Source organism: Novosphingobium lindaniclasticum LE124 (genome assembly GCF_000445125.1).
GTDB lineage: Bacteria > Pseudomonadota > Alphaproteobacteria > Sphingomonadales > Sphingomonadaceae > Novosphingobium > Novosphingobium lindaniclasticum.
Window position 1 is genome coordinate 1 of the sequence record NZ_ATHL01000147.1, and the last position, 51,003, is coordinate 51,003.

At 63.2% G+C, this 51,003-nt stretch carries 48 protein-coding genes and 1 pseudogene; 35 read left to right on the plus strand and 14 right to left on the minus strand.

The features are described 5' to 3' along the window. Positions 1–358 precede the first annotated feature (358 nt). The 4 genes from L284_RS0124975 to L284_RS44580 all read left to right on the plus strand — a co-directional run bounded on the left by L284_RS0124975 (position 359) and on the right by L284_RS44580 (position 6,888). Positions 359–973 carry an RNA polymerase sigma factor gene (locus L284_RS0124975; protein WP_052018424.1) on the plus strand — a complete coding sequence of 205 codons (615 nt, stop codon included), beginning with the start codon at positions 359–361 and terminating at the stop codon, positions 971–973. Then, complete coding sequence (locus L284_RS47055) at positions 970–1,944, plus strand: FecR family protein (RefSeq protein WP_021235904.1); 975 nt, start codon at positions 970–972, stop codon at positions 1,942–1,944. Before L284_RS0124975 ends, L284_RS47055 begins: the two co-directional genes overlap by 4 nt. A gap of 277 nt (positions 1,945–2,221) precedes the next feature. Further along, positions 2,222–4,756, plus strand: a complete 2,535-nt coding sequence (locus L284_RS44575; protein ID WP_031343122.1) for a TonB-dependent receptor — start codon at positions 2,222–2,224, stop codon at positions 4,754–4,756. Between the two features lie 119 nt (positions 4,757–4,875). Further along, positions 4,876–6,888, plus strand: a complete 2,013-nt coding sequence (locus L284_RS44580; RefSeq protein WP_021235906.1) for an Atxe2 family lasso peptide isopeptidase — start codon at positions 4,876–4,878, stop codon at positions 6,886–6,888. Here the strand turns inward: L284_RS44580 and L284_RS44585 are convergent. The 7 genes from L284_RS44585 to L284_RS47060 all read right to left on the minus strand — a co-directional run bounded on the left by L284_RS44585 (position 6,875) and on the right by L284_RS47060 (position 12,457). Beyond that, a complete protein-coding gene (locus L284_RS44585) occupies positions 6,875–8,593 on the minus strand; it encodes an asparagine synthase-related protein (protein ID WP_152524772.1) in 1,719 nt (572 codons plus the stop codon). The two genes, L284_RS44580 and L284_RS44585, sit on opposite strands and share 14 nt — an antisense overlap. 23 nt (positions 8,594–8,616) lie before the next feature. Beyond that, positions 8,617–9,288 carry a lasso peptide biosynthesis B2 protein gene (locus L284_RS44590; RefSeq protein ID WP_021235908.1) on the minus strand — a complete coding sequence of 224 codons (672 nt, stop codon included), beginning with the start codon at positions 9,286–9,288 and terminating at the stop codon, positions 8,617–8,619. A gap of 68 nt (positions 9,289–9,356) precedes the next feature. After that, on the minus strand, positions 9,357–9,476 hold the full coding sequence (locus L284_RS48125; RefSeq protein ID WP_021235909.1) for a benenodin family lasso peptide: 120 nt from the start codon (positions 9,474–9,476) through the stop codon (positions 9,357–9,359). A gap of 107 nt (positions 9,477–9,583) precedes the next feature. After that, complete coding sequence (locus L284_RS44595; protein WP_021235910.1) at positions 9,584–10,174, minus strand: GntR family transcriptional regulator; 591 nt, start codon at positions 10,172–10,174, stop codon at positions 9,584–9,586. Continuing rightward, the gene (locus L284_RS44600) at positions 10,171–10,989 is read right to left on the minus strand and encodes a phytanoyl-CoA dioxygenase family protein (protein ID WP_021235911.1); all 819 of its coding nucleotides are present in this window, start codon (positions 10,987–10,989) and stop codon (positions 10,171–10,173) included. The genes L284_RS44595 and L284_RS44600 overlap by 4 nt, the downstream gene beginning before the upstream one ends. A 40-nt stretch (positions 10,990–11,029) precedes the next feature. Further along, positions 11,030–11,668 carry an acyl-homoserine-lactone synthase gene (locus L284_RS44605; RefSeq protein ID WP_031343125.1) on the minus strand — a complete coding sequence of 213 codons (639 nt, stop codon included), beginning with the start codon at positions 11,666–11,668 and terminating at the stop codon, positions 11,030–11,032. A 54-nt stretch (positions 11,669–11,722) separates the two neighbouring features. Next, a complete protein-coding gene (locus tag L284_RS47060; RefSeq protein ID WP_160172154.1) occupies positions 11,723–12,457 on the minus strand; it encodes a LuxR family transcriptional regulator in 735 nt (244 codons plus the stop codon). 245 nt (positions 12,458–12,702) lie between these two features. On the opposite strand from L284_RS47060, the gene L284_RS49135 reads away from it, so the two are divergent. Then, entirely contained in the window at positions 12,703–12,936 is a 234-nt protein-coding gene (locus L284_RS49135; RefSeq protein WP_407635859.1) for a transcriptional regulator domain-containing protein, read from the plus strand. Between the two features lie 115 nt (positions 12,937–13,051). After that, a complete protein-coding gene (locus L284_RS48975) occupies positions 13,052–13,492 on the plus strand; it encodes a DNA -binding domain-containing protein (RefSeq protein WP_268745359.1) in 441 nt (146 codons plus the stop codon). A 103-nt stretch (positions 13,493–13,595) separates the two neighbouring features. Here the strand turns inward: L284_RS48975 and L284_RS47065 are convergent, their stop codons facing one another. Next, on the minus strand, positions 13,596–14,261 hold the full coding sequence (locus tag L284_RS47065; protein WP_081674172.1) for a heavy metal-binding domain-containing protein: 666 nt from the start codon (positions 14,259–14,261) through the stop codon (positions 13,596–13,598). A gap of 602 nt (positions 14,262–14,863) precedes the next feature. On the opposite strand from L284_RS47065, the gene L284_RS44620 reads away from it, so the two are divergent. Further along, positions 14,864–15,904, plus strand: a complete 1,041-nt coding sequence (locus tag L284_RS44620; protein WP_021235916.1) for an ArdC family protein — start codon at positions 14,864–14,866, stop codon at positions 15,902–15,904. Then, positions 15,901–16,080 carry a DUF2958 domain-containing protein gene (locus L284_RS44625; RefSeq protein ID WP_021235917.1) on the plus strand — a complete coding sequence of 60 codons (180 nt, stop codon included), beginning with the start codon at positions 15,901–15,903 and terminating at the stop codon, positions 16,078–16,080. The genes L284_RS44620 and L284_RS44625 overlap by 4 nt, the downstream gene beginning before the upstream one ends. 99 nt (positions 16,081–16,179) lie before the next feature. On the opposite strand, the gene L284_RS44630 is transcribed toward L284_RS44625, so the two are convergent. From L284_RS44630 to L284_RS44640, 3 genes are read right to left on the minus strand one after another with little or no spacing between them, the layout of a single operon-like run. After that, positions 16,180–17,181 (minus strand): tyrosine-type recombinase/integrase, encoded by a 1,002-nt coding sequence (locus L284_RS44630; protein WP_021235918.1) that lies wholly within the window; start codon positions 17,179–17,181, stop codon positions 16,180–16,182. Then, positions 17,178–18,095, minus strand: a complete 918-nt coding sequence (locus L284_RS44635; protein WP_021235919.1) for a tyrosine-type recombinase/integrase — start codon at positions 18,093–18,095, stop codon at positions 17,178–17,180. Before L284_RS44635 ends, L284_RS44630 begins: the two co-directional genes overlap by 4 nt. Beyond that, entirely contained in the window at positions 18,092–19,639 is a 1,548-nt protein-coding gene (locus tag L284_RS44640; protein ID WP_235054591.1) for a tyrosine-type recombinase/integrase, read from the minus strand. The genes L284_RS44635 and L284_RS44640 overlap by 4 nt, the downstream gene beginning before the upstream one ends. A gap of 124 nt (positions 19,640–19,763) precedes the next feature. Here L284_RS44640 and L284_RS47725 point away from each other — a divergent pair. The 3 genes and pseudogenes from L284_RS47725 to L284_RS44660 all read left to right on the plus strand — a co-directional run. Further along, a pseudogene (locus L284_RS47725) lies at positions 19,764–20,006 on the plus strand (DUF2958 domain-containing protein); the annotation flags it as partial. A 98-nt stretch (positions 20,007–20,104) separates the two neighbouring features. After that, a complete protein-coding gene (locus L284_RS44655) occupies positions 20,105–22,036 on the plus strand; it encodes a ParB/RepB/Spo0J family partition protein (RefSeq protein ID WP_021235923.1) in 1,932 nt (643 codons plus the stop codon). Positions 22,037–22,193: 157 nt separating this feature from the next. Then, the gene (locus tag L284_RS44660; RefSeq protein WP_021235924.1) at positions 22,194–22,418 is read left to right on the plus strand and encodes a hypothetical protein; all 225 of its coding nucleotides are present in this window, start codon (positions 22,194–22,196) and stop codon (positions 22,416–22,418) included. A 229-nt stretch (positions 22,419–22,647) separates the two neighbouring features. On the opposite strand, the gene L284_RS47730 is transcribed toward L284_RS44660, so the two are convergent. Next, positions 22,648–22,878, minus strand: coding sequence for a hypothetical protein (locus L284_RS47730; protein ID WP_081674176.1), 231 nt, complete (start codon positions 22,876–22,878; stop codon positions 22,648–22,650). Positions 22,879–23,759: 881 nt separating this feature from the next. Here L284_RS47730 and L284_RS44665 point away from each other — a divergent pair. From L284_RS44665 to rlxS, 9 genes are all read left to right on the plus strand, one after another. Next, entirely contained in the window at positions 23,760–24,080 is a 321-nt protein-coding gene (locus L284_RS44665) for a DUF736 domain-containing protein (RefSeq protein ID WP_021235926.1), read from the plus strand. A 97-nt stretch (positions 24,081–24,177) separates the two neighbouring features. Continuing rightward, positions 24,178–25,083 (plus strand): HEPN domain-containing protein, encoded by a 906-nt coding sequence (locus L284_RS44670; protein WP_021235927.1) that lies wholly within the window; start codon positions 24,178–24,180, stop codon positions 25,081–25,083. A gap of 74 nt (positions 25,084–25,157) precedes the next feature. Next, positions 25,158–26,057, plus strand: coding sequence for a nucleotidyltransferase and HEPN domain-containing protein (locus L284_RS44675; RefSeq protein ID WP_031343133.1), 900 nt, complete (start codon positions 25,158–25,160; stop codon positions 26,055–26,057). A 132-nt stretch (positions 26,058–26,189) separates the two neighbouring features. Beyond that, positions 26,190–26,396 carry a cold shock domain-containing protein gene (locus L284_RS44680; protein WP_021235929.1) on the plus strand — a complete coding sequence of 69 codons (207 nt, stop codon included), beginning with the start codon at positions 26,190–26,192 and terminating at the stop codon, positions 26,394–26,396. A 119-nt stretch (positions 26,397–26,515) separates the two neighbouring features. Next, positions 26,516–26,746, plus strand: a complete 231-nt coding sequence (locus L284_RS44685) for a helix-turn-helix domain-containing protein (protein WP_031343135.1) — start codon at positions 26,516–26,518, stop codon at positions 26,744–26,746. Continuing rightward, the gene (locus tag L284_RS44690; protein WP_021235931.1) at positions 26,743–27,327 is read left to right on the plus strand and encodes a S26 family signal peptidase; all 585 of its coding nucleotides are present in this window, start codon (positions 26,743–26,745) and stop codon (positions 27,325–27,327) included. The genes L284_RS44685 and L284_RS44690 overlap by 4 nt, the downstream gene beginning before the upstream one ends. Beyond that, positions 27,315–27,935: a lytic transglycosylase domain-containing protein gene (locus L284_RS44695; protein ID WP_021235932.1), complete on the plus strand. Its 621-nt coding sequence runs from the start codon at positions 27,315–27,317 to the stop codon at positions 27,933–27,935. The genes L284_RS44690 and L284_RS44695 overlap by 13 nt, the downstream gene beginning before the upstream one ends. 326 nt (positions 27,936–28,261) lie before the next feature. Further along, positions 28,262–28,621, plus strand: a complete 360-nt coding sequence (locus tag L284_RS44700) for a hypothetical protein (protein WP_021235933.1) — start codon at positions 28,262–28,264, stop codon at positions 28,619–28,621. A 283-nt stretch (positions 28,622–28,904) separates the two neighbouring features. Continuing rightward, entirely contained in the window at positions 28,905–30,860 is a 1,956-nt protein-coding gene (gene rlxS, locus L284_RS44705) for a relaxase/mobilization nuclease RlxS (RefSeq protein WP_021235934.1), read from the plus strand. Between the two features lie 119 nt (positions 30,861–30,979). Here rlxS and L284_RS44710 read toward each other — a convergent pair whose 3' ends face one another. Continuing rightward, complete coding sequence (locus L284_RS44710) at positions 30,980–31,909, minus strand: MucR family transcriptional regulator (RefSeq protein ID WP_021235935.1); 930 nt, start codon at positions 31,907–31,909, stop codon at positions 30,980–30,982. 149 nt (positions 31,910–32,058) lie between these two features. Beyond that, entirely contained in the window at positions 32,059–35,493 is a 3,435-nt protein-coding gene (locus tag L284_RS44715; protein ID WP_031343139.1) for an AAA domain-containing protein, read from the minus strand. A gap of 269 nt (positions 35,494–35,762) precedes the next feature. Between L284_RS44715 and L284_RS44720 the strand changes: the two genes are divergently transcribed. The 15 genes from L284_RS44720 to L284_RS44785 all read left to right on the plus strand — a co-directional run. After that, complete coding sequence (locus L284_RS44720; protein ID WP_031343141.1) at positions 35,763–37,829, plus strand: conjugal transfer protein TraG; 2,067 nt, start codon at positions 35,763–35,765, stop codon at positions 37,827–37,829. Positions 37,830–37,831: 2 nt separating this feature from the next. Then, a complete protein-coding gene (locus L284_RS44725; RefSeq protein ID WP_021235938.1) occupies positions 37,832–38,230 on the plus strand; it encodes a hypothetical protein in 399 nt (132 codons plus the stop codon). Further along, a complete protein-coding gene (gene trbB / locus L284_RS44730; RefSeq protein ID WP_021235939.1) occupies positions 38,227–39,228 on the plus strand; it encodes a P-type conjugative transfer ATPase TrbB in 1,002 nt (333 codons plus the stop codon). Before L284_RS44725 ends, trbB begins: the two co-directional genes overlap by 4 nt. 4 nt (positions 39,229–39,232) lie before the next feature. Then, positions 39,233–39,586 carry a TrbC/VirB2 family protein gene (locus L284_RS44735; protein ID WP_052018457.1) on the plus strand — a complete coding sequence of 118 codons (354 nt, stop codon included), beginning with the start codon at positions 39,233–39,235 and terminating at the stop codon, positions 39,584–39,586. Continuing rightward, positions 39,583–39,855 carry a VirB3 family type IV secretion system protein gene (locus L284_RS44740; RefSeq protein ID WP_021235941.1) on the plus strand — a complete coding sequence of 91 codons (273 nt, stop codon included), beginning with the start codon at positions 39,583–39,585 and terminating at the stop codon, positions 39,853–39,855. Before L284_RS44735 ends, L284_RS44740 begins: the two co-directional genes overlap by 4 nt. After that, positions 39,849–42,287 (plus strand): conjugal transfer protein TrbE, encoded by a 2,439-nt coding sequence (trbE, locus tag L284_RS44745; protein WP_021235942.1) that lies wholly within the window; start codon positions 39,849–39,851, stop codon positions 42,285–42,287. Before L284_RS44740 ends, trbE begins: the two co-directional genes overlap by 7 nt. Before the next feature lie 22 nt (positions 42,288–42,309). Then, the gene (trbJ, locus tag L284_RS44750; protein ID WP_021235943.1) at positions 42,310–43,080 is read left to right on the plus strand and encodes a P-type conjugative transfer protein TrbJ; all 771 of its coding nucleotides are present in this window, start codon (positions 42,310–42,312) and stop codon (positions 43,078–43,080) included. Positions 43,081–43,218: 138 nt separating this feature from the next. Further along, positions 43,219–44,514 (plus strand): P-type conjugative transfer protein TrbL, encoded by a 1,296-nt coding sequence (trbL, locus tag L284_RS44755; protein WP_021235944.1) that lies wholly within the window; start codon positions 43,219–43,221, stop codon positions 44,512–44,514. Positions 44,515–44,516: 2 nt separating this feature from the next. After that, entirely contained in the window at positions 44,517–45,326 is an 810-nt protein-coding gene (trbF, locus tag L284_RS44760; RefSeq protein ID WP_021235945.1) for a conjugal transfer protein TrbF, read from the plus strand. After that, complete coding sequence (trbG, locus tag L284_RS44765; RefSeq protein ID WP_021235946.1) at positions 45,323–46,141, plus strand: P-type conjugative transfer protein TrbG; 819 nt, start codon at positions 45,323–45,325, stop codon at positions 46,139–46,141. Before trbF ends, trbG begins: the two co-directional genes overlap by 4 nt. After that, complete coding sequence (locus L284_RS44770) at positions 46,138–47,415, plus strand: TrbI/VirB10 family protein (protein WP_081674180.1); 1,278 nt, start codon at positions 46,138–46,140, stop codon at positions 47,413–47,415. The genes trbG and L284_RS44770 overlap by 4 nt, the downstream gene beginning before the upstream one ends. Next, the gene (locus L284_RS44775) at positions 47,412–47,627 is read left to right on the plus strand and encodes a DUF2274 domain-containing protein (RefSeq protein WP_021235948.1); all 216 of its coding nucleotides are present in this window, start codon (positions 47,412–47,414) and stop codon (positions 47,625–47,627) included. The genes L284_RS44770 and L284_RS44775 overlap by 4 nt, the downstream gene beginning before the upstream one ends. A gap of 2 nt (positions 47,628–47,629) precedes the next feature. Beyond that, the gene (locus tag L284_RS47735) at positions 47,630–47,857 is read left to right on the plus strand and encodes a helix-turn-helix domain-containing protein (RefSeq protein WP_081674181.1); all 228 of its coding nucleotides are present in this window, start codon (positions 47,630–47,632) and stop codon (positions 47,855–47,857) included. 924 nt (positions 47,858–48,781) lie between these two features. Beyond that, complete coding sequence (locus L284_RS44780; protein ID WP_021235949.1) at positions 48,782–49,462, plus strand: ImuA family protein; 681 nt, start codon at positions 48,782–48,784, stop codon at positions 49,460–49,462. Between the two features lie 330 nt (positions 49,463–49,792). Next, the coding region (locus tag L284_RS44785) for a Y-family DNA polymerase (RefSeq protein WP_235054593.1) at positions 49,793–51,003 on the plus strand (1,211 nt) is incomplete at its 3' end.

Below are 51,003 nucleotides of genomic sequence, written 5' to 3' on the forward strand. Positions count from 1 at the left end.
CGACTAAAGGTCTCAGCCCATGCCTCAAGGCACTGGTTTCCTCTCGCCCGGCTACCTTCCTGCAAACTGCGACTTGTCTTGACAGCTTCCATCAGTAAGAATGCCACTGCGTCGACAAACGGCGCGAAGGCGCACCAACCGCCTTTCAGGAAAAATCGCTCGGTGCGTGCATCCGGGCTGCTGACGTGAATGTCCAGGCCGTTTGGCTAAAGACGTCGGTAATCGATTCCTACTGTTGGCCCCGCTCGATGATAGCCGTGCGGGTTTCTACTGGAGAGCTGCCCATGGCTTTGGGCAAGCAGAACGCGCGCCATATGCGCGTATTCGATACCTGTGCGGTTGAAGATGGGGCGATGTTATGCGCCTGAACATAGACGACGGGTGTCTTGAGTGCCAAGGGATTGCCGAAGGCGCGCCCTTGCCACCGGAAGATCGGGTTCCAATTGCAAGAGGGCATTGGCTCGATCGCCTCTATCGGTCCCACCGGGACAAGTTGGTACGCTTTGCCGTGCAGCATATCCACACCGATCATGCTGCCGATATCGTCCAGCAGTTGTTCTCTCGTCTCGCAGTGAGAGGCCGAGGAAATCCGCTCGAAGTGGAAGCACCGGATGCGTATCTTCGGCAGGCTACGATTAACCTGATCCGGAGCGAGGCACGCTATGACCGGCGTCGCTGCAAGAACCTCCACGTCTGTTCGGACGATGTTCCGATCGTCGGCGTCGATGCTGTTGCGGCTTCCGAGGCACGCGACATGCTTGTCAGGCTGGAGGCGATCATGGCAGAACTCTCGCCACGGACCCGCGAGATCTTTCTGGCCCACCGCTTCGATGGCTTTACCTATAGAGAAATTGCAGCCCGGACGGGCCTTAGCGTCAAGACGGTCGAGAAACACATGACCCGTGCGATCGGTCATGTGACGCGACGTCTTGAGCCCATGATGGAGGATTTCAAACTCGTGGAAACCGAATGAGCCTCGATCAGGATGCCGATGACTGGTTTGTCCGGATGCGCGGGCCCGATGCTGCAGACGTTCGTGCGCAATTCGAAGAATGGCGTTCCGTTCCTGCTCATGCGCAGGCCTATGAGCGGCGGGTGAGATCGTTCGACACGATGATGTTCCTTGCCAGTACCGGCACCGTGCGGAAAAGGAATCTCGATATCGCCAAACCCTGGGTGCTGCGAACTGCGTTTCGCAAGTATGCCGCGGCGGCGATAGGTCTCATGCTGACGGGTTCGCTCGTCTTGATCGCCGCGCAGCGAGGTTTTGGCGAGCCCCAATCACTTTCTCGAATGGAAGTGGCCTCCCTTGAGGACGCCCCGCGGCATATTTCGCTTCCAGATCGGTCGAAGCTGATCCTGGACCGCGGTTCGCGGGTGCAGATTTCTTACGATCACAATCAGCGGCGCCTGCGCCTTCTGGTGGGGCGCGCGCGCTTTTCTGTTGCCCATGAACGGACGCGGCCGTTCATCGTCGAAGCGGGGGCGGGAAGGGTGATTGCCCATGGCACTCTCTTCGATGTGGAACTGACGCAGAGCGCTGTGAGGATCGCGTTGCTGGAGGGCGCTGTGGAAGTGCGCGATGCCAGCGGCGGAAATGGTCGTAAGCAGCTGGACCTGAGGGCTGGCCAGAGAACGGCGATCGAAGGTGGTTCAGTTGTGAAACCCACGTCGATCGCTGCCGCCGATAGCCAGTGGCCGAACGATATGCTGGTTCTGGGCGGCGTGGAAATTGGTGAAGCCGTCGCGGTCTTCAACCGAACGGCTCCGAGCCCTGTCCTTTACGAATTGCGGTCCTCACGGCCGGTGAGAGTCACCGGCGCGTTCAGGCGATCGGACCCCGAGGGCTTTGCCCGGCAATTGGCCGCAACGTTCGGCTTCCGGGTCGAAGAGCTCCAGGATGGCAGCTTTGCGATCGTGGATGGTTCACGACCGGAGACGTGAAGCACGATTGGATAAAGGCTGCCGACTGGTGCAGTGTTTTGCGTGAGTGCGAGCCGGGCAAAATGCGTTGCGAGCGGCGAAAGGTTTGCGATCGGCGTGCACGAATATGTCGTCCTATGGCAGAACTTCACCTCTGGACCTCAACCTTGCGTGTTTGCCGTCAAAAGGCGCGTCCTGAAAAAATTTCTGTCTGGGGGTAGGGTGTTTTTCGAACTCCGTCGATCCGGTTCCTGAAGAGTTCTGCTGAGCGCAGATCCTCGGGGACGGAGGTTCACAAGTGCGTTACCATTTACTGGCGTGCTGCAGCATAGCTGCCGCCGCGACGATGACCTGTGTGCCGGCTTCAGCGAAAGCCGATACGAGGATCCAGGTTCAGCTTCCCGCGCAGCCATTACCTGCATCTCTGCGCGATATCGGGCGGCTATTCGGCCGCAACGTGAGCGTTGATGACGCTTCGGTCAGGGATCTGATGGCACCGGCTGTCAATGGCAAGCTGACTTTCGAGGAAGCGATCGCTTCTGTTCTTGCCGGAACCGGGCTGAAATCCAGCCGGTCTGGCGGCGGAGTGGTCGTCAGCAAGCGTGCGGAAAGCGATGGTGAAGAGGGCGGCATCGTCGTGACCGGTTCGCGCATTCGAGGGGCGCCGGTCGCCTCGGTCCAGCTGACTTACGGGCGCGAAGAAATGCGCAATGCCGGCCAGTCGAGCGCGGCCGACGTGATCCGCGCCATTCCGCAGAACTTTTCCGGCGGCCAGAACCCAGGGGTCGGTGCCAATGTGACCGGCGGGAAGAGCGTCGACATGGGGGGAGGGGCCTCCATCAACCTGCGAGGGCTCGGCAGTGATGCCACGCTCACGCTGCTCAATGGTCGTCGCCTGAGTTTTGACGCGGCGATCCAGAGCGTTGATGTGTCGGCCATACCGTTTGGGGCGATCGAGCGCATGGACGTGGTGCCGGACGGATCCTCGGCGCTGTTCGGCTCGGATGCAGTGGCAGGCGTGGCCAACATTATCCTGCGCCGGAATTTCGACGGGCTTGAGACGACGGCACGCATCGGCAGTTCGACCGATGGGGGGAATTTCCAGCAGCAGTACGGCGCGACATTGGGGCAGGTCTGGTCAAGCGGCAGCGCGATGGTTTCTGCCGAGTATGGCAGTAATACCGGTATCTGGTCGAGCCAGCGCTCCTACCTCGAAAATCGGTCGCCGGGGCTCGAGGTCTATCCGGCCCTGCGCCACCACAATGCTGCCGTCACGGCAAGACAGGAACTGGCGCCCGGGCTGACACTCGACATTGATGGCATCTACAACAAACGGCGGCGCGAGCAGACGATGCCGCTCAACTTTGCCGGCGATCTTTCCGTGAGCCGGTATGATCTGTTCCAGAAAACAGAGTCCTGGGCAGTCGCCCCTTCGCTCAAGCTTGTTTTGCCGGCGGACTGGGAAGTGACGCTGGCAGGCAGCTACGGGTGGAACCGGGTCTATTACGAAGGAACCTTCACCTACGGCACAGCCGCTACCAATGCGGGCTATGGCACCTACCGCAACGTGACGGGCAACATCGAACTGAGCGGCAATGGCAAACTGGTCGATCTTCCGGCGGGGCCAATGAAGATCGCGCTCGGCGGTGGTTTTCGCCAGGACAGATTTCGCCGTCAAACGTTTCGCGGCCTTTCGGAATACGTCGATCGATCGAGGGACAGCTACTACGCCTTCGGGGAGGTCAGCATCCCGGTCATCGCTCCCGATCAGAAATCCGGTCTCGGGAGGAGCCTCAATCTGAGCCTGGCGGCGCGTTACGAACACTATTCCCAAGTTGGCTCCGTCACCACGCCCAAGCTGGGTCTCATCTATGCGCCTATCTCCGACCTCACGCTCAAAGCAAGCTGGGGCAAGTCTTTCCGCGCGCCGACCTTCTATGAGCAGTACATGCCGATGCCCGGCTATCTCTACAATGCGGCCACGTTCGGCGGAACGTCGGGCACCGTCATGTATGTCGTGGGCGGCAATCCGGATCTCAAGCCGGAGCGTTCGACCAATTGGTCGGCAACGCTGGAGTTGCACCCGGCGGCGCTGGACGGGGCGGAGCTGGAGGTCAGCTACTTCAATATTCGTTACCGCGACCGGATCGTCACGCCCATGGCATATCCCCGGCAGGCGCTGACCAACCCGGCCTATGCGGACTACGTTACGCTCAACCCCGATCAGGCGACGCAGAATTCGGTTATCGATCGCATGGTGACCTTCACCAACCTTTCGAGCGGCGTCTACGATCCCGCCAATGTCGTGGCCCTCATCGACAACTCCAACATCAACGCTGGCCGGCAGAACATCTATGGGATCGATGTCCTCGGCCGCTACGGCTTCGACCTCGCGGAGGGACGCCTCAGTGCGGCGATCAATGGCAGTTACCTGCACGGCGAGCAGCAGCTGCAGCCGGGGCAGGCCTTCACGCAGCTTGCCGGGGCGCTTTTCAATCCGCCCCACTTCCGGGGACGCGGTGAGCTTGGCTGGGCAAAGGGCGGCGTCACGCTCACCGCCGCTGTCAATTACATCGGCTCCGTGCAGGACGAACGAACCGGGACCCCGGTGAAAGTTGCGAGCATGGTGCCGGTCGATTTCACGATCCGCTACCGGACGGACCAGGAGCGCGGTTTGCTCGCCGGCACTGACGTTATCTTTTTGCTGCAGAACCTCTTCAATGACCAGCCTGATACGATCGCGACGAACAACTATACCGACACGCCCTATGACAGCACGAACTACTCGCCGTTCGGCCGAGTGGTCAGTCTGTCGGTGACCAAAAAATGGTAAGGGGGGCAACTAGCGGGATTGCGGTCGCATTCGCGATCCTCGCCGCTCAACCTGCCCTTGCTGCCTGTGACGACATTTTGCCAAGGTCGGCTCCGCCGGCGGCGCAGGGGCATCGCGAAATGGCGCCGATGGATCTTGTTCGCCTTCGGGATATCGGCTTTTCCGAGGTCGTGCCTGGCAAGGCCTCTCCCTTCGCCGTTTCGCCGGACGGTCGTCTCCTTGCTTTCGTTCTGAGACGCGGCGAGCCCACCGGAAATACGCTCTGCAGCGCGCTCGTGGTGGTGCCACTTGATAGGAAAGGCGCCGAGGGGAAGGCAGCGGCGCGCATTCTGGATATTGGCGGCGCGCCGCCATTGTCGAGAGGCATCTACCGCGGTCTTTTCATAACTTCCGGTGTTCCGCAGCTGATAACGCCGGCCTGGTCGCCTGACGGCAAGAGCATTGCCTATCGCAAAAAGATCGATGGGGTGGTGCAAATTTATCTGGTCCGCTCGGATGGCAGCGCGGGGCGCGCCGTCACCCATTCCGAGATCGATATCGAAGATTTCTCCTGGTCGCCCGACGGGTTGCGAATAACTTACCTCGCCAGGCCAGGAGAGCTCGAGTCTAGACGCCGGATCGAGGCCTCCGGCCGAACGGGTTGGCTCTACGACTCGAGCGTTCTGCCTAATGAGGCTTGGTCCCCCACCGCCTGGGCCAAGGATGTTCCTTTGGAGGCCTTCACTCTCGAACTATTATCCGGCGTGACCAGGATAGCGGCCGATGATGAGCGCTTGCGAGTCACGCCTGCGTCTCCAACCGGAAGCCTCCATGAACTGGAAGTTCGTTCTGGTGGGGGTGCCGCGGCGTGGAAGGAGCCTCTGGGCGCTCATCCGGAGAGTGGGCAGCGGCTTTGGGCCAAGCTTTCCGGCAGGGAGAAGCAGGCGTGCTTGCTGGCCGCATGTGCCGGCGGGATCGTTCAGGTCTGGTGGGATCGTGCCGGGACTTCGGTCGTGTTCCTGCGCCGGGAGGGATGGAACAGGGAGGAATGGGGGCTCTATCGCTGGTCGCCGGTGAAAAACAGCGTTGCGTTGATTTACCGCACTCTGGATGCTCTCACAGGGTGCCAACCTGCCGGCAACGATCTGGTCTGCGGGCGGGAAAATGCCATCATGCCGAGGCGCGTGGTTGCAATCGACCTCACCTCGGGGAAGAGCCGCACCGTGTTCGATCCCAATCCGGAATTCGCGGAGTTCAGGCTGGGCAAGGTTCTGAGGCTGCGCTGGACCAACGATCGGGGGCTTCCTGCCTGGGGAGATCTTGTGCTGCCTCCCGGCTATGATGGGAAGGCACGCCTTCCTCTGGTCATTACACAGTACCATAGTCTGGGATTCCTGCGCGGAGGCACTGGCGATGATTACCCGATCCAGCCGCTCGCCGCGAAGGGCTTCGCTGTCCTGAGCTTCAACCGTCCGCCGACCGTGTCATCTATTGTGCCGGATGTGGCCGGCTGGGACGAGGCCCTGGCAGTCCAATTCAAGGGCTGGGCCGAGCGGCGAAGCATATTTTCCTCGCTGGATCGTGGCATCGACAAGGCAATCGTGACTAGGTTTGTCGATCCTGAGCGCATCGGCATCACCGGTCTCAGCGACGGGGCTTCGACCATCGAATTCGCGCTCGTCCATTCGCATCGCTTTGCGGCCGCTGCCATGAGCACGTGCTGCGACGACACGCTGAGTTCGCTGGTGCTCGGCGGCTTCGCGTGGGGCGAGCACAACATCAAGATCGGACTGCCGCCCTCGGTCGACAATGATCGCGAGTACTGGCGGCCGGTTTCGCTCTCGGTGAACGCTCGCAAGGTTGATACACCGATCCTCATGCAACTTGCCGATCGCGAGAGCTTGCTGGCTCTCCCTGCGTTCGGAGCGCTCCGGGAAGCGGGCAAGCCGGCTGAGATGTTCGTCTATCCCGACGAATATCACAACAAGTGGCAGCCGGCGCACCGGCTCGCGACCTATCAGCGCAGCATCGACTGGTTCGCATTCTGGCTGCAGGGTAAACGCGATGCGGACCCGGTGAAACAAGAGCAATATGCTCGCTGGGACAGGCTCCGCGCACTGCGGGACAAGGCGTTGACTGCTAGCCCGCCATGATCCCCCGCGCCCATGACTCCGTATCAACCAGCTGCAGGATCCTGCCGTAAATGGTTCCCTTAAGGCGCTCTGTGTCCCTGAGCGCCTTGCCGAGTGCGGCCGTGTCGATCACACCCGCACTCGCCAGCACGCCGTCCATCAGATGCGAGCTCATGGCTTCCCGGTTCCGCTCAAGCAGCGAAAATAGGAAGCTCTCGGGATTACCTTTCCCGCGCCGCCAGGCAATTTCAGGTGGTAGGCAAGTCTCGAAGGCATTGCGCGCTGCAGCCCGGTTATTGCCCCGCGCGATCCAGCGCCAGCTGGGAATGGCAAGGCAATGTTCGACCAGAGGCTGGCTGACGAGCGGCGCCGTGCAGTTGAGTTTGCTCCCATGCGGACCGTCCTCGACGTATCCTTGCGCGGCGATAAGCATGGCTATGTGCGCGCCCCGACCTGGCAGGCCGGATTCCGCCGGCTCCAGCCAAGGGTGTATGGCACCGTTCTGCGCCGGTGCCTGCACATCCGGCGAGAGCAGGCGACGATCCTGCTCCAACCGGTACGGGCGGGCTCTCTGCCATGAGCGCCACCGCGCCTTCCAGGCCACCCGCCACCGCGACGCGCCGGCGAGTTGGCCGAGTTCGCCGCATACCCTTCGGAAATGGTGTGTGCCGTCCGGATCGAGGAGACAATCCGCGGCCAACGACACGGAGCGCAAGGAGCAGAATACATTGTCGCCGCCGCCCCCGTCGATGATCCCGTCGCAGCCCAGTTCATCTGCTACGCGGGCGGCGGCTTCGAACACAAGTTGCTGGTAGCCTCTCGCTACAGGTCGCGGCGTGCGAACGACGCCTATTCGCGCGAAATCGTAGTTCGTGACCGCCATAGCCCGCTCGTGAAGGGGACGGCCTACATGCGTCGTCACCCGCCGCGCGTAGCTCGTTTCGTCGCCGGCATGATCCCTGGTCGCCATGTTGAGGCATGAAAACATACGGTCATCTGCAGCGAGGCTCGCTGCCAGAATGGACGAGTCCAGGCCTCCGGAGAGCATCAGGAGCGGATGGCGCAGGGTCGAAGTTCGTGCGGCGACCGCGGCGATGCATTCCTGGCGAAGCCGGCGGGCGGCATCTTCAAGATCGTCGATACGCCGCTTTTCATCGGCAAAGGCCCATGGCGACCAGATGTCCTCAAGGCGGATCCCGGACGGCTCTACAAGCAAGCGCGATCCGCCCCGGAGTTCCTCGATCCCCCGCAGCGACGTAGTGGCAAGGCGAACGTCGCCCAGAACCAGCTGCCGCCCGATTGCTTCGAAATTGAGGCTGAAAGCTATACCGCTTGCTGCCCGGATAAGATCGATGTCCGAGCCTGCGATGAGGCCGGAACCCATCCGCTGAAACAGGCTCGGCAAGCTGCCAAATGGCGCGCGCACCAGGCTCGTGCCGGTCCCGGTTCTAACGATGCCGATGTAACTGCCCCAAAAGGCCTCGAACAAACGGCTTCCCGCCGATGTGACGATGGCACTTCGGGCATTGTCAACGATTGAGGTCAGCGCGTCGCGCGTGCCGGACTGGTAGAGCGGGCCGATGATGACGCCGTCCTGGCCGAGGCTGATTGTGGCCGCCACGTTGTCGCAGGCGGCGACGACGTCGGGTCTGTCCAGCACTAGCGTGAGGTCATGGATTTGCACTGCTGCCAGCAACCGGGCGCGGTCTGGCTCGGCAAGAGCCACACCGGCGATAAATCTATGCTTCGTCATACGACCAGGATCGGCGTGAATATATCCGTCCTCTCGCGCCGCTCGCCGATGAGTGTGCTGGCCACCTGAACCCAGGCATGCGCAGCAAACGGCGTGAGCCGGACCCCCAGGACCAAAAGTGGGCTGATCCGATGCGAAATCAAACGATGCGCGATCGCGAGCGACCAGGGGAGGCAGAGTTTATGGGTACCGATGAACCTGGAGGCCATCTGGAAGGAGCCCGTGACCCGGGCGAGTGTCCCGTCAACATCCGGTCCCGCAGGCGACATCGGCGCATCGTTGCCGGCGGCCGCCTTCCGATCGCTCAGGTGCTGGATCGCGTTTGCCAGACCGCGCACTTTCAGGTGCGCTCTGCATCTCAGGATCAATGCGGCAGCGGTCAGGCCGTCGAGCGCCGTGAGATTCTCCGGCTCCTCATGTGTTTCGCCGGTAGCCGCAGGGGCGTCGCATTGCCAAATGCCGTGCTGCCAGTCGTGCGAGATAAGCAAGCTTCTGGGCAGCAGTTGTTCCAACGCGGCTCCATCGGCGGGACGTCTTTCTAGCAGCTTGCGAAATTCGCTTTCGACTGCGGGAGAGAGGCAGAAGTAGCGATCTGATGGCAGATCGAGGAAAACGAACCTGTCTTCGACGGAGCAGCAGGAGAGACCGTTTCGCAGCACATAGGCCATGGCGATTTTTCTCCGAGATCGGGAGAATGACGAAAGGGATGCGCGACGAAGTCGCGCATCCCTCTTGCTCAGTCGTTGGAGAGACCAGCGACCTCCTGGCCAATGCCCACATCGGGGTTCTGGCCGCCGAGGCCCTGGGTTTCGATGCTGGCGGTGCCCAGCTCGATCACATCGTCATTCCGTTCCATGACAACTTCCTCGTTAATCACCGCGACATTGCGGCAACGAGGATTTTATGATCCTGTATTGAATATTGGAAATGTATATTCGGAATATAGGTCGAATATCACTCGATTTAAAAGGTCTTCTGAAAAATCACGTTTATTATCGTCGGGACAATCGCCAGTCTCGCTTTATGGTATTGCTGAATGAGCATTCTGGTGGATATGGAGCGTTCACGAAACGCAGTGGCGATACCTCCAATCTCGTCGGCCGCGCCATCCAGTATGTTCGATTCGACTTGGCGCACGTAGGCAAGCCGCGCATTGGCTGACGCGACCTGGCTGACGATTTCGCCGCTACCCGAGCACGCCGCAATCATTGCAAACAGGGCGGCGGCATCGATCGGTACTACATGGTCTCTGCCTGGCGGCTCCGATTTGTGGTTCATGCGCAGGGCAGTTCGCGCCAATACCTCGTTCCAGCGGTAAAGATCGCGCAGACCGATCTCGTTAAGCGCAGGGACGTGAAAGCCGTCGCTGGCCCGCGTTTCGATCAGCCGCTCTCCTGCCAACCGGTTCAAGGCATCGCGGATCGGCGTAGCGCTACTGCTCAGTTCCAGCGCGAGCCGTGCAGGCTCCAGTCTCGCACCGGGTGCGAAAGAGCCGGCCGCGAGGGTGCGTTTGAGACTGTCGTAAACCCGTTCGGCCGTGGTGCCGGCGTTCACGACAGTAGCTTTCGGCCGGCAGGAATGCCGGTACATCTGTCGATGCATGGCGGATCATTGAGAGCGAACTCGGCCTCGTTTTGTGGATCGAGGAGGACGGACGGGCATTGCCCTTCGAAACTGCCGAGCGAGGTAAGCTGCTGCCGGTAACCGACCAGGGCTTGAAGCTCGGGCGAGAAACTGCGAGCCACCTCCGGCGGATACGCAAGCCAGGGATTTTCGGTTGGTTTCAGCCAATCAAGACAATAGCCGATCGTGATGGACCGGCTGACGGCTTTCGAGCCGTTGGCGCCGGCGCTGTGAAGTGTGGAACCGAGGTAAAGCAGCGCGTCGCCGGGCTCCAACTCGATGCTGATTCCATTCGATTGTAATGCGGACTCGAGGTCATCGCTGCCATGACTGCCGGGCCAGATACGCATCGCGCCGTTTTCCGCGCGGCTCGGCGTCAGCGGCCAAAGTACATTGACGCAATATTCGAATTTGTTGTCGGAGCCCCTCCACATGAGCTGTTCGCGAAACGGAATTTCGGCCCGGTCTCTAGGATGCCTGGCAATGCCTTGCGCAAGGTTCAGCTGTACCGTGCGCGCTCCACGGATCAGAATATTCTCGACCACGTTGAGGATCAGGCCATGTCTGACGAGCTGCTCGGTCGCCGGTGCTCGGAGCAGTAGGCGCCAGATCCTCTTGATACGGCTCAGTTCGGGGTCTTGGCTCTCGAACGGCGCGGACGCGAAGTGGGCGAAGAGGGAGCGATCAATTGACGCGATCGCGCCGGCCGGCACGGCGCCAGGCACGACGCAGTAACCGGTTGTCATAAGCTCTTCGCAAATCCGTACCGCCTCACGGGGCATCGGCTCAGTGAACACGGCACATCTCCGCATCTTCGCCGCGCTTAGGTGCAGGCGCGCAAATTCCGGCACGCTCAAGCAAGGTCGGGGTGTCCTCGTCGATTTCGATGAGCATCGCGCCGTTGGTCTTGCCGTAAATGACCTTGGGAACGCCAAGGGGGCGGCAGTGCCACCCGAACGTCAGGATCTGGCGTAGCCAGGGTAGTTCGGCAACCCCGGTGTAGCGTTCGATGCCGTGGGCAAGAGCGAAGGCGACGAGGGCGTGCACGAGCTCGTTTCTCGCCTCGCGCCTCTCGGTTGCCGTCGATCGGCGCTCAAGGCAAAATCGTGATATCTCCATCGTAGTGGGTCCCTGCGGGATGGCTTCGTCGCACAGGCCAGGGAACATGGTACCGAGGATATGTGGTTTGGTGGTCGGCAAGAGCCGGGCCGAGGCACGATGCGCGCCATTCTCGTCGGCAAGCACCACGTACATCGCCGTTTCATCGTCGAACTGATCGAGCTCGAACTGACCTGCGAGGGCCGGCATGTCCCAGCGCAGAAGATCGATAAAGACGCGTTTGCGCGCCTCGAACATGTTTCGAAGGACCGTGTGCTCGCTCGTCCGGGACGAACGGCTCGAAAGGTTGGAAAGGCAATGGATCACCGCGAACCTCCTTTGAAAAGGTTCGCAAGTGTGGTCTCGAGGTATACCCCGGCGCTATGCACGGTTCCGTGTATAGGCGCCGCAGGGCACCTCGGGGTAACTGATCACTCCGCTCCGACAAGCGAGGAAAGCCAGCAATGGTCTGTTCAGCGCCCCCAGTCTCCTGCCCGCCTCGTTGAGATGCCGCCGAACCGTCTGATGGCTGATGCCAAGGATGATTCCGGTTTCCAGGTCGGTCTTGCCGGCCATCATCCAGATCAGGCATTCGCGCTGGCGCTCGGTCAGCAGCGGGGAGTTGATGCACTCCATGACTTCTGCAAGGCCGACCAGCCGGCGGGCGGCTGCGAAGACCTCTGGCGCTATCAACCGTGCGAGAACCAGGCCGTCCTCGTCGAGCGGCCGGCCAGGGACCGTGGCGAAGGTGCACGATCCATGGAATTCGCCCGGAACGTTGGAGGGCACCGTGAACCCGTCATCGACGCCGTACTGCCTCGCAAGGTCGAGGAAGCGTTCGTCGTTGGTGCTGTATTCTACGAATTCTGCGGCTTCGCGCCAGAGGAAAGGGTTCTGCGTGCGCTGCGAAGCCCGGTGGACGAAGTCCTTGCCGAAAAAGCCGTTGCGGTCGTAAAACTCTATCCAGGCTTCTGGATAGTTGAGAAGCCGGAACGCCTGCGGCTTGCCGCTTCCCCAATCGATATGGTGGCCGATTGCATAGTAGTCGCACCCGACTGCCTGGGTAATCTTGTCGAGGACCAGTTCGAGGCTTTCGAGATCCTGGGTTGCTTTCACGATTTCCTTGAACTTTCGATACGCCGTGTTCACGCCCATAGGCCGACACGGCTCGCCGCGGCGTCTCAAGCCGCCAGGACGCGTCGAGCCGTCCTTTCTGCTTTGAGGCGAGACCGCTTCGGGTCCTCATTCCCTCCGCGATCCGCGTTTCTACCTGGTAAGGAACCTATCAAAACGCGCATCGGAGACAATGTGATTTGCGTCACATGGTTGTCACATTTGCAGGTTCCGGCTGTCAGATTCTCATGACGCCTGACCGGGAGAGGGCACGAGACTGGCGCGATGCCTCGCCATATTGCAGCTTGGCCAAGCTCGACCGTGCCGCCCTCATGTGGGAGTGGCTGCGCCGCGATCCTGCCTATGCGGCTTGGTATGCGTGCGCGAGCGAAGCCACGCGAGGAGGAACTGACGGGGAGGTGACCCGAAAATGGGGGCTTCACTTTCGCCGAAGACCCCGCAGTCGGCGCCTGCGGGGCTAAGCTTATCTGGAGTGCCGAACTCGATTGCAGCACGTTGCAGGTCGAGGCATGCGCCGCGCCGCGGGGCGATCCGAATGCCATCGACCCGTTCTGGTTTCGCTCCTGGCTTGATTCTGTGACTGGGGCAGACGGGTGCGAGCACGCGGTTCTTGCACAAGGGCGGTGCCGGATAAGGCTCGATGTAACAAACGGGTCGCTGCGGGGCGGCCCGGTCGTCCTGCACTACAGATTGTCGGGCGTCAGCACTCTGCGTTCACGGATCCTGCCGCTTCGCCAATTGCTGGCGCTGTGTACCCACAGGCGATTTGTGATGTCGCTGTTTCCGCCCGATCCGAGAATGGAACGTTTTGTCGATGCCCTCAGAGTGCACGATGCACTGACCGACGGCGCCAGCGCTGCCCAGATCGTCGAGGCTTTCTACGGGTCCGAGCGCGCGATGCAGGACACCGACTGCGGTTCGAGCTCCTTGAAATCGCGGATCCGCCGCCTCGTCCGCGAAGCGCGGGCGATGGCAGCGGGGAAATATCGCTCGCTGTTGGGGAAGAAGGCGGCATGAGGGTTCGTCCCCCTTGATGGCACTGCCGACTTCCGCAGCGGTGCTCACCGAGGGTTGCGCGATGGTCGGCCACCGCGCGCCATGCGTGCCGGCCGAGCCGTATTTAATCGTCTTCGAAATCGCCGGCCAGCCAGCGCGAGATTTCCTGGGCGCGGGCCAGCGATGCCTCGAACTTGCCGTACCTTTCCATCACGTCCTCGTCGAGGATGGCATCGAGATTGCCGATCCTGACAGCCGTCCCCTGCATGTTGACCGTCGCTGCATTGTTGGCGGTCGTGCCGTAGTCGACGTCGACCCCGATGATGCAGTTTGCGCCCATGGCAACTGCCTTGGTAACGAGGATCGAGCGGGCTGTGGCTTCGCCGCTGTTGACCTTGAAGGCCATGCCGGTGGCGGTATTGGTGGCGCCGAACATGTCGGAAAAGCCCTGGCTGAGCTCGCTGAACAGTCCCGTGCCGACCGTGACGTTAGCAGTGACCATCGATTTGACCTTGCAGTCGGCGCCGGGAGGTACCTGCGAGATCGTCATCATTGGAAAGTCAACGACGTTTGCCGTCATGAAATCCTGGCATTGCTGTCGCTCGGCCTTCAGATTCAGGATCGCAGTTTCATACTCGGTCTTGCCGCACTTCTCGCACATATCTGCGTAGTGCGTACCGGCCACGAAGTTGAGAATGCCGACCTGTTTAGGACCGTATCGGCGGTTAGGCCCCTTGATGATACCGCCAGTGGTAATTTCCGCTCCGCAATTTCCGCAAGTGTCGCTCATGTAACCCCCTGATTTTCTGATCTAGGTTCATGTCGCGGGTGGCGGCGGCATGCAAGAGGGCGCGCCTCGTTCCATATGTGTGCCACTATCGGTGGATGGGGCGGATCCGCCTTCAATGCAATGCTATGTTTCTAACCCAGGCACGCACGGCAAAGGTCTGCCGGGGCGCCTCACGCCGGCGGCGTGACCGCGCTCTATGCCAATGCGCTGAAGGGCTGATCGCCCCGTTTCAGCGCATGCGGCACCGAGCCCCTCGCAAGCTTGAGGGTCTCGGCCTTCGGTGGCGATCGCTGGCGCGTAGGGGGGAAGTGGGGTCGGCGGAGCATCCTCCGCCTCGATGCGGACGCCCGCAGGCTTCGCCTGCGCGCGGCGTCCATGGTGAGCCTCTCCCGATTAAAGTCGGGGTGCGGGTGCGACAACCGTCTGGACCCGCCATCGGCCCCTGCAAGCCGCTCCTTCGTCGCGGCTCCTCCACTCGCGTTCCGGCCTTTCAGGTGCAGGTGCCGCTTGCCGCAGGCCCTGTCGGTCGTCCGGGCCGCCCACCCCCCGCCTTTTTCGGGGGAGGCCCATGGTGGGTTTTTGGGCAGTGCAGGAGTTGAGACATGCGCAACAATCGCAAGGTCCCGCAATGCGCGAGGACGCAATCGGATCAGAATGGGAATGGCGGTGCATCAAACCGGGCTTCGCTCTACGACGAGGTCACGGCCCGGATCATTGCCGAACTGGAAGCAGGGCGGGTGCCATGGGTACAGCCTTGGAGCAGTGAGGTCGCAGCGGGTGGTTCCCCCGTCGCGGGGCTCCCGGTCAATGCCCTGACTCGCCGGGCCTATTCCGGAATCAATGTGCTCATCCTTTGGGGATCGGTGATCGCGGGCGGCTGGGCTTCGCAAGGCTGGCTCACCTTCAAGCAGGCGCTGGCCGCTGGCGGCAATGTCCGCAAGGGCGAGCATGGCACACAGGTTGTCTATGCCGACCGTTTCACCCCTGAAGCGGAAAAGGAGCGGGCGCGTGAAAGCGGCGGGGATGCCCGCTCGATCGCCTTCCTGAAGCGCTTCACGGTCTTCAATGTCGCACAGTGCGAAGGCCTGCCGGATGACTTCCTTGGTTCGCCGGTTGCCCTGCCAGAACGCGAAATCGTGCCCATGGCAGAAGCCGTCATTGCCGCAAGCGGGATCGAATTTCGCATCGGCGGCACGAAAGCGTTCTACTCGCCGGGTCAGGACTTCATCCAAGTGCCGCCGCAGCAGGCGTTCCACGATCAGGTGAACTTCTATCGAACGGCACTGCACGAGCTGACCCACGGAGTCGGCCATAGTTCGCGTCTCAACCGTAATCTGACGGGTGCCTTCGGCTCCAAGGACTACGCCCGCGAGGAAATGGTTGCCGAGATGGGTTCGGCTTTCCTGTGCGCTTCGCTCGGGATCGTGCCGACTGTTCGCCATGCCGACTATATCGGGGCGTGGCTCGAGGTGCTGCGCGAGGACAACCGCGCCATCTTCCGCGCGGCCAGCATGGCGAGCAAGGCGGCGGAATGGCTCCTTACCCGTTACGAGGCATCCCTTCCCGACAGCGGGCGCATTTCGTTCGACGAGGAGATGGAAAACGCTGGCCCGCCTGCGAATGAGGGGAGGGCCGAGGTATGACCATCCTCATCCGCCGCGCGACGCGCGCCATGCTCAGTGCCAACTTTGAGCATTGCATGGCCAACCCGAAGTTCGATCCGCTCCCGCTGGTACGCCTGTTCAATCCGATGGGCCGGGCGGTCTGGCTAATTACCGAGCTCTATGCCGACGGCGACACCCTGTATGGATTATGTTGAGCTCTACATAACCCGTAGTATGTTGAGTGTGAGGTTATGTTGTGCCGATCTGTCCCGGCGCCGCTTTTCGCGGCGCCGTACATGGATCGCTTCACATAATTATCGAGCATGTGCCGCCTCCAGCATTGCCAGCAGGCGGTCGGACACGCCGGTGAACGTGCCCTTCCTGATCTGAGGCGCGGCACCTGCGTCGAGTATGTCGAGCTTCTCGGTCGGATCGATGCGCAGGTAGATTTCGGTGCTGGTGACGCTGCTATGCCCAAGCCACAGCGCCACCCTCCGGATGTCGCCGGTCGCTTCGAGTGTATGGACCGCGCAGGTATGCCGCAGAACATGCGGCGTCACCTTCTTGCGCGCGAGGCTGGGAGCCGACCGCTGTGCCGTTTTGATGTGCTTCGCCAGGCGACTGGCGAAGCCATGTCGACCGATAGGTTCACCGCGCGCATTCAAGAACACGGCGCGATCTTGACCTTGTGGCCTGATGCGCATCCAGTCCCGCAAGACCGCCTGCGTCTCCTTCCAGAGCGGCAGGACGCGCTCACGGCGGCCTTTGCCCATCACGTGGATCACATCCGTCGCGGGTTGGTTCACATCTTCGAGCTGGAGGCCGGTAAGCTCGGACACGCGCAGGCCGCAGGCATAGGCAAGGTGCAGCATCGCGCGGTCACGCACGCCCGAGCGGGTTCGCCGGTCCGGGGCATCGAGCAACGCCTGCAACTCGGCGCGGGTCAGATAATCGACGAGCGGCTGTTCGACGCGCTTGGCCGGTATTGCCTGCGCCTGCATGGCGACGTTGAGGCAGGCCGGCGCGCGATATTCCAGGAACCGGAAGAACGAACGGATCGCCGCGAGCCGGGCGTTGCGGGTTCGAGGTGTGTTGGCCCGATCCGACTCGATGTGATCCAGGAAGTCGAGGATCAGCCCGCCATCGAGTTGCTCGATCTGGAGATCCGAGGGCCGGACCTTCAGCCGCTTGGCTGCAAAGCCGACGAGCAACTGGAAGGTATAGGCATAGCTGTCGACGGTGTGACGGCTCGCGCCCCTGTCGCGCGGAAGATGTTCCAGCAGGTAGGTGCTGAGGTGTGGTGCGAACGCCGTCATGCCGCACCGCCTTTCCCGAACGCCTCGGTCGCTTCGGCGATCTGGCGGATCAGCACCGGCGTCGCCTCCAGATACCAGTAAGTGTCGGAGAGGCAGGCGTGTCCAAGATAGGTGCTGAGCGCGAGCATGTGACGGTTGATCGCGGCCCGGTCGTTGCCGCACCGTTCCAGCGCGCGGACGGCGAAGCTATGCCGAAGATCGTGCAGTCTGGGGCCGCGCTCGCCCTGCGGTCCGCGCAAGCCGAGCCGCCTCGCGAGCTTGATGAAGGCGCGCGTGACGCTTGCATGCTCGGGCGGTTCGCCTGTTGATAGCACGAACAGATGCGGATCGGAGCCGCCTATGCGCCGTCGCAGCGCCAGGTAATCACCCAGCGCATTCCGGGTGCTCCGATCGATGGGAACGAGCCGCGTCTTGTGGAACTTGGTCTCGCGGATCACCAGACCGTCAGATGTCAGGTCGCTTTCAAGCAGCCCGACCGCTTCGGACACGCGCAGTCCCGTCGTTGCCAGCAGGCCGATCAGATAATGATAGGTATAAGGCGTGAGCGACGCGACCGGCGGCAACGTCAGCGCCATTTCCATGATGTGTGCTATATCGGCTTCGGCGATGATGTGAGGACGCGGCCGGGGTCGTTTGCCCCTGCCGAACACGTCGCGGGGCGGTATTTCGTTGTGGTCATCTTCGGCGTGCATCGAGATGGCGAAGTTGCGCACCACCCTGAGCCATTCGCGGGACCGATGCACGGAGGGGGCCAGCGACGCCCACTCGACGATGCGCGCGGAGGAGACGTGCTCGTCGCCGTGCCGGTCGGCGAAGGCGGCATAATTCTGGAGCATCTGCTCCTGATCCGCGAACTTGTAGCCAAGGCCGCGTTTGATCGCGACGTAGCGCTGGACGCAGGTGCTGATCGTCATGCCGCACCTCCGATCCAGGGTTGTGTCACCTGGGCGAGCAGGGTCGTGTCGACCTTTGCGTAGATCGCGGTCGTTTCGGGAGACCGGTGGCGTAGCAGCGCGCCGACCGCATCCAGCGTCGCTCCGGAGCGGAGCATGTTGGTCGCCGCCGAGTGCCGGAGAAGGTAGGCACCCCGCAGATTGGCGTTGTCGACCCCGGCGCGTGTCAGCGCGTCGCGCACGACGATCGAGACGGCTCCCGATGTCGAGAACGGCACGAACGGCGCGATCGAGCGGATGAACACCTTCGAGGATGCGACGATGGGCCGGCCATGCTCGATATAGGCCAGCAAGGCGTCACCGGCATCCTGCGGGAGGGGAAGCGCGACCGCGTAGCGGGTCTTGCCCGCAACCCGGATAAGGCCGTTATCCCAGTCGATATCTTCGAGATGCAGATTGGCGACGTCGCCGCCCCTCAACGCCAGCCGTGCCAGCAACAGGATAATCGCTCGATCCCGCAAGCCGCGCGGCGTTATTGGATCGCACGACGCGATCACGCGCTCTACGTCGTCATTGAGGATGTAGCGCGGCAGCGTCGCCAAGCGCCATCGTGGTATTCGCGGGACCGCTCCCACCAGCCCCGGCGCGCATGCGCCTGTCGCGGCCAGGAATCGGAGATACATTCGGAGCGCCCCGCACATGATCTGCACGCTGGCACGCGAAGTGCTCTCCAGATTTTGCAGCATCACCCGATTGATGAGCGCAGCATCGTATCGTGACGGATCGTCGCCCATCTGGGGTAACAGCTTGTTGATCGCATGGATATGCACGAGGCTCCTTCGCTCGGTGCATCCACGGTGCCGACGCAGCCAGTCACGGAACGGTCTCAGCCCGCCGTGCTCTTCATCGCCCGACGGCTCCGATCGCCGCATCACGCCAATGGAGACGAGGAAGCGGAGAAACACCCTGAGCTTGATCTGATAATCGTAGCCGCGCCTGGCATTGTGCAAGAACATGCCTGGGCAGATGCAGTCGTGGGTCGCGAACCGCTCGAGGACCTCATCGTCTATGCCGGCAAAGTCGATGCGGTGCAGGTGAAGCCACGCCGCGAAGTGCCGACAGCTCCGGCTGTACGCCGTGATCGTGCCGGGGGAATAACCCTGTTCGGCGAGGTGCGCGGCGAACTCGCCCACACGGCGACGCCCTTCGTCAGGCGGCACCGGATTATGGATACGCCCGGTCTCTTCAAGGAAGTGAACGAACCGGATGACGCGCGTACGGAAGGAGCGCGTCGCCATGTGCCTATGCTGATAACGCTCGCCATGTGGGCGTGGGCAGGCGCAGTCATGGGCGAGGAATCGCCGCACAACCCCGACATCCACCGCGCCGATCGGCACGGCTTTGAGGTCCGCCCAGATCAGGAAGTGCTTCGCCGGTCCGGGGAAGTCCTGAATACCGCCTTCGGCCATTCCAGCCTGCCGCAGATGATCCAGAAACTCCATGACGAGGGGCCAATCCCGCTCATCGATCTTGACCGGCGCCACCGTCGATTTTTGCTCAACCATCTTCATGCTCCTTTCGTCGTCAGACGTCAGGATCATGCCGATTATGGTGAGAGCGGGCTGCGGAACTTCTTGATTTGAAGGGCATCGACTACGCCCGCTCAACATATCTCCGGGCGCGACATAATTCGGGCTGGCCGATCTTGGTTTCGGGTGCCCGGAACTCGGCATCTGCTCGCTTCGCGAAATCGAGGCGATCCGCTTGCCGATGGGGCTTAGCATCGAGCGCGATCTCGGCTTTTCCACCCGGCACCGCCTGTCGGTCTGGGCCGAGGCGTCGCGCCTTGCGGGATCGATCCCCGATGCCGCTCTGTTGCTGGACCGCCTCACACGCGAGGACCCGTCCGCCATCAGGCTTTCGCCCCGCTGAGGGGGAAGACGCTGGCGGGCGTCTCCCGCCGTTCTAAGCCGGTCCGCCCGACCATTCCACCTGAAGGACGGACCGGCACTCACATACGGAGTGCTACCATGAGACTCGAATTTATCGCGCTCGGCAACCTTGCCGTCAGCAAATCCAACATGCGCTATGCGCGCAAGGCTCCCGACGTGTCGGACATCTTGCCGACTGTCAGGGCGCGCGGCGTGCTGCAGCCCGTTCTCGTCCGGCCGGGCTGTGAAGCTGGCCATTACGAGATCGTGGCGGGATGCCGCCGTTTCCATGCCGCGCAGCTGGTCGCAGCCGAAAGGCTGGCGGCCTGCACCGAGGCCGGGGAACCGGACCCCGAGGCGGCGCTGCTGCCCTGCGCGATCCTTGACGATGCCGACGATGCGAGCGCGGTCGAGGCCTCCCTGATCGAGAACATCGCCAGACTCGATCCCGATGAAGTTTCGCGCTGGACCTGCTTCACCCGGCTGGTGAAGGAAGGGCGCAGTATCGCCGAGATCGGCCAGACCTTCGGTCTCCCCGATCTGGCGGTGAAGCGCATTCTCGCACTCGGCAATCTCCTCCCGCGTATTCGGGAGATGTACCGCGCCGAGGAAATCGACGCAGCGACCGTGCGTCACCTGACATTGGCTTCGAAGGCGCAGCAGAAGACATGGCTTGCGCTTGTCGACGATCCGGACGCCTACGCGCCTCGCGGTTTCCAGCTGAAGGCATTTCTCTTCGGGGGGCAATCGGTGCCGACCGGCCATGCGCTGTTCGATGTTGAAGCCAGCGGGCTTTCGACAGTTGCCGACCTGTTCGGGGAGGATGCCTACTTTGCGGAGACGGACGCATTCTGGGACCTCCAGAACGCCGCCATCGAAGCCAGGCGACTGGCCTATCTCAAGTCTGGCTGGGCGGATGCCGTCGTGCTTCCTCCCGAAAGCCACTTCCATTCGTGGGAGTATGAGAAGACCGCCAAGCGCAGGGGCGGGCGGGTCTATCTCGACGTACGCGCCAATGGCGAAGTCGTCGTTCATGAGGGGTATCTCTCGCGCAAGGAGGCCGCGCGGCTTGCCAAGGCCAGCTTAGAAAATGGCGGCGCCGGGAACGGGGAGGGCGCGGCTGGCAAGGCGGCCCGTCCCGAACTGACTTCGATTACCCAGACCTATATCGACCTTCACCGCCATGCCGCCGTGCGCGCCGAACTGCTGGGCCGTCCGGGTCTCGCCCTGCGCCTCATGGTCGCTCATGCCATTGCCGGATCGCCGCTCTGGCGGATCGTTCCCGAACCGCAGACGGTGAAAAGCGATGCGGTCAGGGAAAGCGTCGAGACCTCGCGGGCAGAAACGGTGTTCGATACCGCGCGTCGCTCCGTGCTCGCGTTGCTGAACCAGCCGGGCGACGAGCCGACTGTAATTGGCGGGGGCGTCATCGGCGGAACCTGCTACGGCATGCGCGGATCGCCGCGGGATTTGTGCCGCCTGTTTGCACAGCTCATCGAGCTTCCCGACGAGATGGTCATGGAAATCCTGACCGTGGTCATGGGCGAGAGCCTTGCGGCGGGAAGTGCGGCGGTGGAAGCGCTCGGTATGGAGATGACTGTCCCGATGGCCGACTGGTGGCAGGCGGACGCGGCCTTCCTCGATACGCTGCGCGACCGTGAAGTCCTGCTCGCGATGGTGGGAGAAGTTGCGGGTGAGGTTGTTGCGAGCGCCAACAGCAGGGAGAAGTGCAAGACCCTGAAAGGCATCATCCGCGACCATCTTGCAGGTACGGACGGGCGCGTGAAGCGCGAAGGCTGGGTGCCCCGCTGGATGGAGTTTCCGCCCACTCAATATACCGAGCGGGGCGGGGTTGGCACGGTGGATGCCCATCGCCGGGCGGTCGAGGTGTCCGAACCGGACTCCGCCGAGGATGAACTTGCTTCGGGCGAGCCCGACTCCGGCATTGCCGATGCCGATGCCGATGCCGATGCCGATGGCGATGAGCGTGACGGGGAGACGGAGGGCGATGGGTCCCGGCTAGCTGCCTGACGAAATGGGCCGGAGGCGGAACCTTCCGCCTCCGGTCGATCCTGCCTGGGCCATGGAAAATTTCGGCGGCGAGGCCGCGCCCTGGCAGGCGCGGCCTCGCCGCTGATAGCAAAAGTTCATTGCCGTCAGGCCCTGCCAATGGCACCCATGGAAAGCCATGACAGAAGTTAAAGCAGACGCTTTTCAAGCCATCGAAAAACTCGTTTCGCGTCTCGCTCCGGAGCCTGTCTGCGACGATTGCGTCACCCAGACGTTGGGTCTGTCACCGCTCGATCATGTCGAACAGGCGACCCGCGAACTGGTCGGAGCCTATGGCTTCGAGCGCAGTAAAGGCGGGTGCAGCCTCTGCGGCGAAACGCGCCTCGTCACCCGCCGGCACTGACGCAAAGCAGCCGGCGGCAGGATCGGGCAGCGATGCGAAAAGCGGTTCGCCCCGTCAGACCAACACCTGACCGAATGCCTGTATTGCCGGAGCCGCAACGCGATTAGCTGCGCGGATGCGATTGGGCGCTTCCTTGTTGTCCGGATCGCTTCAACCCTGACGGGGGGACCACTTCAATGCCCCCCGGGGCGGTCTTCCCCGTAGCGGCAGCGCTCGCCGGGCCCGCGCATCAAGCGGTTTGGAAACGCATTGATGCCGGTTTCTCGCCCGGGTTCGATCCATGCCGGATGGTGCACAGCCTGCGAGCTCCCTGCCACAGTTCGGCGGCACGCCCGGCTCTCACATCGGCCGCCTTCCGGTGGGCGGTCACCAGCGCTTCAGCAGCGTCTTCGGCATCGAAGTCGAGGCGCAAGGCGCCCGCATTCCCGTCGTCGGGAAACTTTAGGGTGTAGATGTTCATTTCAGGTTCCTCCAGCCGCTTCGGTCATGTTTCCCGACCTGGTCGCGCCCGCCCTCGATAGCATTGTTCTGTGTCAACTTCGCGATACCCAATTCGGGTGACCCTGGCGGATTCTGATCGCCCGCCAAGGTGCTACGGCTTGCCGCCGTCTCTGCCGTCCTTGTCGCGGTCCGCGCTGCGGTATCACGACGCCGCAAGCCAAGAGTGACCGCGTCCGCTCTTCCCGACGTAACCGGCCTCGCATTCGGAACGAACGCCCGACCGAAACCGCGCGGGGACCGGCTGTTAGTCGGTCGGATATCGATCTGGCTGCGCAGCAGGCCCGTCGTCTTCGCCCGCTTCACGCGTCCTGGAGACTGGCTGCGCGCGGGGAGCGCAATTCGCGTCCGCCATAACGCCGAGCGACAGGTCGCTGCGTCCAGGTGCTCTCCCGCGGGCGCAACCACCCGGTGCCGACCAAGGCCCCGCCCCGAACGAATGCGGCAGGTCCGTGCCCCGGCAGGCATTGCGCGGTCCGGGGATGATCGATCGCCGCGAAATCGCCAGCCGCAAGCCGGCCGAAGCTGACGGGCCGCGCGCAAGAGACTTATCCGATTATCGGCATACTTTTGTGCTCCTGAGCCCGGGCGCCCGCACCCATTCCCGGATCCGAAAGGCAATGACCTGGAAGCGGTCGCGGTCCCGTCGAAACCATCGCCCGGCAACTTATTTCCCCGACCGCAGGGCGGTCTCCTCGCGGCCGCTTCGCTCGCAAATAAGCCGCCGGCTCCGGTCCTGCGCTGCGCTTCGGCCCAAGGGTTCGCGGGCCCTGGCGAGCCGTTCCTGACGGTCTGCCATCGTCCGGAAAATCGGTCCGGGACGACCCACTCAGGAGACAAACAATGCCTGCAATCGGATATGTCACGCGCGATGGCCACAGCTTCAAGGGCCAGCTTCGCACCCTCTCGATCCGCGCCGAGATCGAGATCACCCCCAACCTGCGCAAGACCAGCGACGCCCAGCCCGACTACCGGGTTTCCTCGGGCGGGGTCGAGGTCGGCGCCGGGTGGCTGCGCCGCAGCGAGAGCTCGGGCAACGACTACGTGTCGCTCAGCCTGGCGGCTCCGGAATTCGGTCCCCGCCGGCTCTACGCCAATCTCGGGCGCGCGGCAGGCCGGGACGACGAAGACAGCTTCGCGATCATCTGGAATCCGGCCGACTGACAGCCGGTCCCCGCGCCGTTCCGGCGCGGGGATTTCTTCGCTTCGAGCCCAACACAAGTGTTGTTCTCGCCCCGAACTCGTCTAGAATCAGGTGATTATGAAGACTGATCTCGGCCATCTCCCGGAAGCAAAGCGCGCAGACCTGAAGCGTGTGGTGGAGATCGTCTTTCATGAATTCGAGGACGTTCTCGCGCTCGCCACTCAGGGCTGGAAGAAGCAGGGACGGATCATGAAAGTGATCCTCTACGGTTCATACGCGCGTGGGGACTGGGTCGCCGACCCGGTGGGCCAGTACTATTCCGATTACGATATCCTTGTCGTGGTCAGCGACGAACGCCTTGCCGATGAAGCCGAATATTGGGGTAAGGCCAAGGACCACCTCAATCGGGCATACGACATTACCAGGGTGATCTCGGCACCTGTTGGTCTTACCGTCCATTCGATGGCGGACGCGAACTTCCAGCTTGCACGCGGACGGCCTTTCTTCGTCGACATCGTGCGAGAGGGCATCGTACTGTACGAACTGGAAGCCCAGCAGTTCGAAATGCCCAAACCGCTCGACAGCGCCATGGCGCACATCGAGGCAGAGAACCATTTTAAACAGTGGTTCGACAGTGGAAGTCAGTTTCTCCAAGCCGCTAAATTCTTGATAGCGAATGGCGGGGATAATATCCCAGCGTTTCAGCTACATCAAGCGACGGAGAACTTCTACCACACAGTGCTGCTGGTGCTGAAACTCTACAGTCCAAAATCGCATAATTTGAAGTTTCTCCGGGGCCGCGCCGAAGACATCGCGCGGGATCTGATCCCCATCTGGCCGCGTGATACCAAGTTCGGCGCCCGGTGCTGGGAACTGCTCTATCAGGCCTACGTCAAGGGCCGGTACTCCCCGCATTATGTCATTCGTGATGTCGAGCTCGAATGGCTGGTCGAGCGTATCGAATTGCTCGAAACCGAAGTCAGGTCGATCTGTGAGAAGCACCTGGGCAAGTCGCTGGCCTGAAAAATCTGGTCTCCTGCGTAGGGTGTTCATCGGTGATTGGAGTCTCACGCCGAACGTTTTGACGCGAGGTGATTATGAAGACCGATCTTGGCCACTTACCCGGACAGATGCGAAGCGACCTCGACCGGATAGTCCAGATCATCTTCTCGGAATTCGACGACCTCGTCGCTCGCGCAACGCAGCCTTGGAAAAGGCGGGGCCGGATCCTGAGTGTCATCCTCTACGGTGCTTATGCGGCCCCCGATTGGGATACCTGCGCAATGGCCGGTCATGCATGGGATTACGATATCCTGGTCGTCGTCAATCATGAGCGCCTGGCCGACGAAGTAGACCATTGGCGCAAGGCAAAAGACGCTCTCGCGCGCGAACATTCAATAGCCAAGCGTATTTCGGCGCTGCCAAACCTGATTGTCCACTCCCTTGAGGAATTCACCCGGCAACTTGGACACGGACGCCCGTTTTTTGTGGACGTTTTGCGGAAGGGAATAGCCCTCTATCAATGTGGCTCGATGCAATTCCCAACTCCCCGAAAGCTGGGCCGGGCCGAACTTCGCCTGCAAACCCAGCAGCTTTACCATCAGTGGTTCGACAGCGCCAAGATCTTCCTCGATATGGCGGATTTCGCTCTGTCCCGGGGAGCGAACAACCACGCGGCATTCCAGCTTCATCAGGCTGCTGAGCAATCCTATCAGGCCATCCTGGCGGTCAAGACGCTTCACTGCCCGCTCTCGCACCATTTCAAATTCCTGCGTGGTCGTGCCGAGAACGTTGCGCGCGATCTGATCCCGATCTGGCCGCGCGAGGACAAGTTTGCCCGTCGCTGTTTCGAACTTCTGCATCTGGCCTACATCAAGGGCCGTTACTCGCCCCACTACGCGATCAGCGATGCCGAACTGGACTGGACGTTCGAGCGGGTTCAGGCGCTTCAAACCGCGGTTCAAGCCATCGCGGAGAAGCAAATTTCCGGACTCTGAGTTGGTTCCCGGCTTCTTGCGGCGATTTTCCCGATGTCCCGGACTGCTACGTGACCCAGCTGTTCGGGGCCTGCCGGATTGACCGGATCGGGCTCGTCCGCGACCCATTGCACCCATGGCAAGGGGGCGAACATGCCAAAGGGCAGGGTTACGACATTCAATGCGCGAAATGGCTACGGCTTCATCACACCTGATGAAGGCGGGGCAGATTGCTTCGTCCATTTGTCGGCGGTCGAGGCGTCGGGATTGACGGTGCTAACGGTCGGGCAACGCGTCTCCTATGAGGTCCTCGTCGCGCGGAATGGGAAGGTGTCCGCCGTCAATCTGGCGGAGGACTGAGCGCTTGGGGGTCGAATTTGCCTATAGCCGTTTTCGACTCTGCCTGACCGGCAATTTGTCCCTCATTTGAGTGTCCCTCACGGGCGGCTCGGTGTCGCCCGATGCATGGAAGGGACACCATGGAAAATTCCGACCAGATCGACCGGGCACAGCGCGCAAAGCGCGGCTCCCCGTTCCTCAACACGCCCCAGGCTGCCAACTATCTCGGCATATCCATCCGCCTACTGCTCAGGCTCAGGCGGGGCGGGGGCGGGCCGATCTACCGCAGGCATTGCCGGTTCATCCAATACCACATCGATGATCTCGATGCCTGGAGCGAGGCCAACTCCGGCCGCGCGTTCCGCCGGTGAGCGGGCTCTCGACCCCTCGCAGCGAGGCACTGCTGCAGCCGCTAGGAACGCAGGCACGCGCCGAAAAGCGCCGCTTCAGAAATCGCCTGGTCATCGCCGCACTGGCAAGCTTCTGGGTGGGCGCTCTGGGGCAAACCGCGGCGATGCCACCGCTCCCGCTCTTGGTCTGGAATGCCAGCGCAAGTGCCCCCATGGGCCTCTATTGGGTCAATCGCAAACGGGAACTTCTGCCGGGGGAGACGGTCATTGCGCGCATGCCCTATGCCTGGCGGGAATTTGCCGCCGCGCGTCGCTACCTGCCCAGCAATGTTCCACTGGTTAAGCGAGTGGCTGCTTCGAACGGCCAGCAAGTCTGCGGGCTGGGACCCCTGATTTTCATCGACGGCGTGCCAACCGTCGAGCGCCGCCTCCGCGACGGCCAGGGACGTCCGATGCCCTGGTGGGAGGGTTGTTGGCGGCTGCGTCACGGCCAGTATTTCCTGCTGATGAAGGACAGCCCGGAATCCTTCGATGGTCGCTATTTCGGCATCACCGGCGGTGCGGACATCATCGGGCCGGCGAGGCGCATATGGGCGCGCTGAGGGGACTGATCGCCGCCGCGACGGTCATCGCGGCAAGTCCTGCCAGCGCCGACGATGTCGAGCACTGGGCTCCTCACATCGCCGAGGCTTCCGCAAGGTTCGGCGTGCCAACGAGCTGGATCGCGCGCGTGATGCGTGCCGAAAGCCGGGGGCGCACACGGCTGGAAGGCCGTCCGATCCGCAGCGTCAAGGGCGCCATGGGACTGATGCAGCTCATGCCCGGGACCTGGGCGGAAATGCGCGCCCGCCTCGGGCTCGGAAACGATCCCGACGCCCCGCGCGACAATATCCTGGCAGGCACGTTCTACCTGCGCCTGCTATACGATCGCTTCGGCTATCCGGGCCTGTTTGCAGCCTACAACGCGGGACCCGGACGTTACGAAAAGTACCTCGCAGGCATGCAATCGCTTCCCGCAGAGACGCGGAGCTATCTCGCGCAAGTAGCTTCCGGCGCAAATGGGGCCGCGATCTATCCTGGCTCCCGGATGGACACTTCTGCCCAGCACAGGATGTTCATCGCCATCGGCGGTGGTGGTTCGGGTGCAGTGACAGCAGATGAAACCACGCAGGCCGTCGATCCGATGTTTGCGGTCCGCGCAGTCCCCTGATCGCTAGGTGATGCAGGGCCGCCGGTCTTTTTGGGGCAGAGCTTGTCTGCGACCGTGCGCGAGGCGGAGAGGTCAACACCTCTCTCGGACTTACCAGCGTGACGGTCTCTGCAGCGGCTGTAAAGGCCGGCGGCCCCTCCAATTTTGCCGCAGAGAATGAGCGCGCTGCGCGCGCGAGTTTGTTTGTTTTCCTGCAACAAAATCGGTTCCTCCGCCGCCGCTTCGCGGCGCACCGGCAAGCCGGCGCGGCCCTGACAGCCGCTGCGCCAACCGTCGTCCAGGAAAGGTCCTCGAACGGCGGGGATGCTTAGGCGAAGGAGGCTATCATGGTTGCTTACGTGAATATCTCGGCTGCGGCGGATCAGGTCATGGAGAGGCTGGTTGCGGGGCTCGAAATCGAGTTCGGGCGCGGTGCGGCAAGTGCATTGGCGGCGCGGTTTCTGGGAGCGGAGGAGAGCGATTTTGTGTGGGATGCCCGGGTCTGCGAGCGCTGGCTCGGCGCTTGGGAGCACGGTGAGGATGCGGATGGCGAATTCGATCGGGTGGCTGTGGTGGGGCGGCTCGATGGGCGCTGGTTTGCTGCGGTCAGCATTGTGGATGGCGAGGGGCAAGCGCAGGGTCTCGTTGCGCGGCGCGATTGCGTGAATGAGGGTGAAGCGCGCGCGGCTTACGCGTCCTTGCGATGAGGGCGGCGTGAGGGATTTTGGCCGGGACGTGGGAGATCCGGTACCCGCGTGCCGGCTATTATTGCCTGCGTTCGGGGGCAGAGCGTTGCCTGCACCGGGGCGGATGGCGGTTCTACTGCTCGGATGCAGGCTGGATCGTTGGGAAACGGCGGAGGTGGCGGACGACAAGATAGAAGGCGTGTCTCACGACACGCTTAAGTTTCTGTCTGCACATCGTTTTTTTGAGAGACTGAAGCCGTTGCGAAGAGACTTTCGCGAGACACGGCTAATCGGGAGGGCTTGCATGGATTTCGACGATGATTTCGAGCCGCGCCTCGGCCGGCAGCGCGATGTGCGCGCCAGGAAAGTGGTGAGATATGCAAGCCGTGTTGCTGTCGCAGCGGGGCTGATCGGCGGCGGGAAGAAAGGCGGCAGGTTCGTCGGCAGCCGTATCGGCCGCGGAGCGGCGCTCGGGCGCGCGCTTTCGGGGCGGGATCGGCTGGCGGGATATCGCGCCCGCCGCGTCGTCGTGAAGACGAGGCTGGTGAAGGTCCGCGGGCGTAGCGCCAGCGCCCTCAAGGCGCACCTCCATTACATCCAGCGCGACGGCGTGACGAAGGAGGGCGAACAGGGTGTGCTGTATGGCCCTGACAACGACCGCATGGACGGCGCCGACTTCCTCGAACGCTCGAAGGACGACCGGCACCAGTTTCGCTTCATCGTCTCGGCCGAGGACGGCGACCAGTATGGAGATCTGAAACCTTACATCCGCCGGCTCATGAACCAGGTCGAAGAGGATCTGGGAACCAAGCTCGAGTGGGTGGCTGTCGACCACCATAACACCGGTCATCCTCACACCCATATCGTGCTTCGCGGGATCGACGATCGGGGCAAGGATCTCGTTATTGCGCGCGACTACATTTCCCATGGCTTTCGCGAACGCGCGGTGGAGCTTATGTCTCTCGATCTAGGCCCACGCGCGGACCACGAAATCGAAGCCCGACTGCGCCGCGAAATGGACCAGGAGCGGCTCACGGGTCTCGATCGCCGGCTCTTGGGGCGAATGGATTCTGATCGGTGCGTCGCTCCCCACGACCGTGATCCGTTTTTCCAGGCACTGGAGGCGGGGCGTCTACAGGCTCTGAAGCGGATGGATCTTGCCAGCGAATTTGGGGACGGGCGCTGGCAGCTTGCGGATCGGCTCGATGAAACACTGAGGGCCATGGGAGAGCGCGGCGACATCATCCGCCTGATGCAGCGCGAGGTCACGCGGGCTAGACTGGACCGACAGGACCAGCGCATCTACTCGCCGGAAACGGGACCAATCGTCGGCCGTGTCATTTGTCGCGGGCTTGCGGACGAACATCGCGACCGGCATTTCCTGCTGGTCGATGGCATCGATGGTCGTTCGCACTATGTCGACATCGGGCCGGCAACCGCTATCGAACAGTTGCCGCGCGGCGCTATTGTACGGGTCAGTCCCAGGATACCCGAGGTGCGCGAAATCGATCGCAATGTACTCGCCGTGTCGCAGGCCAATGAGGGGCGGTATTCAGTGGCTCTGCATCAACGCCGCGACCGCTCTGTCACCCATGCCTATGCGCAAACGCACGTGCGCAGGCTCGAGGCCATGCGGCGGGCTCGGTTCGACGTTACCCGAGAAATCGATGGGTCCTGGCGGATTTCCGAAGGGCATCTGGCAATCGCCGAACGCTTCGAGCAGCGGGATGTGCAGGCCCGGCCGGTCGATGTGGAAATGCTGGGCTCGGGAGCAGTGGACCGGATGGCAGGTATGGAAGGCGCGACCTGGCTCGATCGCGAGCTCGCTTCGCCTTCCGGACTAGCCGTGCGTGATGCGGGTTTCGGCCGGGAAGTTCGCGCGGGTCTGGATCAGCGGCGTCAGTGGCTGGTCGAGCAGGACTTGGCCGATGTTGCACCGAGCGGCGTGAGGCTGCGGCAGAATGTGCTCGCGTTGCTGCAGAAGCGGGAATTACTGCGGATTGCTGCGGGCCTTTCCAGCGAGCTTGGAAAGGAATTCTCCGAGGCGAAGTCGGGCGATTGGATCGAGGGAAAGATAAGCCGGCGGATCGACGGGATTTCCGATCGATTTGCTCTTATCGAGCGCAGCCACGAATTCACGCTCGTTCCATGGCGGCCGGTGCTCGAGAAACAGATTGGGCAGCAGGCTGGCGGGATCATGCGCGAAGCCGGTATCAACTGGCAGTTCGGGCGCGGCCGATCGGGGCCGGAGATTTCGTGATCGTTTCGCGCCGACGGTCTTTTGGCGAAGCGGAAATGAGCGGGGCGACCATCCGGACGTGGATGGCCGCCCCTTCGAAGTCAATCAGACCGGCAGTTTGAGACCGATCGGGTTGGCCGTCAGGCCTTCGTGTTTGCGGTGCTCTGGGCCGTTGTTGCCTCGGCAGGTGCCGACGGTGCGGATGCCGCCGTTGCCGGCGTATCTGCAGCAGGGACCTTGATACCAAGCTGCGTGCGGGTCTTATTCAGAGCAGGAGCCTTGGCCTTCGTGGCGGCTGCGGCCTTCGGCTTCACGGCTGCAGGCGTTGCTGCCTTCGTTGCCGCAGGCTTCTTCACTTCCGGTTTGGCTTCTTGAGCGACGGCGATGTTGGCCGCGGACTTGGGCGTCGGCTTGGCCGCAACCTTCGCAGGCTTTTTCGGCTTCGAAGCCGAAGCCTTGGCAGCCGGGGCCGCTACGGCAGGTGCGGTCTGCGGCGCTGGCACTGCCTTTTCGGAAGGCTTGCTCGATGCCTTGGTTGCAGCCTTGGCGGTCGGCGCGGCCTTAGAAGCTGCCTTCTTCGGTGCTGCCTTGGCTGCCTTTCCTGTCTTCGCGGGGGAGGGCGCCGAGGTTTCCGGAGCCTTGGGTGTGGCCGGCGCCGCGCGTGCTACTGCATTACCGCTGCCGCCAAGACCGGATGCCTTCGCAAAAGCCCGACGCTGCTCGGAATAACTGGGCGAAACCATGGGATAGGTGGCCGGAAGATTGTAGCGCGTGCGGTACTCTTCCGGAGTAAGGCCGTTGTTGGCCAGATGCCGCTTCAGTGCCCTGTACGGCTTCCCGTCGATCAGACTGAGAATGTGGTCGCGAGAGGCAAGGCTTTCTTCAACCGAAACAGCCGGCTTGTATTCTGGCTCTTCGACCTGCGGCTTACCGGCGTCTCCGGCGAGTGCGTTGCGGGTCGCCTCGATCAGGGCGGGGAGCGCATCGCTCGAGATGGTGTTGTTGGAGACAAAGGCGCTGAGCAGTTCAACTGTCAGGCGGGCGAGCTCTGGCTGCTCGGTGTCGGACATGGAAAGTCCTCTTCTGAGGTTTATCGGAGGGCGCCGTTGTCTTCCCATTCCCGCCCCAAGTAAAGCCGATTTTTCACGGGTACCCGGGGCTCGCTAGCGGGGCATGATCTGTTCTTTACAGTATAACCCTCTGCTTGGCCCGGGATGGATCAGATGATCGCCCGCTTCCGCAAACTGTCTTTCATGGTTTCGATCTCAGGCGAGACGCTTTTCCCACGATACGCGAGCGAGGTTTCGTGGCGAACAAAGGCACCTTCACGGGCAGCGCTGAGCCAGTTGAATGACCCGACACAATAGACGTTGTTGTCGGCCATCACGATCTTGCTGTGCACGTCCTTCACTTCAACGACGATGGCACCGGCGCCTTCGAGGTTCTTTTTTGCGGCAGCAAAGCTCTCAATGGCGCCCTTGTCCTGCTTACTGCGCCAATCATTCAGAGCGCGGTCGGTATAGACCGTGACTGAGACGCCGGAGTTTGCGGCGGCCTCGATGAGTGGAACGATCCGGGCACCCTGTAGCCCGCGATCCGTCAGCCACGGCGTGACGATGTGAATGTCGCTGCGGCATTTCTCCAGGACATCGCGCAAAAAGCCGTCGTGGGCATCGAGATCGGTGAGGTGCACCAGCCCTGCCTCGCGCGTGAGATCGGGCCGCTCAGGTGCGTCGAACAACAGCCGATTGCCTTCGTGCGCCAGGAGACGCTGCCTCAACCGGCCGCGCGGGCTGCCCGGCGCCGCTGAAGAGAAGCAGTCCATGTCGCCGAACACCAGGAAGCTGTTCATCGCGCGCGAGACCGCCACGTTGAGCATACTGGCCTTGGCGTCGATGAAACTGCCGTCCGAATGCTTCGAGTAGGTTGGCGAGAACAGGATTACCGGTCTTTGGCCGCCCTGGAAGGTATTGATCGTACCGATCGTCACATTGGCGCCGGCAAGGCTTTCCTGGCGTCCGAGCGCCGATGTGATGGCCCGGGCCTGACCTGCGAACGGTGTGACGATGCCGACGATGTCAGCGAGCGCCTTGCCGGGGTAGGCGGCCAGCAATTCCTCCTGACGATCGGCCAGCCAGCGGGCGATCGTCTCGGCCTCGAGAGCATTCCGGCGGCTGCCGCCAGCTATAGCATCGCAGCGACCGTCGATGTGAAGGTAGCCAAGGGCAGGGAGGCCGTCGCTTTTGCGGGCTTCCGATTTGAGCCCGCGTTTTGGCTGGAGTTTACCGCGATAGCAAAGGTCGTTGCAGTACCCGACGATCTCGTCGAAGCAACGCCGATGCTCGTAGAGCATCAGGCCGCGTTCGAGATCGGCATCTTGGTGATATCGGGACGCATGTTGCGCAACCCTCATAACGCTGCCCGACGACGCGGCGCGGCCTGTCTCGAGGAAGGCGGCCAGGTCCGGCCCATTGTCATCGCCGCCAATGAGGCCGGCCTGCCTCAGATTGCCGACATCGATCCGGCTAGGCACGCTCCAGATCGGCTCGATCTGGGCGGTGTCGCCAATGATCAGCGCGCGTTTGGCAAGAGCAAACGACGCCCCGGCAATTTCCGGGGTGACCTGTCCGGCTTCGTCGACGATCAGGAGATCGATCTGGCCATAGAGGTAATCCGGCAGAAAATCCCCGTCCTGGAACCGGCTTGCGCACAGCAGACGCGGCAGCATGTAGAATGTCGATACGGCACAGGGCGTGAGCTTCATGCGGCGTGCCCACCGCCCCGTCATCGGGATCCTGCCGGTTTTCTTCTGCTTGGCCGGAATGTCCGGATCGGTAGCCATGTCGAGCAGCCAGCGGCCTTCCCAATAGTGCGTTGTAGTCAGGAAGATCGGGAAGCGAAGCAGGCGATCCGCAGCCTCGTCGGCATCGGCAAGCGTCACGGAAGACGCTGCTTCCGGCGCAATCGAAAGCACCGAGAGGGTATTAGCCCAGATGCCGAGGGCGGTAGCTTCGCCGGCGATCGCTGCGTCAGCGCGGCCGAGAGCTGCAATACATTCGCCCACCGTCGCCTGCGCCTGAGCAACTTCAGCTCTCACCGATGACGAGATATCGCCCAGGCTTGTCCATTCGGGCAGAGGGCCGGACCAGTCTGAAGCAAGAGCTGTCCTGGCTGCGGCAAGCCGGCGCTTTGCCATAGAGGGGAGCCAGCCAAGCAAGGTGTGAAGAACCGGTTCGGACGCCTGGTGCCGGTCCCAGAGGCTCGAGATCGCTTGTGTCCGGTGCAGCTCTGCCTCGGCCGCTTCGAGAGTTTCAGCCCGATCGGCGCGCGCTTGGCGCGGATCTGCGCCTAGCTCGGCATGAACGGCCACCCGTGCTTGGAGCAGTGCCTCCCACGCAAGCTCGATCGCCGACAGCATCTGCGCCTGATCGGTCAACCGCTGGTGCAGCGCCGCGACGACGGTTGCGACGGTCAGTGGTTGAAGATGGGGGAACGCTTTTGCTGCCGCGTCGAGATAGGCAAGACGGCATTGCGCGACCTGATCGGCTTCCTCGAGGCGATCGAAGAAGGCGGCAATCTGATAGGTCTTGGCAGCTTCGCTCTCGCGCCGCTTCGATGGAAAATAGGACCCGAAGCTGCGCAGGGCCGGAAGCCATCGCCCGGCGAAAGGCCCGGTGCCTTTGGCATAGTCGGCGCCGAACGCATCGAGAATATTGGTGACGGCCTGGTTGTTCGTCGATGTCGCAACGATCAGCGGTACTTCGCCTTGTTTCAGCGCTGCCTTTGCCCAGAGTGTAGCGATGACCGACAGGAGCATCGTTGTCTTGCCGGTGCCGGGCGGGCCGTTGACCGCGAGGACTTCGCCGTCCTCCGATGCTGTCAGGTGAGCAAGCGCCTCGCGCTGAGCGGGGGCCAGCGCATAGGTATCGCTTGAGTGGCCGAGGCGCTCCGCAAAACGCGAGTTTTGGGGGAGGCACGGCTCGGTGCGCTGCTCTTTCTGGCCGGCAAATGTAGCAAGAAGTGGGCCGAATGCGCTGTCCAGCTCGATCTGGTCGTAGAGCGCAAGGACATTGGCGGACATGCTGCCATGCCCGCCCGAGCGCTGGACATATCCGTGCGGCACGAGCTCGAAGCGTCGGTCTTCCTCAATCGCGGATGCGACCCCTTCCATGAGGCCTTCGGCGTGCTCGACGTAGTCCTGCCATTGGCAGTCTTCGGACAGCGGGTGCGTGGTGACAAACGTGTCGAGCGCATCGATCGTGCCCACCGTAAACGCCATTCGGTGCAAGGGCTCGACAATGTCGCGCGGGACAACGCTGCTGACGGGACGGATGAGACGCCCGTCGCGGGTAACCGTCATCCGTGTCGCAACCGGCGTCACCACTTCCGGAAGGCTGCCGCGCTTCTGCCCGCGCTCGGTCCGGGAGGCAAAGACGAAGGGGCGCAGGATGATCGCACAGGTTTCATCCGGCGAGGCGTTAGCGCCGAACAGGGCGGCAACGAGATTTGAAGGGAGGCGGCCGGCGTTGAGGCTGGCGTGGTCGACGATTAGAAAATCGTCCGCGTCCTTTTGAGTGAACGCGCCGCGGCCCAGTTCTGCATCGGCCAGCGAATTGCGCCAGTACTTGGTAACCTTCTGAGTATCGCTCGTCATGATATGCCGCATGCCTTCGTGAGGCGGCATTGTCATGATTAATATCGCGTAATCAACCGGCAGATCATCCGCTCATCCAATACGATGCGGAATTGGGCGCCTTTATCGACTCGCTCATCGCGGCCGCAACGGCAAAAAAGCGTCTGCCGGTTTTGAAGTGCACCCGAAAGACACCTGGGTGCACCGGACAGGGACTGTGATCTCTCGCGGATTTCCGGGAGTCTTGCCCCGACGCCGCCGGATGCGATCCGCGGTGTGCGGAGGCTATCATGACACCGACAAAACTCCTCATCGGACAGATGATGGTCGTGTTTGCGATCGTCCTTGTCGGTGTCTGGCTGGCAACCCAGTGGGCGGCGGCTGAACTCGCCTACCAGCCCGAGCTGGGCAGCCCCTGGTTCGTTCTGCTGGGGCGCAGGATCTACGCGCCTTGGGCGATCTTCATCTGGTGGTTCGAGTTCGATGCCTACGCTCCGGTCGTGTTCGACAAGGCGGGCGGCATTGCGGCTTCCAGTGGACTGGTCGGCTGCGCGGCGGCGATCGCCGGTTCGGTATGGCGCGCGCGGCAGCGCAGCAATGTCACCACGTACGGATCGGCGCGCTGGGCGAGCCGCAAGGATATCCGCAAGGCCGGGCTCCTGGCCGAGGAGGGCGTGTTTCTGGGCCGGGTGGGCACCGATTACCTGCGCCACGATGGTCCTGAACATGTGATGGCCTTTGCGCCGACGCGTTCGGGCAAGGGCGTAGGTCTCGTCATTCCGACGCTGCTGGGCTGGTCGGGTTCTGCGGTCATTCACGACATCAAGGGCGAGAACTGGCAACTGACCGCCGGCTGGCGGGCGCGTTTCTCGCATTGCTTGCTGTTCAATCCCACGGATGCACGCTCGGCGCGCTACAATCCGCTCCTGGAAGTGCGCCGCGGCATTCACGAAGTCCGCGATGTTCAGAACATTGCCGATATTCTCGTCGATCCGGAAGGTGCGCTGGAACGTCGCAGCCACTGGGAGAAGACCAGTCACTCGCTTCTGGTCGGCGCGATCCTCCACGTTCTCTATGCGGAGGAAGAGAAGACGCTCGCACGGGTCGCCACTTTCCTGTCCGATCCGGCGCGCAGCTTCGCGAACACGCTCCATGCGATGATGTCGACGAACCATCTGGGGACGCTGGAAGCACCGCTGGTCCATCCGGTCGTGGCATCGGCCGCGCGGGAAGTGCTCAACAAGTCCGTCAACGAGCGCTCCGGTGTGCTTTCGACGGCCATGTCGTTCCTGGGACTTTACCGCGATCCGACGGTTTCGGCGGTGACGGCGGCTTCCGATTGGCGGATTGCCGACCTCGTCGATGGGAAATACCCGGCCTCGCTCTATCTGGTGGTTCCGCCCTCGGACATCAGCCGCACCAAGCCGCTGATCCGCCTGATCCTCAATCAGATCGGCCGCCGCCTTACCGAGGAACTGCGGTTCGAGCATGGTTCCGCTCACTCAGACGCGGGCCGGCATCGGCTGCTCATGATGCTCGACGAGTTTCCCGCTCTCGGCCGCCTCGACTTCTTCGAAACCAGTCTCGCCTTCCTCGCCGGGTATGGTGTCCGCGTCTTCCTGATCGCGCAGAGCCTCAACCAGATCGAAAAGGCCTACGGCGAGCACAACTCCATCCTCGACAATTGCCACGTGCGGGTCGCGTTTGCGACCAACGACGAGCGTACGGCCAAGCGCCTGTCCGATGCTCTGGGAACTGCGACCGAGCAGCGCGCCATGCGCAACTATGCCGGGCACCGGCTCGCGCCCTGGCTCTCGCATGTCATGGTCAGCCGCCAGGAAACGGCCCGCGCCCTGCTGACGCCGGGTGAAGTCATGCAGCTCGATCCGCGCGAGGAACTTGTGCTTGCATCGGGCACCCCGCCAATCCGGGCCAGCAAGTTGCGCTACTTCGAGGAGCCCGCTTTTGCCGAGCGTGTGATCGCGTCGCCGCAGCTGAGTACCAAAGGCTACGCCGATGCGCCGCCGGCGCGGAAAGATGACTGGTCCGGGCAGGTTCGCGGCACCGACGACCGATTGGCACCGCCTGCCAGCGAATTCGTGGAAGAGGAGCCGCAAGGCAAGAAGGTGGTCACCGGCGGTGTGGAACGGGCGCGTACGGTCGAACCCGAAGCTGAAATCGATGCGCCTCCTCAGGAATCGCAAGTCGCCAGCGATCCGCTCGGCCTCACGGCGGATGACGACGATCCCGCATCGGACAAGCGCGTGCTCGACCAGGCAGCGCAGCAGCGGCTTGTGCGCGTCACCTATGCGCTGGGCTCCGCCGAGCGCGGCGACCAGTTCGACCTGGAGCTCTGAACATGACGAACAAGGTACGCTATCAACTGTTCCTGCCCGAGCCGCTCAGCGCCCGCCTCCTCGAGGAAGCAAATCGGCCGGGCGTCACCAAGTCGGATATTCTGGTCCAGGCACTGACGGTCTGGCTTGACCGGCGCGGCAGGAAAGAACTCGATGATCGCTTCGGGCGCCGTCTCGACCGGATAGCCGAACTTCTCGATCGCCTCCTGCGCGACAGCCACATCGAACTCGAGACGTTGGCGCTCTTCATCCGCTATGAACTGGCGATCAATCCGCCGCTTGCAGAAAACGACGCTGCAGGCCGCGCCGCGGGTTCGCTGCGCTTCGAGGCGTTCCTGTCTCAGGTTGCGCGGCAGGTGGGGCAGGGCAAGCGCACGCTTGATCAGGATGGCGGGCGATGACCGGCGACGAAGCCGCCGCGCGCCGCCGCGCGATGCTGCGGACCGCCATGGGCCCGGCAATCGAGACGGCACTCGGCGATCCGCGCGTCATCGAGATCATGGTCAATCCCGACGGTGCGCTTCGTGTCGATGTTCTCGGCCAGGGCAGGGTGGATACCGACGTACGCCTCGCGCCCGATCAGGTCGAGCGCATCATCCGTCTTGTCGCCAGCCATGCCCGCGCCGAAGTCCACGCTGACAGTCCGATCGTCTCCGCCGAGCTTCCTCCCCACGGCGAGGGCGCCGGGGAGCGTTTCGAAGGCGTGCTGCCGCCGGTTTCGCTGGCGCCGTGCTTTTCGATCCGCAAACCGGCCGAGCGCATCCATACGCTCACCGACTATGTGGCGGACGGCATCATGACGCCGGAGGCGGCCGAGATCCTTCGCACGGCGGTGCTGGACCGCCGCAACATACTGGTCGTCGGCGGCACCAGCTCCGGAAAGACCACACTCGCCAACGCGTTGCTTGCCGAGATGGCCGTACTCGACGAGCGGGTGATGCTGATCGAGGACACGCGCGAGCTCCAGTGCCCGGCGCCCGATACGGTCGCTCTGCGCACGCGCCAGGGCGTAGCGACGATCGCTGATCTGGTTCGCTCGACCCTGCGCCTGCGCCCTGACCGTATTATCGTCGGCGAAGTCCGCGGGCCCGAAGCGCTCGACATGCTCAAGGCCTGGAACACAGGGCATCCGGGCGGCATCGCGACGATCCATGCCAACGGTGCGTCCGCGGCGCTGCACCGGCTTGAAGGTCTCGTGCAGGAGGCGGTGGTCACAGTGCCGCGATATCTCATTGCCGAGGCTGTCGATCTCATCGTCGTGATCTCGGGGCGCGGCCTTGCTCGCCGGATTTCCGCCATCGCCACTCTCGACGGTTTCGACCCGGCCAGCGGCGACTACCGTCTTCACGAGCTGTGCTTCCCGGCCACCGGCTTCCCTTCCAGCAGCAAAGGAAAATGAACCCATGAAGACATCACGACTTCGTCGCTTCGGTCTGCGCCCCGAACCACGGACAGCACTCCTCGGGGCAAGCGCGATCGCGGTATCGCTGATGGTCCCGGTGCAAACCTGGGCTGCCGGCTCCGGCATGCCTTGGGAGGAGCCGCTCGAGCAGGTTCTGGAATCCGTGCAGGGTCCCGTCGCCAAGATCATTGCGGTCATCATCATCATCGCCACGGGTTTGACACTGGCGTTCGGTGAGACCTCGGGTGGCTTCCGCCGACTGATCCAGATCGTCTTTGGTCTTTCAATCGCCTTTGCCGCCTCGAGCTTCTTCCTCTCGTTCTTCAGCTTCGGCGGGGGAGCGCTGATCGCATGAGCGGGGCCGGCCAGCACATCGAAGGCTTCGAGGTCCCGATCCATGTGAGCCTCGGCGCGCCGATCCTTCTGGGCGGTGCTCCGCGCGGGATCGCCATCGTCAACGGCACGCTCGCCATGGCTGTCGGGCTCGGGCTCCAGCAATGGCTGGCCGGCCTCTTCATCTGGGCGGCGGGGCATAGCCTCGCTGTCCTCGCGGCCCGGCGAGACCCCGAGTTCGCGCCTGTCCTGCTCCGCCACTTGCGCCAGAAAGGATATCTCGCGTGCTAAATCTCTCCGAATATCGCAGCAAGGCCGGACGCCTCGCCGACCATCTGCCCTGGGCAGCGCTGGTTGCACCCGGGGTTGTGCTCAACAAGGACGGCAGCTTCCTGCGGGTGCTCGCCTTTCGTGGCCCGGATATGGAATCGGCGACCGAAGCCGAACTCGTTTCGATCGCGGCGCGCGCCAACAATGTGCTGCGCCGGTTCGGCTCGGGATGGGCGCTGTTCTTCGAGGCCGAGCGCCGCGAAGCGGCCGTCTACCCCGACGATCCCTTTCCCGACGCGGCAAGTTGGCTGGTCGACCGCGAACGCCGTGCCGCCTTCCTTTCCGAGGGCAAGCATTACGAGAGTGCCTATTTTCTGACCCTGACCTGGCTGCCGCCGGCCGACAGCGAGGATGCCGCAGGGCGCCGGCTTGTCGAGCGCGCCGACGATGAGAAGGGCCGCGATTGGCGCGCTTCGCTCGCAGGCTTCATTGCCGAGACCGACCGCGCGCTCGATCTGTTCGACGGCTTCATGCCGGAGATCCGTGCACTCGATAGCGCGGAGCTGCTCACCTACCTGCACTCGACGATCTCGGATCGCCGGCATCCGGTGCGCGTGCCTGCAACCCCGATGTATCTCGACGGGCTCCTCGTCGACACGCCGCTGGTGGGCGGGCTCGAGCCAATGCTGGGTGATCGGCACATCTGCACGATCTCGGTGCTCGGATTCCCGAACGTCAGCCGGCCGGGACTTCTGGATGCGCTCAACCACCAGGACTTTGCCTATCGCTGGGTCACACGGTTCATTGCGCTCGACAAGTCGGAAGCCACCAAGGTCCTGACCAGCCTGCGCCGGCAATGGTTCAACAAGCGCAAGTCGCTCACCGCCATGCTGCGCGAGGTGATGTACAACACGCCGACGCAGCTTCTCGACAGCGACGCCGGAAACAAAGTCGCCGATGCCGATCTCGCGCTCCAAGCACTCGGAGGCGATCATGTCGCCTTCGGCTACCTGACGACGACGATCACGGTCAGCGACATCGACCGCAGCGCCGTCGAAGCCAAGATGCGGCAGGTCGAGCGTGTGCTGGGTGGTCTCGGCTTCACCACCATCCGCGAACGGGTCAACGCAGTTGAAGCCTGGCTGTCTTCGCTTCCGGGGCACGTCTACGCCAATGTTCGCCAGCCGCTGGTGCATACCCTCAATCTTGCCCACCTCATGCCGCAGTCTGCGGTCTGGGCTGGACCTGCGGTCAACGATCATCTGCGCGGCTCGGCGTTGCTCCATGCCAAGACGTCGGGATCAACGCCGTTCCGGCTTTCGAACCACGTCGGCGATGTCGGGCACATGTTTGTTGCCGGGCCGACCGGTGCCGGCAAATCCGTCTTGCTGGCGCTGATGATCCTGCAGTTCCGCCGTTATCCCGGCGCACAGGTCTATGTGTTCGACAAGGGCCTGTCCGCGCGCGCGGCGGTACTCGCCTGCGGCGGCGCGCATCATGCACTTGGGCTTGGCAGTGAAGCGGGCGCGCTGGCCTTCCAGCCCCTGCGCGAGATCGATGACCCGGCGCAGCGCGCTTGGGCAGCTGACTGGATCGGTGCGATCCTCGTGCAGGAAAATGTGGTCGTCACACCGGAGGTGAAGGACCAGGTCTGGCTGGCGCTGGGAAGCCTCGCGAGCGCACCGCCGGCGGAACGCACGATCACGGGGCTGACGCTGCTGCTGCAATCGAAGGCCCTGCGGATGGCGCTAGGTCCGTACACGATCGACGGACCATATGGTGGTCTGCTCGATGCCTCGGAAAGCTCGCTCCATCTTGCGGACCTACAGTGCTTCGAGACCGAGGCTCTGATGGGGCATGCATCTGCCATCGTTCCTGTGCTGACGTACCTGTTCCACCGGCTCGAGGAGCGTTTCGACGGCCGGCCGACCATGCTGGTGCTCGACGAGGCCTGGATATTCCTCGACCATCCGCTCTTTGCGGCGCGCATCCGTGAGTGGCTCAAGGTCCTGCGCAAGCGCAATGTTGCGGTGCTGTTTGCCACGCAGAGCCTGGCCGACATCGCTGGCTCGCCGATCGCGCCAGCGCTCATCGAAAGCTGCCCGCAGCGCATCCTCCTGCCCAATGACCGTGCGGTCGAGCCGCAGAGCCGCGAGATCTACGAGCGCTTCGGTCTCAGCGAACGGCAAATCGAGCTGATCGCCCGCTCGACGCCGAAGCGCCACTACTACCTGCAATCGGCCCGGGGGAACCGGCTGTTCGAATTGGGGCTGGGCGATGTGGCGCTGGCGCTGTGCGGCAGTTCCGACCCGGCGACGCAGGCCCGGATCGATGCGGTGCTTGCCGAACATGGCCGCGACGAATTCTTCGCCCGTTTCCTCGCGGGAACGCACGCTGCCTGGGCGGCCGATCTGATCGGGACATACCCCGGACCGAGCGCCGGGAGCCTGTGACACCAAACTGAAGGAGAATGTGATGCAGATCTCATCTCGCCAATTTCCGGCCAAGTCGATCCGCAAGCTCGGCGCCGGTGTTGCCGCAGTGGCATTCGTCGCTGCTGGAAGCCTCGTGCTCGATGCGATGTTTGCCAGTCCGTCCGCGCATGCACTAGTCGTCTACGACCCGACCAACCATGCACAGAATGTCCTGACGGCAGCCCGCGCGCTACAGCAGGTCAACAATCAGATTCAGTCACTCCAGAATCAGGCCCAGGGCCTCGTCAACCAGGCGCGGAACCTCTCGAGCGTTCGCTTTCCGGAACTCCAGGCGCTTACCGAGACCTTGCGAAAGATCGATGCTTTGATGGCGCAGGCGCAGGGTATCGAGTTCAAGGTGACATCCGCGGACCAGCAGTTCGCGCAACTCTATCCCGATGCCTATCGCCAATCGCTAAAGCTCGACGACAGGGTCGCCGCGGCACGCGCACGGATGGATGCGCAGGTCGCGGCCTACCGCAAGACCGTCACGCTCCAGGCGCAGATCGCCGAAAACGTTGCCGCCGATGCCGCAACGCTCAATTCGCTGGTCGAGCGCAGCCAGGGTGCGGAAGGCGCCCTGCAGGTCCAGCAGGCGGCTAACCAGTTGCTTGCCCTTACGGCCAAGCAGCAATTCCAGATCCAGCAGATGATGGCCGCGCAGTACCGCGCCGACGCGGTGCGCGAGAGCAACCGGGCGCAGGAAGCGGCCGAGGCCCAGGCGGCGACGACGAAGTTCCTCGGGTCCGGCAGCGCCTACACGCCGAACTAGCGGCTTCGGGCCGGTCGGCTCGATCCAGCCAGCGGCGGCGGACCGCCTCTCCCGCCGCCGCGTCGCGGGGCGCGTGCCTATCGTCCTCCGGCCGCGCGCCCCGCGACACCCCCACACTTGGCAGGAAGGCCAGCAAGCATGGGTAACCTCAACATCATCGATGCGTTTCTGGCGACGTTCATCCGCTACATAGACAGCGGGTTCGGACTGCTCGGGAGCGATGTACGCTTCCTGACCGGCACGTTGATCGCGATCGATGTGACCCTGGCCGCGCTGTTCTGGACTTTGGCCGGAGAGGATAATGTTCTCGCCAGGTTCGTGCGCAAAATCCTGTTCGTGGGTGTCTTTGCCTTCATTATCGGCAACTTCTCCGATCTTGCCGACATCCTCTTCCGCTCCTTTTCCCAGGCGGGATTGACGGCAGGCGGCGGAGCGCTTGGACAGGACGATCTGATGAAGCCCGGCAGGCTTGCCGGTATCGGCTTTTCGGCGTCCTGGCCGCTGCTCCTGCAAGCTTCCAAGATGCTGGGCTTCACCAGCTTCTTCAACAATTTCCTGACAATCGCGATCCTGCTTCTCGCCTGGCTGATCGTGATCCTCGCTTTCTTCGTTCTCGCGGTGCAGATGTTTGTCTGCATCCTCGAGTTCAAGCTGGTCAGCCTCGCGGGCTTCATCCTGGTGCCTTTCGCGCTGTGGAACCGGACCAGTTTCCTGGCGGAGCGCGTACTCGGCCACGTCGTCGGTTCGGGCATCAAGGTCATGGTGCTGGCGGTGATCGTCGGCATCGGGTCCACGTTTTTCGACGATCTGGCGCAGGCGCTGAAGGGGCAAGAGCCGGATATCGGCCAGGCCATGAGCCTCGTGCTCGCGAGCCTGTCTCTCCTTGGGCTAGGTATCTTCGCGCCTTCGGTGGCCAGCGGCCTCGCTTCCGGGGCGCCGCAGCTCGGCGCAGGCGCGGTGGCCGGTACCGCCATGGCGGCAGGCGGCGCGGTGATGATGGTCGGCGGAGGCGCCATCGCCGGTGTGCGGATGGGGGGCGCAGCACTCAGCGGCATTCGGGCCGGAACCTCCATGGGAGCAGCATCTTCATCCGGCGTTTCCAGCCCCGCGACAAGTGCCGCTTCGCAAGGCGGACCTGATCCGGGACATGGGGGGAATTCGCCTGCAGGTTCCGCAGCGCCTCGTGCGAGTGCGCCCAGCCAGGCGGCGGCCCCCGCGTCCGCTTCCCACGCCGATACCGCGTCGCCGAACACACCGGGCACGAACTCTCCGTCGCCGGCTTCCGGCGGCGGAGAGACGGAGCCCGCTTGGGCGAAGTCGCTACGCAGCGAAGAAAAGGCACGCCACCACAGGCAGGTTGCCGTTCATGCGGTCCAGCAGGGCGATCGCGGCGGCGGGTCTACCACTCCCGACATCAGCGAAAGGAATGACTGACCATGCGCTTCAAACGTAGCGTCCCGCTCTATGGACGCACTCCCGAACCGGCGACCCCGTTTCAGCGTGCCGCGCAGCTCTGGGATGAGCGGATCGGCTCGGCCCGGATTCAGGCCCGAAACTGGCGAATCATGGCTTTTGGCTGCCTGGGGCTTTCCAGCAGCATGGCGGCTGGCCTCATCTGGCAGTCACTCCAGAGCCAAATGGTGCCCTATGTCGTTGCCGTCGACAAGCTTGGCGAACCTCGTGCGATCAGCGAGGCGGAGGCAGGGTACCAGCCCACCGATCCGCAAATTGCCTGGGCTTTGTCCAAGTACATTGCTCATGTGCGGGGTATCTCGCTCGACCCGGTCGTTATGCGCGAGGGCTGGCTCGAAGCCTATGACTTCTCGACCCAGCGAGGCAGCCGCTTCCTGAGCGAATATGCGCGGGCATCCGGTGCGCTGACAGATTTGGGTGAACGGAGTGTCTCGGTCCAGGTGACCAGCGTCGTCCGGGCTTCCGATGCCAGCTTCCAGGTCAAGTGGATCGAGAACGCGTTCGAGCGCGGCAGTGCGTCGGGGACCAGCCATTGGACGGCGATCCTGACCATCGTCCAGCAATCGCCCAGAGACAGCGAGACGCTGCGCAAGAATCCGCTCGGGATTTACGTCGATGCCATCGACTGGAGCCGTGAACTCGAGGTCCCTGCGCCTGCGGCAGCTGCTTCGCCGCCGGCATCCAATCCGGGTGCCGGCCCTGACCGCGAAGAACCTGCGCTGGCCATGCCGGCAATTTCCAATCCCGATGAAGCCAAGGAGATTCTGCCATGAAGACTTCGCTGCTAGCCGCGGCGGCCTTTGCCGTGGGTGTCCATCCGGTGGATTTTCCGGCGAGCGCAAAAGTGCCCGTCAGTGCCGTGCGCCGCGGCAGCGCGGAGCCGTCACCAAATGCCTGGGTCAATGGCCGGCAGGTCTATCTCTGGTCGGATGGCACCGTGTATCATGCCTATACCCAGCCGGGCATGATTACCGATATCGCGTTGCAGCCAGGTGAGGGGCTGATTGCGGTTGCGGCCGGCGACACCGCGCGCTGGGTGATCGGCGACACCGCGAGTGGAACTGGCGACGACAAGCGCACGCATGTCCTGGTGAAGCCATTCAGCACTGGGCTTGCCACCAACCTCGTAATCACTACCGATCGACGTACGTATCACTTGTTGCTGACCAGCCAGGCGAACGCGGGAATGACGGCGCTTTCGTGGAACTACCCGCTCGATGAGCTGGTGGCGATCAAGGCCACGCAGGCCGCAGCCGAAGCGGGAAAGCCGGTCGCAGTCGGCCTTGGCGTCGAGCAGCTCTACTTCGGGTATGGGATCACTGGCGACGCGCCGACCTGGCGCCCGCTGCGCGCGTTCGATGACGGCAGGCAAACCTTCATCGAATTCCCGGCCTCGATCGGAGAGGATGAAGCGCCGCCGCTGTTCCTGATCGGCGCGGCCGGCGCGGCCGAACTGGTCAATTACCGCATGAAGGGCCGCTTTTATGTGGTCGATCGCATTTTTGCGGTCGCCGAGCTTCGGCTTGGGACCAAGAAACAGCAGGTCGTGCGGATCACTCGAGGCGGCGAGGGGAGGGCGCGGCGATGAGCGAGAAGGTATCGTCAGCACCAAATTCGGAAGGTCTTGGTTCCGCAGCCCCATTGTCCGAAAGCCGGGTGGAACGGTCTGAGAGGGAGGTTCGATCTCCGGAGAAGCTCGATCCCGAGACGCTCGCGATCCGGGCGAGGACGCCGAGGGTCACGCGGTTCAGGAAGGAAGTGATCATCGGCGGCAGCACCTTGGCGGCTCTCGCGCTGATCGGGCTTGCATGGATCGCACTCCAACCCCGAGTGTCTGGCCGGATCATCGCTGGCAGCACCATGTCGCAACCTGACCGGAAGCCTTCGGACGAAGCGCTGGCGGGGCTGCCCAAGACCTATGGCGACGTCCCTAAACTCGGGCCGCCCCTCCCCGGGGACCTGGGGCGGCCGATCCTGAAGGCACAGCAGCGTCAGTTGGCCGGCGATGGCATCGCACCTGTTGTCGCGCCGGGAGTCGTCGAGGCGCAGCAACAGCATGCGGCCGAGCTCAAAGCAGCGATGCAGTCTTCGCTACTGGTTCAAGGCGCACATCCCGCAGCCGGGGCGAACTTGGCCACCGCCGCTTCGGTGGCGGCAGCCACTTTCGATCCCGGCCAAGCGGGGTCTGGCGAAACTTCCGAACCCGCGGCGGCAGATCGCAAGAGCCAGTTTGCCGACAAGCTGGATGATCGCGGCGATGTGAACCCGCATAGTCTGGCGGCCCCTGCATCGCCCTACATGCTGATGGCAGGAAGCGTGATTGCAGCGAGCCTCGTCACGGGCGTGAATTCCGATGTGCCGGGCATGGTCGTTGCCCAAGTCACGCAGAGCGTCTTCGACAGCGCGACCGGCCAGATCATGCTCATCCCGCAAGGCGCTCGGCTCGTGGGCAAATACGACAGCGTTGTCGCCTATGGACAAAGCCGGGCGCTGGTTATCTGGCAACGGCTGGTGATGCCTGATGGAAAATCGCTGCGGCTCGACAACATGCCGGCAACGGATCCGTCCGGCTACGCGGGGCTATCCGACAAGGTGAACTTCCACACCGGCCGACTGCTGAAAGGTGTGGCGATTGCGACGCTCCTAGGCGTGGGAACCGAGCTTTCGATCGCCGGCGAGAGCGATCTGGTGCAGGCGATCCGGGAATCCGCGCAGACCAGCGTGTCACGGGCGGGTGATCAGATCACTCAGCGCAATCTCGACATTCAGCCGAGCATCGACATCCGCCCTGGCGCTCCGGTGCGTCTCGTCGTCCGGCAGGATCTGGTCTTGGCACCATGGAAGGGAGCGGGGGCACAATGAGCAAGATCAAGTTGGCGAAACTGCCGGACAAGACGCCAGTGAAGCTGGCCATCATGGTAGCGCCCGATCTCCATCAAGCCTTGCAGGATTACGCAGCTGCCTATGCAGCATCCTACGGGTCTGACGTGCCCGTTACGGATCTGGTCCCGGCGATCCTGAGTGCCTTTTTGGACGGGGATCGTGGGTTTCAGCAGCAACGAAAGGGGAAGTGATTATGGATCGTGAATCTGACGCGCGCGCGCCTTCACCCGGGATGGAGCAGATCAGCGTTCGAATTCCAGATGCAGTCAGGCTGACAGGCCTCAGCCGCGCGAAAATTTATCAGCTAATTGCGCGCGGTGATCTGGAAATTGCCAAAGTCGGAAGGTCTACCGTCGTCATCGCCTCGAGCTTGCAGGAATTCATCGCTGCAAGACGGACACGCCGAATTCGTGAACTGTGATCTTGATCCGGCTGGAGATGGTCGGCGATCGTGGGTCGCTAGTACATGCGTATCGCTGATGTGGAGCACTACGCAGGCGTCGACAGAGCGCGGCAATCGGGTCGGGGTTCCCCATGGCTGATCGCTGGAATTGGGTGCGGGCTGGCGTCGGCACAGACCGAAAAAAAAGCCGGCCAAATGGGCCGGTTGGATAGGTCTTTTGGGAGAGGATGCCTGAAAGGCCTTCGCCATATGTCTCGCCATAGTTGATCTCGCAAATGCAAGGAATGCAACAAGTATTGCTTTCTGTGGTTGCGTTTCGTGAAACTCGAGCTGCGCCAGTAAGTTAGCCGCCGCCCTTGCTGTCCCGGAGGATCGACGTCCTCGAAATACTTCACCCGGCAGGTCAGAAGCGGGGTCTGCGGATTCCCTCCTGAAGCATCGAGGCTTCTGCCACGGCAAGGTGGCCAGGTTCTCCAGGAGGCAGTTTCCGGCGGGATCATATCGGAGCGGCGGCGCGAGTCTGCTTCGCCGCATCTTCCGGGATTTTTGGGAAAGGTCGGAAAACGGCAGCAATCGCGGTCGCGCTCGAGAGGCATGGCCTCACGGGAGCTTTTGCTGGAACGGGCCGGGTAATTTTTTCTGACGGACAGTAGGCAGATCCGGCCAACCTCTCGGCATCGACAAAAGTCGAACAAAGCTGGCCGGTTAATCCTTGCGCTGCCAACCTCAGCTCCTTGCTGCACAGGTCTTTCCACAGCCTTGTCCCGGTAGGCGCGGCGCGCGCCCTTCTCCAAACATCTTGACCGGCAACCCCCGCGAGTGAGAACATAAAGGGAACGTAGCGAGTCTGAACAGAACACCATGCAGCCGGTATCACCATCAACCCAGCCGACGATCGAGCATCTGCGGACCCTGGCGTCGCCGCTTGCGGAATTTCGAACGATGCCGTTTGCCGCCGAGGCTCTGGACGGTCGCTTGGGCGGCGGGGGTCTGCGTGCCGGCGCTTTGCACGAGGCGGCCGCGCGCACGTGCTCCCTGGTCGACGATGCCGCTGCGACCCTGTTTCTTGCAGGGATCGCAGCGCGTGAAGCCCGCTCCCTCGAGGCGCCGGTGCTGTGGGTGAGCTGCCGCAGCGACCTCTACGCGCCGGGGCTGGAACAGGCCGGGCTTGCATCGTCCTATGTCATTCACGCGCAGCCGCGCGATGAGGCAGCGCTCCTTGCCGTCGTCGAGGATGCGATCCGCGACGGGACGCCGGCTGCTGTCGTTGCCGAGGCCAGCAAGGTCTCGATGGTGGCGACCCGCCGCCTTCAACTCGCGGCGGCCGAGGCCGATATTCCTGTCCTGCTGCTCAGGCGCCACCGCGGACGCGACCGGGATCCGCTCGGCGAACCTTCGGCGGCCTGGACTCGTTGGCGCATTGCCAGTGCCCCGTCCGGCCGGCTCGGCGTTGCCGGTGTCGGTCGGCCGCGCTGGCTCGTCGAACTTGCCCGCCAGCGCGGCGGTGAAGGTTTTTCCCTGATCGTGGAGGGATGTGATGAGACGGGTCGTCTCGCTGTTCCTGCCCTATCTGCCGATCGAACGGCTGAGACGGCAGGACCGGTTCGCCGCTCCGCGGCCTGAACCCCGCGCGCTCGAGCTGCCTGTCGATGACGATCCTGGTGCCTGCTCCGTCCCTCGCGGCGGCGGGTGGCGCCCCGGTGCGCGCTGGGCACGGGCAGAGGCGCTGGGTGAAGAACGCGGGCAGGTCCGTTCCCGTATCGATGTCGAGCGCGAGATTGCCGCGCTGCCGCTCCACGCGCAGCCGCCGATGCGCGAACTTGGTCGGCGCTCGGAAGCAGCGGAGCATCCTTTCAAGCGTCCGGTATCCGCGCCGCCGCGCGCCCTGCGCGTCGTCCCTGCGGTTGCCGCGCCCCGCTGGCGCTCATTGGCAAAGTCGCTCGCCGCGACGAGATCGTCTCGGCATGCCCGGCTGCACGGGCACTTGGCATCCATGTCGGCATGGCGGCAACCCATGCGAGAGCCCTGGTCTCAGACCTCGATTTTCGTCCCGCCGAGCCGGAAGCGGATGCAAAGCTGCTGGACCGCCTGACCCTCTTTAGAATTCGGCGCTGGTCCCCGATCGTCGCGGTCTCTCCGCCTGACGGTATCTGGCTCGATCTGAGCGGCGCTGCGCATCTCCATGGCGGGGAGGAGCGCTTCTGCCGGAGGCTCCAGGCATTCTGCGGCCGTGCCGGGTTCACTGCGCGTATCGCAATCGCCGATACCCCCGGCGCCGCGCATGCACTCGCGCGCTACGGCGGCGAGGATATTGCCATTATCCCGCCGGGCGGCGTGCTGCGCGCTCTGTCGTCGCTCCCGGTAGCCGCGCTGCGCCTGGACGGGGCTGCGCTCGGCGCGGCGCGCAAGTTCGGGTTCGAGACGATCGCCGACCTGCTTCCCGTCGCCCGCGGTCCTCTCGCGCGCCGTCTCGGCATGGCCGCGATCGATCGCCTCGACCAGGCGCTCGGCGGCAAGGCGGAACCGATCACGCCGCGCGAGGACCTCGTGATCCCCATGGTGGAGCGGCGCCTGCTGGAACCGATCGGCACGGCCGAGGCCATCGCGCAGGTCATGCAGGATCTCCTCAAAGACATGGCCGAGGTCCTGCAGAAGAAGGGCCTTGGCGCGCGTTCGCTGCGCCTCATCGGGCTGCGGATCGACGGCGGCGAGCAGGTCGTGGCCATCGGCACCTCGCGCCCCACCCGTGAGCCCGCGCACCTGCTGCGCCTGCTGAAGCTCAGGATCGACCGGATCGATCCTGGCCTCGGGATCGAGCAGTTCAGGCTGCTGGCGCCGCACACCGAAGCGCTCGATGCCGAGAACCTTGGGGCCATTCTCGCCGGCGAGACCACCGTGCGCGATCCTGCCCGGCTCGTCGATGTGGTGGCGGGCCGGATCGGATCGGGCTGCGTGTTCCGGGTTGCCCCTGCCGAGAGCCATGTGCCCGAGCGGGCCGTGAGACCGGACAGCCCCATCGAGGCGCCGGGATCGTGGCCGTCCTGGCAGCGGCCCGTGCGCCTCTTCGCGCGGCCGGAACCGCTGCACCGCGTCATGGCGCTGATGCCCGATCAGCCGCCGCGCCGCTTCGAATGGCGGGGGCGCGCCTACAAGGTCGTGGCAGG

What these genes read in the sequence shown, in the direction of transcription:
- L284_RS44695 (WP_021235932.1), top strand. Translation starts at nt 27,315, where the DNA reads ATGGGCGCGCTGAGGGGACTGATCGCCGCCGCGACGGTCATCGCGGCA.
- L284_RS44580 (WP_021235906.1), top strand. Translation starts at nt 4,876, where the DNA reads ATGGCGCCGATGGATCTTGTTCGCCTTCGGGATATCGGCTTTTCCGAG.
- L284_RS44770 (WP_081674180.1), top strand. Translation starts at nt 46,138, where the DNA reads ATGAGCGAGAAGGTATCGTCAGCACCAAATTCGGAAGGTCTTGGTTCC.
- L284_RS44775 (WP_021235948.1), top strand. Translation starts at nt 47,412, where the DNA reads ATGAGCAAGATCAAGTTGGCGAAACTGCCGGACAAGACGCCAGTGAAG.
- L284_RS44715 (WP_031343139.1), bottom strand. Translation starts at nt 35,493, where the DNA reads ATGACGAGCGATACTCAGAAGGTTACCAAGTACTGGCGCAATTCGCTG.
- trbL (WP_021235944.1), top strand. Translation starts at nt 43,219, where the DNA reads ATGGGTAACCTCAACATCATCGATGCGTTTCTGGCGACGTTCATCCGC.
- trbJ (WP_021235943.1), top strand. Translation starts at nt 42,310, where the DNA reads ATGCAGATCTCATCTCGCCAATTTCCGGCCAAGTCGATCCGCAAGCTC.
- trbB (WP_021235939.1), top strand. Translation starts at nt 38,227, where the DNA reads ATGACCGGCGACGAAGCCGCCGCGCGCCGCCGCGCGATGCTGCGGACC.
- L284_RS47735 (WP_081674181.1), top strand. Translation starts at nt 47,630, where the DNA reads ATGGATCGTGAATCTGACGCGCGCGCGCCTTCACCCGGGATGGAGCAG.
- L284_RS44635 (WP_021235919.1), bottom strand. Translation starts at nt 18,095, where the DNA reads ATGACGATCAGCACCTGCGTCCAGCGCTACGTCGCGATCAAACGCGGC.
- L284_RS44640 (WP_235054591.1), bottom strand. Translation starts at nt 19,639, where the DNA reads ATGGTTGAGCAAAAATCGACGGTGGCGCCGGTCAAGATCGATGAGCGG.
- L284_RS44685 (WP_031343135.1), top strand. Translation starts at nt 26,516, where the DNA reads ATGGAAAATTCCGACCAGATCGACCGGGCACAGCGCGCAAAGCGCGGC.
- L284_RS44620 (WP_021235916.1), top strand. Translation starts at nt 14,864, where the DNA reads ATGCGCAACAATCGCAAGGTCCCGCAATGCGCGAGGACGCAATCGGAT.
- L284_RS44600 (WP_021235911.1), bottom strand. Translation starts at nt 10,989, where the DNA reads ATGACAACCGGTTACTGCGTCGTGCCTGGCGCCGTGCCGGCCGGCGCG.
- L284_RS44675 (WP_031343133.1), top strand. Translation starts at nt 25,158, where the DNA reads ATGAAGACCGATCTTGGCCACTTACCCGGACAGATGCGAAGCGACCTC.
- L284_RS47730 (WP_081674176.1), bottom strand. Translation starts at nt 22,878, where the DNA reads ATGAACATCTACACCCTAAAGTTTCCCGACGACGGGAATGCGGGCGCC.
- rlxS (WP_021235934.1), top strand. Translation starts at nt 28,905, where the DNA reads ATGGATTTCGACGATGATTTCGAGCCGCGCCTCGGCCGGCAGCGCGAT.
- L284_RS44680 (WP_021235929.1), top strand. Translation starts at nt 26,190, where the DNA reads ATGCCAAAGGGCAGGGTTACGACATTCAATGCGCGAAATGGCTACGGC.
- L284_RS44655 (WP_021235923.1), top strand. Translation starts at nt 20,105, where the DNA reads ATGAGACTCGAATTTATCGCGCTCGGCAACCTTGCCGTCAGCAAATCC.
- L284_RS44780 (WP_021235949.1), top strand. Translation starts at nt 48,782, where the DNA reads ATGCCGTTTGCCGCCGAGGCTCTGGACGGTCGCTTGGGCGGCGGGGGT.
- L284_RS44725 (WP_021235938.1), top strand. Translation starts at nt 37,832, where the DNA reads ATGACGAACAAGGTACGCTATCAACTGTTCCTGCCCGAGCCGCTCAGC.
- L284_RS47055 (WP_021235904.1), top strand. Translation starts at nt 970, where the DNA reads ATGAGCCTCGATCAGGATGCCGATGACTGGTTTGTCCGGATGCGCGGG.
- L284_RS44665 (WP_021235926.1), top strand. Translation starts at nt 23,760, where the DNA reads ATGCCTGCAATCGGATATGTCACGCGCGATGGCCACAGCTTCAAGGGC.
- trbF (WP_021235945.1), top strand. Translation starts at nt 44,517, where the DNA reads ATGCGCTTCAAACGTAGCGTCCCGCTCTATGGACGCACTCCCGAACCG.
- L284_RS44720 (WP_031343141.1), top strand. Translation starts at nt 35,763, where the DNA reads ATGACACCGACAAAACTCCTCATCGGACAGATGATGGTCGTGTTTGCG.
- L284_RS48125 (WP_021235909.1), bottom strand. Translation starts at nt 9,476, where the DNA reads ATGGAACGGAATGACGATGTGATCGAGCTGGGCACCGCCAGCATCGAA.
- L284_RS44700 (WP_021235933.1), top strand. Translation starts at nt 28,262, where the DNA reads ATGGTTGCTTACGTGAATATCTCGGCTGCGGCGGATCAGGTCATGGAG.
- L284_RS44630 (WP_021235918.1), bottom strand. Translation starts at nt 17,181, where the DNA reads ATGACGGCGTTCGCACCACACCTCAGCACCTACCTGCTGGAACATCTT.
- L284_RS44740 (WP_021235941.1), top strand. Translation starts at nt 39,583, where the DNA reads ATGAGCGGGGCCGGCCAGCACATCGAAGGCTTCGAGGTCCCGATCCAT.
- L284_RS44590 (WP_021235908.1), bottom strand. Translation starts at nt 9,288, where the DNA reads ATGGCCTATGTGCTGCGAAACGGTCTCTCCTGCTGCTCCGTCGAAGAC.
- L284_RS49135 (WP_407635859.1), top strand. Translation starts at nt 12,703, where the DNA reads ATGACGCCTGACCGGGAGAGGGCACGAGACTGGCGCGATGCCTCGCCA.
- trbG (WP_021235946.1), top strand. Translation starts at nt 45,323, where the DNA reads ATGAAGACTTCGCTGCTAGCCGCGGCGGCCTTTGCCGTGGGTGTCCAT.
- L284_RS44735 (WP_052018457.1), top strand. Translation starts at nt 39,233, where the DNA reads ATGAAGACATCACGACTTCGTCGCTTCGGTCTGCGCCCCGAACCACGG.
- L284_RS44710 (WP_021235935.1), bottom strand. Translation starts at nt 31,909, where the DNA reads ATGTCCGACACCGAGCAGCCAGAGCTCGCCCGCCTGACAGTTGAACTG.
- L284_RS0124975 (WP_052018424.1), top strand. Translation starts at nt 359, where the DNA reads ATGCGCCTGAACATAGACGACGGGTGTCTTGAGTGCCAAGGGATTGCC.
- L284_RS44625 (WP_021235917.1), top strand. Translation starts at nt 15,901, where the DNA reads ATGACCATCCTCATCCGCCGCGCGACGCGCGCCATGCTCAGTGCCAAC.
- L284_RS44660 (WP_021235924.1), top strand. Translation starts at nt 22,194, where the DNA reads ATGACAGAAGTTAAAGCAGACGCTTTTCAAGCCATCGAAAAACTCGTT.
- L284_RS44670 (WP_021235927.1), top strand. Translation starts at nt 24,178, where the DNA reads ATGAAGACTGATCTCGGCCATCTCCCGGAAGCAAAGCGCGCAGACCTG.
- L284_RS47065 (WP_081674172.1), bottom strand. Translation starts at nt 14,261, where the DNA reads ATGAGCGACACTTGCGGAAATTGCGGAGCGGAAATTACCACTGGCGGT.